Source organism: Arthrobacter sp. R1-13, from assembly GCF_054161475.1.
The window spans coordinates 3608449-3666119 of the sequence record NZ_CP096420.1; the positions used below are offsets into that span (position 1 = coordinate 3608449).

The window sequence follows — 57671 nt, forward strand, 5'->3', positions numbered from 1 at the left end:
TCGTCGAAGGTTGCAATGGCACGCTCGGTGGTTCCGTTCGGGCTGGTGACCGCCTTGCGGAGCTCGGTGGGGTTAGCCCCGGGCTCGGCAAGCATAAAGCCCGCGCCGGCAACCGTCTCGGTAGCCAGCAGGAGGGACAGCTCCGGGTCCAGGCCGAGCCTGACTCCGGCAGCGGCCATTGCCTCGGCAAGGTAAAAGGCGTAGGCGGGACCGGAGCCGCTGATGGCTCCGAGCGCATCCACTTGCTCTTCCGGGACCTCAACTACCCTGCCGGCGCCTCGGAGGACGTCCTTGGCCAGCTGCAACTGCTCCGGGGAACAGCTTGTGCCCGGCGACACCGAAACCACTCCCCTGCCAAGCTTCGCGGGCGTGTTCGGCATACTCCGGATGACCGGCTGGCCTGCAGGCAGGGCAGCCTCCAGCTGAGCGATGGACACGGCCGCGGCAACACTGATCACAATGGTGGAGCGAGAAATGGACGGGCTGATCTCCCGTGCCAGGTCAGCAATGCCCAGCGGCTTCACACCCAGAATCACGACGGCGGAACCTCGCGCTGCGTCCTTGTTGTTGTCCGGCTCTTCCTCGCCGGCGATCGCAGTGATGCCATGGTGGCGCTCGGCTAGTTCAGCCGCGCGCTCGCCACGACGGACAGTGGCGACAATATCGGCAGGATCCGTTCCGGCCTCCAGGAGTCCGGTCAGGATGGCCTCGTTCATGGATCCACAGCCCAGGAAGGCGATTCGGTTGCTCATTGCTCCATCATTGCAGTTCGCCAGGACGGGCGCAGGAGATTACTCTCCCGTGACCGGCCACGGCAGGATGAAGAGCGAACCATAGAACCCGCATTCCCAGCTCGTTCCCACCTTGGGCGCAGGCTCTACACAAAGTGGACCCCTAACGTAATAACTACCTCATTGAGGGTGCGAGTGATGCAGCAAGCATGGGGATGCTTGCCTTGGCACCGGTGATTCTGCAGCAGGTTTCCCCCCATTTTCCTGCAGCGGATCGCCGGTGCTTTCGCATTTAAGGCAGTCGCCGGACCCTGGCTAAACCATCAACGTGGTGCCTGGTTCAAGGGGCGGCAGGGTGATTAGGCTTCCCAGTCTACTCACAGGAAAATCTCCCCGAACGCCCAAAAAAGGCAAGTAGGTTTATAAGTGCCTGAGCAGGTGCGAGTGATGAAGCCGGTTCCCCCCGAACCGGCGAACGCGCCGGGTGGTTGTAGAAGCGTTCCCCCAACTTCTTCTGCGAAACCACCCGGCGCTTCACTCGTTAAATGCTTCTCTCGTTGTTACGGGACTCTAGGAGTGCTTGTCGGAAGCTCCTACCAGCGGAAGGCCCAGGTGCTGGCGGGCAAACCGTAGCGTCTGCTCAAGCCGCTGCTGCCGTTCACCGGCGGTCCGGACCCAGCGAGTGGAAATTTCCGCCACCACCACACCGTCAAAGCCAGTGGCAGCAAGATACTGCAGTGCCTCTGCACAGGGCTGGTTACCCATACCCGGAACCAGATGCTCGTCTCGCCTGGATCCCAATCCATCGGACAAGTGGACGTGGCGGAGCCTGGGGCCGAGGCCTTTAATGGCGTCCAGGCTGTCGGAACCGGCGGTGGAGGCGTGCGAGAAGTCCCAAGTGACGTCGTCGTAATCCTGGTCGCGGGGGTCCCAATGGGGCGCGTAGGCCACTGCTTCCCGGCCGCGTACCCTCCACGGGAACATGTTTTCGACGGCGATCCGGACCTGGTACATTTCCGCGAGCTCGCGGATTCCGGCAACAAACTTTCCGGCATAGTTTCCTTGCCAGCGGAAAGGCGGGTGGACAACGACCGTACCGCAGCCGACTTCCCTGGCCATCCGGCAGGACATTTCGATCTTGTTCCACGCCGTGCCCCAGACCTGCTGCGTCAAAAGCAATGTCGGCGCGTGGATGGAAACAATCGGCTTGCGGTATCGATGACTTAACTCCAGGAGGGCGTGGGCGTTCTGGCTGGTGGTGTTGTTGCTAACCATGACCTCGACGCCGTCGTACCCCACCTCCTGGGCAGCAGCGAAGGCATGATGAACGCTCAAGGGATAGACGGAAGCACTGGACAGCGCCACCGGAACGGCAATGTCCTTTCCCTGCGACAGCTCTTCCATCTAACCCCCGGCCTGGCTGCTGGCGTGCACCGTGGAAGCGGCCAACGTAGCGGACACCGCCTGCCTGGCTTCCACGTGCGGGGCAGGCTCAAGGGGGCCGTCCAGAACCAATTGGTCCAGCCGGCGAAGGATCAGGCCCTCACGCAGAGCCCAAGGGCAGATTTCCATGCTGGGGAACTCGAAAAGCTCCAAGGCAGCCTCCGCCACGAGCGCACCGGCAAGCAGTTGCGGCGCGCGGGCCTCCGAAACGCCGGGCAGGTGCAGGCGGTCCTCCACCTTCATCGCCGAGATCCGTTGCGCCCACAAACCGAGGTCAGCCGAGAAAAGCTCACGTTTAACATAGGGCCCGGCGCCACTGGGCGCTGCCCCGGCGATTCGTGCCAGGGAACGGAAGGTCTTGGATGTACCGGCGACCAGATTGGCCCTGCCGAGGGCTTCAAAGCTCCTGACGGCTGGCTTCATCGTCGAGCGGATGTACCGGCGCAGTTCTTTGACGCTCTTGGCTGTGGGTGGGTCCTCGTGCAGCCAGTCACGGGTGAGGCGGCTCGCGCCCAGGGGGACGGACAAAGCCAGCTCGGGGAGTTCGTCATGCCCAATGGCCATTTCGAAGGATCCGCCTCCGATGTCCAGATCCAGGATTGGCCCGGCTCCCCATCCGTACCAGCGCCGGACGGCAAAGAAGGTCATGGACGCTTCTTCGCTGCCGGTAAGTTCCTGCAGCGTCACCGTTGTTTCATGCTTCACCCGGGCGAGGACCTCGGGGCCATTGGTAGCTTCACGGATGGCGGAGGTACAAAAAGCCAGCAAGTCTTCGGCCTTGTGCTTCGCAGCGAATTCCCAGGCCTCCAGGACGAACTCAATCAGTTCATGCTGGCCGTCCTCGTTGATGTTGCCCTCCCCATCGAGGAACTGCACCAGGGACAGTGGCCGCTTGTGGGAGGCAAATGGCACCGGCCGGGCGCCCGCATGGGCATCCACCAGGAGTAGATGGACAGTATTGGAACCGATATCGAGGACGCCCAGACGCATTCTGCCATTATCGCCGGAGACCAGGCAGCAGACCCAACTGCGTCCGTTCGAAGTCTTCGGCGCTTACTCCTCCGCTGCCTGGTCCTCGGCCGCCTGCTCGTCTTCCCGCTTGAAGTCGCGGCGGATGTTGGCCACACCTTCCGGGTCGATCTCGAAGCCGAAGGCACTGCCGGGGTTGATCACCATGCCGAGCTCGTCGCCGAGATTGCCGATGATGGCAGCGCCTTGGGTGCCGAGGATGTTTGGTGCCGCGGCAAGATACTGCTCGTTAACCCTGCTGGGGTGGGAGAAGACAGCAAGAACAGGCTGGTCTTCCGAGTTGGCCAGCACCAGCGGCTCAACCTGGGAATCGGGGCCCTCGACAGTGTCTGCGCTGATGATGTAGACCTCGTTGTTCAGGAAGGACAGGATGACGTCCACCGGGCTTGCGTCCGGCTGGTCCCCCTTGGCCAGCTTCTCCTCAAGGTCGTTCAGCGGCCGGGTATCCATAGGATCAGGCTGTTCAGTCATGTCTCTACTCGATCATGTTGAGGAGTGACGCGCAAACGGAGTTCTGCCCGAACGCGAAATCGCCGGAAGCGTGCGGGCTCGCCGGTAGTTCCCGGCGAACCCGCACGTTTCCGGCGAACTCGACTCCCCGTGCCTACTTCTTCGCTGCTGCCTTCCGCGCCGGAGCCTTCCGGGCTGTAGTGGTGCGCTTCACGGGTCCCTTGGCCCGCTTTTCCGCAAGGAGTTCGACGGCGCGTTCCCGCGTAAGCTCCTCCAGTGAAGTGGTCCTCGGAACAGTGATGTTTGTGACGCCGTCGGTAATGTAGGGCCCGAAGCGTCCTTCCTTCACCACGATGTTCTTCTCAGACACCGGGTCCGGGCCGAATTCGGCCAGCGGTGGAACTGCAGCCCGTGCCCCGCGCTGCTTCGGTTGGGAGTAGATCTCCAATGCTTGTTCCAGCGTGATGGTGAAGATTTCCTCTTCGGAGCCGATAGAGCGCGAGTCCGTTCCCCTTTTCAGGTAAGGACCAAAGCGGCCGTTCTGCACCGTGATGACGTTCCCCTCGGCGTCCTCCCCCAGTACACGCGGCAGGCTCATGAGCTGAAGGGCCTCATCCAAAGTGACGGTGTCAACGCTCATGGAGCCGAACAGCGAGCCGGTGCGCGGCTTGGCCTTAACAGGCTTCTTCGGCGGCTTCGGCTTCCCATTCTTGTAGTACTCAACAGGCTGGTTGGCCAACTGCTCATCCGTCATCTCGGGAATGATCTCAGTGACGTAAGCGCCGTAGCGGCCGTTCTTGGCAACGACGGTGTGGCCCGTGTGCGGATCAGCACCCAGCACGCGCTCTTCGGGAGCCGCCGTCTCCATCAACTCAACAGCCTTGGAGGCAGTGAGTTCATCGGGCGCGAGTTCCTCGGGAACGTTGGCCCGCGCGGACTCAACCACTTCGCCAGTCTTCGGGTCCACGGTGGGAATGGAGCTTTCGAGGTACGGGCCGAACTTGCCCACGCGCAGGGTGATGCCCTCCGCAATCGGCACCGAGTTGATCTCCCTGGCATCAATTTCGCCGAGGTTGTTCACGATGCTCAACAGCCCTGGATCGGAGTCTTCACCGTAGTAGAAGTGCTTCAGCCAGGCGGCACCCACGGCCTGTCCGTTGGCGATCTTATCCAGGTCGCCTTCCATGTCAGCCGTAAACTCGTAGTCCACATAGTCCGTGAAATGCTGCTCGAGCAGCCGGATGACGGAGAAGGCGATCCAGCTGGGCACCAGGGCCGAGCCCTGCTTCCGGACGTAGCCCCGGTCCTGGATGGTGGAGATGGTGGAGGCATAGGTGGACGGGCGGCCGATGCCCTTCTTCTCCAGCTCCGCGGTCAGGGACGCTTCCGTGTAACGCGGCGGAGGCGAAGTCTCATGCCCGACGGCGACGAGGTCCGTCGCAGTGAGGGCGTCATCCTTGGCCACGTTTGGCAACCGGCGCGCTTCGTCGGATTCGTCATCCCCACGGCTCTCGTCCTTGCCCTCTTCATACGCGGCGAGGAAGCCCGGGAAGGTGATGACCGTTCCTGAGGCGGAAAATTCTGCGTCCCGACCGTCCGATGCCACTGCACCGAGACGGAGCGTGGCGGTTGAACCCTTGGCATCGGCCATCTGCGAAGCGACGGTGCGCTTCCAGATGAGCTCGTAGAGGCGGAACTCGTCACCGGACAACTGCTTGGCAACCTGGGCCGGTGTGCGGAAGGAGTCACCGGCGGGCCTGATGGCCTCGTGGGCTTCCTGGGCATTTGCTGCCTTGCCACTGTAGACGCGGGGTGATTGCGGAATGTACTCCGGGCCGTAGAGCTCTGAAGCCTGACGGCGGGCAGCAGTCACGGCCTCGTTACTCAGCGCGGAGGAGTCCGTACGCATATAAGTGATGTAGCCGTTTTCATACAGGCGCTGGGCTACCTGCATGGTGCTCTTGGAGGAGAACCGCAGCTTTCGTCCGGCTTCCTGCTGCAACGTCGAAGTGGTAAACGGCGCGGCGGGACGGCGGGTGTACGGCTTGGTGTCAACGGACCTGACCCGGAAGTCGGCATTCTGCAGCGCTGCCGCCAGGGACGTCGCGAGTTCCTCATTAAGGTGCGCTGCATTGCGGGACGTAAGTTCGCCGTCGTCGTTGAAGTCACGGCCGCTGGCCACCTTGGCACCATCAACGGAGGCCAGCTTTGCCTTGAAGGAACCGGTGCCTGCGCCGAATTGGCCGGTCAGGTCCCAGTAGGAGGCTGCCTTGAACGCCATGCGTTCCCGTTCACGGTCCACCACCATGCGGGTGACCACGGACTGCACACGGCCGGCCGAGAGCCCTCGGGCCACTTTCCGCCACAGCACAGGGGAAATCTCGTAGCCGTACAGGCGGTCAAGGACTCGGCGCGTTTCCTGGGCATCGACCAGAGCGGTATCGACGTCGCGCAGGTTGTCCATGGCACGGTGGATGGCTTCCTTGGTGATTTCTCCAAAGGTCATCCGGTAGACCGGAACCTTGGGTTTGAGCACTTCCAGGAGGTGCCAGGCAATGGCCTCACCCTCCCGGTCCCCATCGGTTGCGAGATAAAGGGCGTCGGCGTCCTTGAGCTGGGCCTTGAGTTCGGCGACTTTTTTCTTCTTGTCGGGGGACACCACGTAGTACGGCTTGAAGCCATTTTCGATGTCGACGGCGAACTTGCCTACGGAGGTCTTCTTGAGTTCCGCGGGGAGCTCTGAGGGCTGTGGCAAGTCACGGATGTGACCGATGGAGGCCTCTACGATGAAGCCCTCGCCGAGGTACTTGGCGATGGTCTTGCTTTTGGCAGGAGACTCCACAATGACGAGTTTCTTGCCGGTTTTGGCCTTGCTTGGCACGGTGCTCCTACAGAAAAAGATTTGCTCGGGCAGATGAGCCCATATTGGCCTAGTTCACCATATTTTCCGGAATGATGCGCATTCATGTGGAAAACGCACGGCAAAAACCGCTGGATGGGAAGGCCTTATTCTACTCAGCCGGCCCCGGCTCTCCGCCTTGGGTGGCCGCTCAGGAGAGCATCAGGAGGCACGCGGGCGGTCATCAGGAATTATGGACCAAAGCGTAGCCATCCGCTCGGCCTGCTCCGGAATGTGAGCCGGATCCCTCAGCTCATAGTCACTCAACAATTCAAAGATCCTGCCGTTCAGCTCCCTTCGCTGCTCCACGGTCAGGTACAGCAGGTTGCTGGCCAGAACGACAGAGGCGGGGGTGGTCTGGACCCCGCTGCCCGGCGTCGGATCTTCTGATAGGGGCTGGGCCTGCGTGGACTCTGCCTTGGACTTGGCGTAGGCGGTTGCCCGCCGGCGAAAGGCATCAAGTTCCAGGTCAAGAACTGCGAACTCCGGATTGGCCAGGCTGCCGCCCGAGTTGATCGTGACATCGCTTCCGGCTGCCCGCCACCGTCTTTCCCTGGCGTCCCCAGCGGTCTCCGCGGGCACCACTATCCCCCATTTCTGGAGGGCGCGTAGGTGGTAGCTCATGGCGCTCGGCGTCAGCCCCGTCTGGGCTGCAAGCTCAGTTGCTGTCCGGCTCACCTGGGTGGAATACAGTTCGGAGATCACCTCAAGCCGGGCGGCGTGGGCAAGTGCACGGATGGCCTTGGGGTCGGTGATTTCCACCTTCTCACTGCCGGCCTGAGCCGCAAGTTCGGACCCCAACGCTGGTGTATTCACTGCTCCATTGTATCCAGCAGCACCCAACCCTGAAATAACTGTTTGACATCTCCCGCCCTGTCAGGCGGGGAGGAGGAATCCGTCCCGGACCAGGTTGCCCACTTCGGCCAGGAGAGTGGTTCGGAAGGTCCCGGCGTCGAATCCGTCTTCCCCGCCCAGCAAGGCAATCAATGCGCCGATAATCTGTCCCACACTGAGGTCACCGTCGCACGCCGAAACAAACCCGGCCAGCTCCGTACTCAGCAGATTAGTCCGCCGGAGCCCGGCTCCTTGGCGAAGCAGGATCACCCCAGGGTGCTCTGCCCCCGGACGCTGGTGCCGTTCTTCGGTCACGTCGTCAGCGACCACAAGATGGGCAGCGGCCAGGTCATGGGCAACCAGCCAGTCGGAGCGTTCGACGGCGGCGCCAAGGTGGGGGCCGACAGGCTTTTCTATCGGGTACGTGATCTCCTCGAACCGTTCGATCGCCCTGCCGGCCTCTCCTGCAGGCCGACGCAGCCAAACGATCCCGAAGCCGATTCCGGACACATCGCGGGACGCAAAGTCCTGAAGATAAGCAGAGTATGCCTCCTGATACCTCCTGCGGTCCCGGCTTTCGGAGGCATCACGAAGCCAGGTTTCCGCGTACAGATCTGGTCCCAACTGCTCACGCTGGATTATCCACACATCAACGTCCGGGCTGACCCAGCTCTGAGGCCTCTCCTCCCAGGACGTACCCGCGGTGATTTCCCAGTTACCCAGCATCTGTGCTGTTCCTCCAGGTGCCAGGATTTTTGGCAGGCCCCGGATCAGCGATGACACAATCTGGTCACCCGGAAGTCCGCCGTCGCGGTAAGTGAACTGGTTGGGCCCGGAGAGGTCCAGACTCCGAGGCGTGATGACGAAGGGCGGGTTCGAGACCACCAGGTCAAACGCCTCGCCCGCCACAGGTTCCAGCAGTGATCCCAGCCGCAGCGTCACGCGCTCTTCCAGGTTCAATGGATCAATGTGCAGCGGCCCGGCGTTGAGCAGCAGGTTGAAGCGGGTAAAAGCAAGCGCCCGCTCGGAAATGTCAGTTGCCGTGACGTGCCTGACGTGCTGCAGCAAGTGGAAGGTTTGAATTCCGCACCCGGTGCCGAGATCCAGTGCGCGGGAAACAGGACGACGGATGGTTGCCTGAACCAGCGTCGTGGACGCCTGGCCGATACCAAGCACGTGATCGTGGCGCAGGACGCCGGGCCGCTGGTGGGCGGCAAGGTCGCTCGCCACCCACAATTCCACACCGGTGGTGTCGCCGAGGCCATGTCCGGCGGAAACTTCCGGACCGCCCTCCCAACCGTATGGACGCAGATCCACCACCGCGCTCACGCCGTCATCGCCGTGTTGGATCAAATTCAGCGTCACGAGGCCTTCCGACCGGAGAGTGGGGAACGCGGCGTCGAGCGTTGCCGGCTGCTGCGGCTGCGCCAGGAGAAATAAGCGTACGACGGCGGCCAGCGCGGCTGTTGCATGCTCACCCTCCGCCGCGGATTCGGTGGCTATCAAAGCCGGGACGAGCTGGTCCCTGTTCAGCGCCTCGGAGGCTGATTCGCCCAGCAACCGGGCAACACCATCCACCGTGTAGTCGAGGCTTTTCAGGTCGGCTGCAAGTGCCTCAAGAAGGCCAGGCATATCGCTACGCGGAGCATCCGGCGTATTTCCGGAAATGAACGATACGGGCGAAAGGGCAGTTGGTTCGGTCACGGGTGCAAGTCTATTCGCGGCCCTGGACAAGACAACGTACGGAGACAAGAACGCACGGCCGGATCACCGGGCAGGAAGGGGATGCCCTTCCTGCCCGGTTGTGCTTACAGATTCAGCTCGGCGTAGATCCGCAGCGAGTCCCGCACGAACATGGCTCCCTCCGTGCCGCCGTAGTTGGCCCCGAAGCGGGGATCAGCAACGTACATGTCCCCCAGACCTGTGACATACCCCTTAATGTCTATGCCACTCTGGACGCCGTTTTGGCTGTTGGCCGAGGCCGGAGTGCCCGGGATCTCCTGGAGCCACGCCACATGGCGTCTTGCCAGTTCCTGGGCTGCCTCGCTGTCCGGCGCGATGCCGGCCTTTGCGGCAGCGATCCAGTCGTTGCCGAGCTTCTGGGCGCGCTGCTTCCAGGCCCGCTTTTCGTCCTGACCCATTCCCCGCCACCAGGCGTCGCCCTTTGCGTAGGCGTCCTTACCCCAACGTTCTTCGACTTCGTCCTTGTAGCGCGTGTGGTCGAAGCCATCCAGCATTTCTTCTGCCATGAGATTTTCACCTCCTTCCACTGCTTTGATGGTCCGGCGGACCGACGCTATTTGCCGGCCCAACCTGTTCTGTTCCTGCTGAAGCCAGCCGAGGTGCCCATGGAGGGCCCCTGCGGTGTCCTGTTCACGGTCAAGCACCTGGGCGATGACCGGCAATCCGAGCCCCAGCTCCCGAAGGAGCAGGATGCGTTGGAGCTGCACCAGGGCCGACTGGCTGTAATAGCGGTAACCGTTGTGACCTGTACTGCTCGGTTTGAGGAGCCCGATGTTGTCATAGTGACGAAGGGTCCAGCTCGTGGTTCCGGCGATTTTGGCGATCTCCTGGATCGACCATTCCATAGCGGCTCCCTTCCTGGAGTCGTTTCCAAGGTGCTCTCGACCGGCTGAATTACCGGCACTTCCGACTGTAGATGTTGACGTTGCGTCAAGGTCAACATCTGTTGGACAACCTCAAGAGAATTTTGTCCCGGCCAGAAGTCCAGGACGATCAGTAGACCCAGTTGCCTCGCCGGATGCGCTAGGAGCTAGCCCGTAGAGCACGATAAAATGACGGGAAATACATCTCGGCGGTGAGGTGAATGAGCAAAAAGCAGGAAGAGCCCGAGGGCTTGGGAGCTGGCTGCGTGTTCTTTTTTCTGGCCATCCTGGTCTCGCTGGTGGTCACCTATCCATGGCTGCTCCTGTTGCCGCTGACATTCTTTCTCATAGTCATTCTTGGCAACCGCCCGAAGAAGGTTCGCTATCTGCCTCCCCCGCGGAGAATACCGGCACCTGTGCCGAGGACGATGGTCGCCAAGCCTCCTCCCCTGAGGACAATCACGCCTGCACCACCTCCGAACCTCATCTCCCCTCAAGTCAAGGTCGCCCCCGCGGACTTCATTCCGAAGGACCGCGAATACAACAAGTACTTGGCTAGAGCTTGGGACGAGGAGTTCGAGGCACTGGCCAAAAAGCATGAGCAATACCCGCCGTCCTAGAGGAGAACACCCTCAACGCTTCGGCTGGCAGAGTGCGGAGGCAAACCAACTCGGATGCCGGTGTACTGAGGGCTGCATCGGGGGATGGTAGTGGAGTTGATCAACGGGGAGCAGTGCGGCAACGGGTAAGTTGGGAGCATGTCCCGATCTGAAGTACTGCTGCGGCGTGCCCTCGCAGCAGCAGCGCTCACCGCCCTCGCAGCAGGCAGCATTACGGCGTGCTCTTCGGCCCTCTCAATCGAAAACGCTGATGTCCCAGCGTGGAAAGCCACTGCGCTACCGTCTGCAGCGGGCGCAGTCTTGGAGGACTCCGGGAAGATTCTGGATCGGGAGGCGCTGACGCAGGAAGCGGCCGACGTTCAGGCAGGGGTCTACACGCTGACGATGACGTGTGAGGGTGGAGGGAAGGCCTTCTTCGCAGTCACGCAGCAGGGCCGGGAAATCGTTGACGCCGGAGCTGCCTGCAACGGAAGCCTCGAGCGGGCCAAGGTCTCTGTTCCTGAAGCAGGGTCTCTGCAGGTCAGCACATCCAGCGTGGACGCACCCCTGATCTTCGCGTATCAGCTGACCCCCGGTAGCTAGCCTCCTGCGGGCGACAGACTGCTCGGAAAGCAGTATCTCAGCGCAGGTCCAGGCGCATCAGTACCCGCGGGAAGCCATTGATCAGGGAGTCGGTGTCGGCCGCCTTGGTGAATCCCGCTGCTTCGAAGAGCTTGCGGGTGCCCACGTAGGCCATGGTGAGGTCAACGTGTTTGCCCTGGTTATCCACGGGGTAGCCCTCGATGGCGGGAGCGCCGTAGCCGCGGGCGAAATCCACGGCGCCTTCGAGGAGATGATGGGAGATCCCCTTGCCGCGATAGCCTGGCCGAACGCGGATGCACCAGACTGACCAAACGTCAAGATCGTCCACGTGGGGAATCTTCCGGTTGCGGGCAAAGCTTGTGTCGGCGCGTGGATGGACACCCGCCCACCCAACCACCTCGTCGCCGTCGTACGCGAGCACCCCGGGCGGCGGCTCCTGCCCGACCAGTTGTTTGACGAGTTCCCCGCGTTCGGTGCCGCGCAGCTCCAGGTTCTGCTTTGAGGGGATGCGGTAGCTCAGACACCAGCACACGTTCGCGTCGGGCCGTTTCGGTCCGACCATCGTCTTCACGTCCTCGAACTGGTTGGCAGGACGAATCTCGATCGCCACTTGGTGGAGTCCTCTCGACTGGTTCCCAGAAACCGATGCTGAAGCCGGCTATCTGCCATTGCTTCTAGGCCCAACGATAGTGACATCGTCCCGGAATCCAAGAGAGTCGACTGCTGCACTGAGGCGGTGACTAGTAGGCTCGTCGTCTACGGCAGCATTTGGGGGAAGGCAGCTCATGAACAAACGTGTTTCGATTGCGGTGGCGATATCGCTCGCTGGCGGTCTAAGTGCCTGCGAATATTCGTCAGGAGGTGGCCGGACGATCAGCGGTTCACCTGGCCAGCCTTCCGACTCAGCCCCGGCATCCGGTGAATCCAACATGGTCGCTTTGATGAGGGTTTTGGGGCCTCCTGACTCAACGGGATTACCCTATGAGACCGGCCCGGAAGCGACCGTTGAAGCTGAGATCGGGTCCGGACAATACCTTCTTACTGCGGGGTGTGTCGGGGCTCCGGGCGCAGATGTGTCGGTTACGTTTGGCGACTCGTCCCCGGAGAAGTATTCCTTCTCCTGCGGCATGGGCAAGGTCATTCAAATCGACCACACCAGCGGGCAGGTTCTGGCAAAAGTGGTGCCTCAGGAACCCCTGACCGGTGCTGTAACAGGGCTGAAACTTGAGCACCACCCCGCACCTCGCGACATCGCGGCCAGGAATCAGGCGTGGATGACTGAGCAGCTGGGTCAGGAAAAGCCAGGCGAGTTCCGGCGCTTCCTGTCTTCAGGGGAAGGCACCGCCACGGGTCCGCTGGCAAGTGCGGGAACATATGATCTCGCCTTTGTTTGTTCCGGACCTGACGCCGTGGACCTTCTGGCGATGAACGCGGACGGCGATCCGATTGCCGAGCTACCGGATGTTCCCTGCGGGCCGGCATTCCGAACGAGTTTCGAGCTCAATACAGACGGTGCCCAGATCCTGGTGGATTCCGATTCAGACGAGCTGCGAGCCGCCGTCAGCGTCCTTCCGGGGCAGAAAGCCGGATGATGAGCCCGGCCCTCGGGAGGCTGCTTCCGCCGCTTTCAGCGCTGTTGATGGCCGGAGTCCTCCTCCTCGGCTGCGGGGGCTGTGAATACGACGTCGGAGCTCCCCCACGTGCTTCCTCCACGAGCAGTGATCCCAGCCTTCCGCCCTCTTTTACTGCATTTCCTACCCTTGATCCGGAGGTAGCAGCTGCCCAGGACAGGAACGCCGCGATCATGCGACGCCATCTGGCGGTTGCAGCACCTGACCTCATATCAGGCGCGGACGGTCCTGCGGATGGCGTTTCCACCAGCACCAAGGCGCTCCCGTCCGGTAAGTACATTGTGGCTTCAGAGTGCCTGGGCGCGTCCGAAGCCGAATTGGTTGTTGTGGGGACAGGAGGTGCTGTGCTTCTCCAGACAACCTACCTGTGCGGGGAACCAGTAGTGCACGAACTGGATGCCGCCGGGGCTCTCTCAATCTCAACCAGGGTGACGGGCGAGAAGCCCGCGCCGGGGGCAGGGGCGAGAGTGGGTTTTCACCTCGGCAGAGCGACGGCACCCCAAGCCACTCCCAGCCCTGAATTCAGGCGGTGGTTGGAAGGGCAGGGATAGCGCTGGCGTCCCCCCGTACTACCTATGGATTGGCGACTTTTCCGGGCCTAAAGTCAGAGTATGCCCAGAGTGCGGGCACCGCGGGCGACGCTCAGGCGCCGGCCGGGCGCCGCCGTCGTCCTTTCCGTTGCCTTGGCAGCCGCGGCGATCACCAGCGGCTGTGAGTACGTGTACGACGACGGGCGTCCGCTCATCGCGACGCCCACGCCGACCTACACGGATGTAAGGCTCCCGCGGGACCCGAGGATGAATGAGCCTGTGTCGGGGGACGAACTGGAGCTGTGGGTGGCGTCAGTCCTGCCAGACACGCAGGGCCAGGTGTTCCATACCGGCTTCGGTTCGCTGGATCGCCACGCGACCCGAACCGAAAGCACCGCGCAGTTGCCCAGCGGCACCTATGCGCTGACGCTGGCATGCCGAAGCCACTACCGGATGAGCTTCATCATCCGCAACGGGGACGCTGAATTGATAAATCTGAGCCTGCGGTGCGGAACTGCGCGGGTCAACGTGATCCAGCTGACGAAGGACTCAGTGCTGACTGTGCAGATGGAAACAGTTCCCGCCGCAAACTATGCCTACATCGTGAGCCGGATCTGAAGTCTCCCAGGCGGGGGTTAGGCGGCGCAGCCGTCGGGGCAGCGGAGGGTCTCGGGACTTGCGGCGCACTCGGCGCAGTACAGGGTCAGCGTGCGGCAACTGAGGTTTGAGCAGTTTTCGAACTTGCTGGTGGGGGCCGAGCAGCGGATGCACTGTCCGATCGTCTTGGCATCCTCGCTGAATTCCAAATGCATGCGCTTGTCAAAGACGTAGAGGGAGCCCTCCCAGAGTCCCTGATCCTTGAAGGTTTCGCCGTAGCGGACGATCCCTCCGTCCAGCTGGTAAACCTCTTTGAAGCCGCGGTTGACCATGAGGCTGGAGAGGACCTCGCAGCGGATGCCGCCCGTGCAGTAGGTCACGACGGGCTTGTTTTTCAACGCATCGTATTTTCCGGAGTCCAGCTCCTTGATGAAATCGTGCGTCGTGGCGACGTCGGGAACTACAGCATCCTTGAATTTCCCGATCTGGGCCTCGAAGGCGTTCCGGCCATCGAAAAACACCACGTCCTCGCCGCTCTGCTTTTTGGTGTCAACCAAGTGGTGCAGCTCTTCGGGCTTGAGATGCGTGCCGCCGCCCACAACGCCACTTTCATCAACCTTCAGTTCGCCGGGTGCCCCGAACGACACGATCTCGTCGCGGACTTTCACGCTGAGCTTGGGGAAGTCCTCGGAACCGCCGTCGGACCACTTCACGTCGACCTCGTGGAAGCCCTTGTACTCGCGCGTGGTCTTGACGTACTGCTTCACTGCGCCGATCTCGCCTCCGACTGTGGCGTTGATGCCGTCCTTGGAGATGATGATGCGCCCGGTCAGTCCCAGCTTCTCGCACAAGGCACGCTGCCAGAGCCGGACGGCGTCGGGGTCCGGGAGAGGGGTAAAGCCGTAGAAAAGTACAATTCGGTTCAAAGCCACGTATTTAAGGGTACTTGGTACGGGAAATCGCCGTTGGCGAGGTGTTCCGCTTGGGAGGTATTCCATTGTCCTGGCTGCGGGAGCGCCTTGCCTCGGTCACAATTTCATAAGCAAGGCCTTTCTCCTCCACCTACCCCTGTTGCTTGTGACAGCGCTGGAATACCCTCATCACATGACTCCGGACGCCATGGTTGAAGACATCACCCACTTGCTGGAAGTCTGGGTAGCCGGCTGGGCCGGCTGCCGGGGCTACGAGACCCGCAACGAGGGCCGCTTCCCTGCGGTCCTCCGAGCTGATGCCAACAGGGACTGGGTCTACTTCGCCCATGATCCCTCCAACGCCGAATTCGCTGAGTTGGTGTCAAAGGCAGCGGAATCCCCAACCAGGATCATCACGGTCTTCACCAACGACGCCGCCCGGTACAGTTTCCTGGCGCAGGAGCACGGACTGAACGTGACATCGGCGTCGCAGACCATGATGTTCGTAGACATGGAGACCCAGGACTCTGAGGATCCCTGGCTTGCTGATGATGACCTCAGGCTCGAGACTTCCCAAACGGACGGAGTGCACCATGCCGTGGTCCGGAGTGGCGACGAGGTTGCTGCCAGTGGCCGGGTCTACGTGGTGGGGAATACCGCCGTGTTCGACAGGATCGTCACCGAACCCGGCTACCAGCGCCGCGGTCTGGGCAGCTTCATCATGAAAGCGCTGGCCGCACAGGCCTTTGAGCACGACGTTGAGAATGGACTGTTGCTGGCGTCGTTGGACGGACAGAAGCTGTATTCGCACCTGGGCTGGAAAACCGTCTGCCATGTACTGATGGTCTCCGCCTCTGACGAGGGCGCAGACCTCTCCGTCGCCTAGTCCGAAGACCCGGCGGAAACCAGCGATTTGAGCCCGGGTGAAACAATGTTTAGGTGAACCCACATGACTCGCTGATCCCGCTTCTGGGCCGGGGCCCGGACCCGGAGCAGCTGCGTCATGTGCACACCATTCCGGCCCGACAAGCCATCCACGAGACCTGGCCGGAGTGGGCTCACCCCGACCTCGTAACTGCCTATGGGTCATTGGGGATCCACCAGCCCTACCGGCATCAGGTACTCGCCGCCGACCTCGCCCATTCTGGCGAACATGTGGTGATAGCCACCGGGACGGCCTCAGGAAAATCCTTGGCCTACCAGCTTCCGGCGCTGGACTCGATCCATCGCTCGGAGCTGGGAGTGCTGTCCCAACCGGGAAAAATCCACGACGACGGCGCCGTAACGCTGTACCTCTCCCCCACGAAAGCCCTGGCCGCTGACCAGCTTTCCGCTATTCGGGCGCTGAACCTTCCGACCGTCCGGGCCGAAACGTACGACGGCGACACGGATCCCGCCTCCAGACGCTGGATTCGTGACCACGCCAACTTCATCCTCGCCAATCCCGACATGCTGCACTTCGGGATCCTGCCAAACCATGCCTGGTGGGCAAGCTTTTTCCGCCGGCTCCGCTATGTGATTGTGGATGAGGCACATAGCTACCGCGGTGTCTTCGGTTCACATGTGGCCAACCTGATGCGACGGCTTCGCCGGATCTGTGCCTACTACGCCGGAATCGGATCCCCGGGTCCCGTGTTTATCGCCGCCTCCGCCACGGCTTCTGAACCTGGCGAATCGTTTGGACGGCTCATCGGTGCTCCGGTCCGGGCCGTATCTGAGGACTCCTCACCCCACGGTTCCACCACAGTGGCCTTCTGGGAGCCGGCCCTGATGGAAGTCCGGGGCGAAAACGGCGCCCCGGAGCGGCGGACTGCCGTGGCTGAAACGGCAGATCTCCTGGCCAATCTGGTTTCCTCCCATGTCCGGACGATTGCTTTCATCAAGTCCCGCCGTGGGGCGGAAACCATTTCGTCCATCACCAAGCGGCTGCTTGATGAAGTGGATCCGAGCCTTCCGCAAAGAGTGGCAGCGTACCGCTCCGGGTATTTGCCGGAGGAGAGACGTGCGCTGGAAAAAGCTCTTCGGTCCGGTGAGCTCCTGGGTGTCTCCAGCACCTCAGCCCTTGAGCTCGGCATCGACATTTCCGGTCTCGACGCGGTTCTGGTGGCAGGCTGGCCCGGTACCCGAGCCTCTTTGTTCCAGCAGATCGGCCGTGCCGGACGGACGGGCCAGGACGCCATCGCCGCCTTCGTTGCCAGTGACGATCCACTGGACACCTACCTGGTGAATCATCCCGAAGCCATCTTTGACCTCTCGGTTGAGGCTACCGTCTTTGACCCCTCCAATCCCTATGTCCTTGGTCCGCATCTCTGCGCGGCAGCGGCAGAACTCCCCCTCGGCCACGGCGAACTGGAACTTTTCGGCGATACGTCTGAGAAGCTGCTGGACCAGCTGGTAACCCAGGGATACCTGCGAAAACGGCCGGCCGGGTGGTTCTGGACGCATTCCCAAAGTGCTGCGGCCATGGTGAACCTTCGAGCCGACGGCGGCGGGCCGGTGAGCATTGTGGACGCCGACACCGGCTCCCTCCTGGGCACAATGGATTCGCCGCAGACTCATTACCAGGCCCACACCGGTGCCGTGTATGTTCACCAGGGCGAGAGTTACGTGGTTGAGGATCTGAACGAGGATGACCATTGCGTTGTGGTTCGGCGGGCGAACCCGGACTACTACACGACGGCCAGGGATGTAACGCAGATCGAGGTCCTGGAGAGTCAGCGCCACGTTCGGTGGGGCGACATAGGAGTGCACTTCGGAGACGTGAAGGTAACCACCCAGGTTGTCTCCTTCCAGCGCAAGGCACTGATTTCCAACGAGATCCTGGGCGAGGAGCCGCTGGAGCTGGGGGCCAGGGAGCTCTTCACTAAGGCAGTCTGGTTTGAGGTGGACAACCGCTCACTCACTGCTGCCGGCCTCATCGAAGCGCAATTTCCCGGTGCGCTGCATGCCGCTGAGCACGCCGCGATCGGACTTTTGCCCCTGGTGGCATCGAGTGACCGCTGGGACATCGGAGGGGTTTCCACCGCCCTCCATGCCGATACCGGGGTGCCCACCATTTTTGTGTACGACGGGCACCCCGGTGGGGCAGGCTTCGCGGAACGTGGTTTCGACAAGGCCAAGGTGTGGCTGTCAGCTACCCGTGAAGCGATCAAAGCGTGCGAATGCGAGTCGGGTTGTCCGTCCTGCGTGCAATCGCCCAAATGCGGCAACAAGAACAACCCTCTGGACAAGGCGGCAGCAGTGGTCCTGCTCGACGTTTTGCTTCGGGATGCAAGTGAAGCCCCTCGTTTGGAAACCCTTCAAACCAGCCCGGATCGCAGTTAGTAGTGCGGTCCTCCTATCAGGGCGGCGGGCCGGCTCGGGCATGTCCCGTGGCTGACCCAACAACAGTCCGGGCCTCCAGCTCGGTGCGGACCTCAACTGTCTGGCCTGTTCCTTCTGCACAGGCCGTCACTCTTGCGTTGTGCCGGGCTGCGACCGCGGCTGCGACGGCACAGGGTTCCCCTTCCGTCAGACCCCGTGCCGCATCGGCTGCGGCCAGAGCTGCAAGGTCTGCGGCCGATGCGGCCCTGGATGCCATGACTGCTGACTGCGCGAGCACGAGCAGAAGTACCATCGCCGTCATTACTACAAGGCCCAGGGCCGCAGCCAGGACGGTCCCGGAACCACGCTCGGGGTGGGAATCACGGTGCACTGCCGGACTCTCCCTTGGCCGTTGCCTTCGCAGACAAAGTCCACGGGACCAGCGAACCCGCTGACCCGCCGCTCCTGCCTGACACGATGACGCTCAGCCATTCCCCGTCTGCGCTGATGGCAGCCGAAGCGGAGCTGCCTGCAACTTGCCTGACAATGCCCTCAATGGCTCCGGGATCCTCACCTCTTGCAAGCGCCCTGGCCCCTGCCCTTGCTGCCTCCTCCAGCCTGAGCTGGGTCAGGCCAGCGGCGGAACCGGCCAGCAGCATGGCCAACAGCAACAACACGGCGGGCAAGGCGACGGCAAATTCAGCCGTTACAGCACCCCGGCACTTCCCCGCGCCAGGGACTGGGAGCACTTCCAAGCCGGGCATCATGGCAAGGCCAGCGCCGTACGGATGAGGTTGAGCAGAAAGCCTCTGACCTCCTCACTGCGGAGAATAAAGACCAACAAACCGGCGAAACCCACGGCAGCCAACGTAGCGATGGCATATTCCGCTGTGGCCATGCCCGCTTCCGAACCCCATGAGGTGTGCCGGCGAAGGTTGTACCGCCGAAAGCCCAGGCGGCGGATGCGACCATGCCGGTTTCGAAGGCCAGCGACGTTGTTCCGGACCTGAGGAGCGGCGCTTGCCCCCGGGTATATTTCATTGACCTTGGCTTCGGACTGTTCCGCCTGGGCAGTCTCAGGCTTTTCGAGGGGATGTGCTGTGGTCGACATGATGTGTCCTTCCATAGGTGGGGTACCGGCTGTAGCACCGGCTGCTTCGACTCTTCCGACTTGTTCTCCGGCAGATAAGTGACCATGACCGCTAAGTGGATAACCGTGGAATTCCTTGGCTGTGGAGGGAAACTGGAGTGCCTCTAGCCCGCTGACGGAATCATCGCCAGAAGAACGGGAACAACACCAAGGCAGATGAAGGCAGGCAATGAGCACAGCCCCAGGGGGATAACAAGCCTCACACCCAGTGCAGCCGCCCGTTTTTCGGCGGCCCGGAACCGCTCCCTCCGCATCCGGGCGGCCTGGGCATAGAGGATCGCCGATGAAGGGGCACCGGTGAGCGCCGCAAAGCCCAACGCATCACGAAGTTCGACCATTCCCCGGGTCTGAACGGCTGAACTGCGCCATGCCGTATCCCAATCCGCACCAATCGCAAGCGCTGAAACAACCGGGCGAAGGGACAGCGCGTGCTTAGCTGATGAGCAGTCCGCCACAAGTTGAAGTGAGCGCCCCACTCCGGCGCCAGCGTCCAGCATTGCGCCAATTAGGTCAAGCATCATGGCGGTGTCTGCCAGGCCGTCCTCCGCGGAGGTAACGGCACCCCCTGCCGGTGGCTCCCGCTTTCCCCTTAAGTCAGCCCCAGTTCCCGTCAGATCCCGGCCATTTCCAGCTGGTGTGTATCGATTGCCGTTCTCAAGGGCGGAGCGCTCTTTATTAAGTGCAAGTAGCCGGGCCAGCCGTCTCCGCACCCTCTCCGGGCCAGCCAACGCGAATAAAGCAGCCATGGTAGCCAGCGCTGCAATTGCAATGGCAGGGAGCAAGACAACCGTCATGGCATCCCTGCCGCGTGCTGGACGAGGCGGGCCGACCAAGCTCGTCCTGCCACAGTCAGCAAGATGCCGGCAACGAGGGCGGCGATTCCGTACGGTGTCCCCAAAAGGATCTTCAGCGGATCTACTCCCAGGGCCGTGCCAAGAGCCAGTCCCAGGAAGGGCAGCCAGGTCAGCAGCTTCACGGTGGCCTTTGGCCCTGCCAGCGCCGTTTGCCGGGCCGCGTCGGCGTCGTCCTCGGCTTCCAGCTGGGCAGCGAACCGGGTGAGGATATCAGCCAATGGACATCCGCTGGCTTCCGCGATGTCGAAGCAAGCGGCGAGTTCACCCCAAATCCGGCGGTTCCGCGAACTGCCGGGATAGGCGCTTGTTGTAGCTGATCGAATAGCGTCCGAGACAGGTGACCCCCGGAGCGAAGCCGCTCTGGCTGCGGCCAGTACGAGTTGAAAAGCAGAGCCCGAGACTTCTGCCGTAGTCTGGCCGGCGCCTTCACGAGCAGCCCTGCCAACATGAGGGACCTGGCCAGCACGAGGAGCCCGGCCCGCACGAGGATCCCGGCCTGTGGTGAGTTCGGATGATCCTGCCGGGTAAAGAGTAGCGAGCTCGTCCCATAACCGGGAGGGAGTTCGACCGCCCTTCAACAGGGCGGCGAGCTGTTGAACTACCACCGTCATGTGACTGGACTCTTGGCTGCGGTTCCGTTTCCGAAAGCGGGCACTTCGGCCCGGAGCCAGTCCAGCTGCGGATGATCCGGGAGACCCTGAAACGGCACGGCCCTTCCCATACCGTCCGCCAGCAGCAGGGAGTGTGACTCGGAGGCGGTGTGCGGAGGTTCGCCCAGGAAGAATGATGAGCCAGAGTGCGGCTCCAAGGGCAACAGCCATCGCGAAACTCACGCCGATTCCCTACCGTACCCAACTGCAAACCCGGGCCCTTCGAGTCCCAGGCGTCTGGCCAGTCTGGACCACGCCGGCCCTTGGCACAGCTCACCGCCACGGATCTCCAGTGCTGCCGAAACAGTGAGCCCTTCCCTCCCATCCTCAAAAAGGCCGATGCATGCCAACTGCCGGCCATGGACTGATCGTTCAACGTGGACCACGACGTCCAAGGCGCTGGATGCCTGCAGACGCACCGCATTCTGGCTTAGTCCCGCGAGCGCGCCCAGCGCCGTAAGCCGCGCAGGAACGGCTGCCGCCGCGTTGGCGTGAATGGTGCCGCCTCCTCCGGTATGGCCCGTATTCATTGCTGTCAGCAGCTCACGTACCTCCGCCCCGCGGCACTCTCCTACCACCAGCCGGTCCGGCCGCATCCTCAATGCCTGCCGCACCAGTTCGCCCAGATCGACGGCGCCTCCGCCTTCCAGGTTCCCGTGCCTTGATTCCAGGCAGACCACGTGGGGATGCACGGGATTGAGCTCCGAAGCATCCTCGATCAGGACCAGCCTTTCGCTTGGATGGCACAAGCCCAACAGTGTTGAAAGGAGCGTGGTTTTCCCGGATCCTGTGGCCCCGCTGATCAGAAAACTCAACCGGTGCGTCACCATCCGTTCCAGCACCTGCTGACCAAGAGGCCCGAACATTCCGCCTTGCCTGAGTTCGTCGAGCGAAAACACCTGATCGCGCCGGATCCGCACCGATAACAGCGTTCCGACAGTAGAGATTGGAGGAAGTACGGCATGGACGCGATAACCGCCGTCGAGTCTGACGTCGACGCAGGGAGAACCGTCATCCAGCCGGCGCCCTCCGGCAGCTACAAGCCGCGAGGCAAGGGCACGTACCTGGACCTCGTTGGAAAAGGTGACGGGAGCCCGCTCGAGGCCCTTGCCCCGGTCCAGCCAGACGGAGTCCGGTGCATTTACGAAGATGTCAGTCACTGCCCGATCCCGGACCAACGCCTGCAGCGGCCCGAGTCCGTTGAGCTCAGCGCTGATGCTTTCCACGGCGGCCAAGGAACCCGCTGTACCGAGGAGCCGCCCCGAGGCCTGGACTGCCGATGCCACCCGCAAAGGGGTGACAGGTCCGGAATCGGCCATGACAGATTCACGGACGGATTCAAGCAGCCTGGCATCGACTGATCGGCTTTGCCTGCGACGGGTGAGGCCACCATCCGAAATGATGGGGGCAGAAGGGAGACCAGGCAGGTTTCGGCGGGCGGTCATTCCCCCTCCTCGTCGAAGAGCTCCAGGACCGATGCCACAAACCGGCGGACATTCCTCCGCTGCCCGACTTCCAGCAACCTGCCCTGCTCAGTAGCCCCCGCAGTCCCCCTCACCTCGGGCAAGACGGCTTGCAGGGGCAGCCCCACTGAATCCGCTATGAGGCCGGCGTCCAGTGCTGCCCCCGCCTTTCCCCGCACTACCAACGACGTTCCCACTGGCGGAAGCTCCTGCAGGATTCTTGCTGTGGCGACGGCGGCTTTGAGCTGGGCAGGCACTACGAGCAGAAGCCGATCGCAATCCCAGGCGAAGTTCCGAAGGGGTTCTGCACCCCGTCCGATGTCCACGACCACAAGTTCATAGCCTCGTCTGGCGGCGTCGAGGACTCCTACGACCGTGCCGGGCTCCACCACTGCGGAGCGGTCCCGGCTGCCGGGCCAGGAAAGAAACGAAAAACCTCCAGCCACAGGCAAGGCATCGCTCAGTTGTTCGGGATTTATGCTCCCGCGCGCATCCGCAAGGTCCGGCCAGCGCAATCCCGCCGCTTCCTCGGCTGCGAGTGCCAATTCAAGGCCGCCTCCCCAGGCATCCCCGTCCACCAGGAGCACCCTGGCTCCGAGCCCTGCTGCGGCCTGCGCTATCCAGATGGCTGCGGTGGTGGCACCTGCCCCGCCGCAACCCCCGGTCAGCCCGACCACCAACCCTCCTGCTTCCGGTGAACCAGCCCCGCTCAGGTACTCAGCGAGCCATGTTGCCGCGTCCGGCAGCACAGCCACACGCTCTGCTCCGAGGGCGGCAGCGAGATGCCACAGGCTGTCGCCTTCCCCGCTGAGGCCTACCAGGACCGCAGGCCCGCGGCGTCTTGGAGGAAGCTCCCGCACATCGCTTCCTACCAACACCGCGGCGGCCGAATCCCAGAAGGGCGCAGCCTCGGTGGCGTCTGCGACTACCCGCAATTGCCCGCCTGTCGCCGCCACAATGCGCTCCACCTCGGATCTGAGCACATCGAACCCGGTGACGAGCAAGGTCTCCGATCCCTCATCAGGCAGCCAGGGAGCCGGTGTGGGGCGTGGCCTCCCCGTTCCTTCACGAAACAGGGCTCCCCTTTCCGTTCGCCCGGACGCCGCGCCGGTTAGCGCTGGCGGGGCGGCCAAGGCGTCGGGGCCGGTTAAATCTGCCTGTGCGGCTGGTGATGCCGCGCCCGAAGGTGGATCGGTGTGGGGAGGGTGCTTGAGGTGGTGCCTGCTCATACGGCCACCTTGCCGGGGCCGGAGGCTGCATGTAAGACAAAGTCGATGCTATGTGGACAAGTCGCAGTCAGAGGCGGAACGCCCGGAGGCCAGCAGAAAGCTCCAGCCCAAAGCCCGGAACAAAAGCTCCGGCCCTGCAAAAGAACAGAGGGCCCCAACCACAGCATGTGCATCAGGACACGCAACGTCCTCAATAGAACCGGTTCTGTCAGGGACGTCGGTCACGGCAAGGCAGAATTGAAGCATGTATCTGCTGCTTGCCGCCCACGCCGACGGCGCAGCCCTTCAGCAACTCACTCCGGCAGGCGAACCGGCCCCAGCCCATCCGGAACCGCAGGTGATAACCCTCGGCGAGCTCCCCGACGTCGTACGTGAATTTGAGAAGCGCCGGCCCCGCTGGATCTGGAACCGGACGCAGGACTGGTACCCGCGTTTGCTGCGTTCCGGCATTGAGCTGGAGCGGTGCTACGACCTCACTCTCTGCGGGGCGATCCTGGCCCACTCGGAGTTCACCGCCCATACTGACTATGCCCGTACCGCCGAAAAGCTTATCCAGGACGACGACCTCCAGGGGCCGCCCGCCGGACTCCGTCCGCCTCCGCCTCCCAAGGAACAAGGGGCCCTGTTCGAACATCTCGGCCCCGCCACCGCCGCGCAACCCTCAATTGAGCACCTCCGCACGGAGTTCGCAGCGCAGCAAAACGCCCTTAACGGCGCGAGTACCGAGGGGAACAGGAGACAGCGCCTCCAATTGCTCCTCGCCGCCGAGTCCGCCGGGTCCATGATTGCGGCAGAGATGCGACATACCGGCGTGCCTTGGCGGGTAGAACTCCACGAGAAAATCCTGGTGGACTATCTTGGACAGCGTCCTGCGAATGGCCAGCGTCCGGCGAAACTCGAAGCGCTCACCGCCGAGCTCAGAAGCCTGCTCAACTCACCGGCCCTGAACCCGGATTCGCCTCAGGACCTCATGCGTTCGCTGCACCGCAACGGGATTGAGGTCAAGACCACCAGGCAATGGGAGCTGAAGCAGTCCGATCATCCGGCGATCGGCCCGCTACTCGAGTACAAAAAACTCTCCCGCCTCCACACGGCTAATGGTTGGGCATGGTTGGACGCCTGGGTGGACGGGGGCCGCTTCCGGCCTGAGTATGTGGTGGGCGGAGTGGTGTCCGGTCGCTGGGCATCGCGTGGCGGCGGTGCCCTGCAGATTCCGCACCAGATCCGCGGAGCTGTGCATGCTGATCCCGGCCATAAGCTCATCGTGGCGGACGCCTCACAGCTGGAGCCCCGGGTATTGGTGGCCCTTTCCCAGGACACGGTGATGGCCGAGGCCGCGAAGGATAAGGACCTCTACGCCGGCGTTGCAGCACAGGGTTTTGGCGGCGACCGGGCAAAGGCGAAAATTGCCATGCTTGGGGCCATGTACGGTGCGACATCGGGTGAATCAGGGCGGCTCATGCCACAGCTCACCAAGACGTATCCCCGGGCCGTGGGCCTCGTAGAACGCGCAGCCCGCGATGGCGAGGCAGGAAAAACGGTGACTTCGCGGTTGGGCCGGAGCAGTCCGCCACCCTCAGAAAGGTGGGTCCAAAGCCAGCAGACCGCGACCGCCGAGGAACAGCGCAGGGCGGACTCGATAGCCAGGTCCCGCGGACGTTTCACTCGAAACTTTGTGGTCCAGGGCTCTGCGGCGGACTGGGCTGCATGCTGGCTGGCGGAATTACGACGGCGGCTGCGCGCATTGCGCTCCGACGGCTCACCTGCCGGGGAACTCGTGTTCTTTCTCCACGACGAGGTGATGGTCCACAGCCCTGATAATGCGGTGGAGGCAAGTATCGCTGCCATTGAAGAGGCGGCAAGCGCAGCCAAGGAATTGCTGTTCGGAAGGATCCCGGTCGAATTCCCCGTCAGCATTGCCGTGACTGACTCCTATGACAAAGCCAAGTAGTCGCGAGACACTTTTAGTCATTTACCCCTCAGTAGCGTTGAACAGCCCGTTACGGCAAGGGTACTGTCGACTGAGGTCGGTTTGCCGCAAGGGCTAAGCCGATCAGCACTATGCGTTACAAGGGGGAAACAACAGCCATGGCTGGAACATTTGAAATAGTTAAAGAAGGACACGAGTCATTCCATTTCCGGCTCACAGCAGAGGACGGATCAGTGGTTGCAGTATCGCCGGCCTTCAAAACACTCAAAGGAGTTGCTGCGGGGATTATGGCCGTCAGGGAGAACGCAGCAACGGGGCTGATTGTTGATTGCTCCGTTCCGAAGGTGTCCGGATAGGAAAGGTTTCCGGCTGATGCGAAGGCCCATTTCAGGGTTCTATCGGGATCAGCCGGGACCTGTCCCAAGGTACTGACCACCCCAGCTGGTCAAACAGCTGGTTCAGGATAAGTCCGGTAAAGCCCCAGACAACCACACCATTGACAGTGAACGCCGGGCTTTGGAAAGTTTCGCCTCGCCTGGTCACCGCGGCCATTCGCCGGTTTTGGGGATCCAGCAAATCCCTGACCGGGATCCGGAAGACCTGAGACGATTCCGCGTAGTCCACTACCCGCACCGGGGATGGCGATGCCCACCAGGCCAGGACCGGTGTTACCAGGAAGTTCCCGCGCGGAAGTGCAAGTTCCGGCATGACACCCAGGACTTCCACTCCGGCACTGTCCAGGCCTGTCTCTTCCTCGGCTTCACGGAGGGCGGCCTCCACCGGGGTCTCACCGGGATCAATGCCGCCTCCCGGAAACGCGACCTGACCCGGGTGGTCCACCAGCGTGTTGGCGCGTTGCAACAGCAGGACATCAAGATGAGCCGCCACCAGCTTCTTGTCCGAGGCCGCGGGAACATTGTCCAGGACGCCGAAAAGCATCAGGACCGCGGCTTTGCGCACCACCGCCGGGTCCACCGAAAGCTCGCGCCACCGCGGGTCCGGGGCAGGTCCGGCCCCGGATTGGATGGCCGCGGCCAGGTCAAGAAGATCCTGCCTGGCTGTCACTGCGGCCTCTTCTGGGATTCCATCCGGATCTCGGCCGCACGGTGGGTTTCTGCCTGCAGACGGGCCAGCAGCTCCTCGTTACCGGGAGCAAGTTCGTACTTCAGCAGCTTGGCGGCCTTCTGCGCATCCGTCTCGCCCATGCCATAGCTGGGGCACCAGTTAGCCACTGCGCACGCACCGCACGCCGGTCTCTTAGCATGGCAAACACGCCGGCCATGGAACACCACACGGTGGGACAGCATGGTCCAGTCCCTTGGCTCGAAAAGCTCAGCGACATCCGATTCGACCTTCACCGGGTCATCGGACGTGGTCCAGCCGAAGCGGCGGGCAAGACGCCCGAAATGGGTATCAACCGTGATCCCGGGAATACCGAACGCATTGCCAAGCACCACATTGGCCGTCTTCCGCCCCACTCCAGGGAGCGTGACCAGGTCTTCAAGGCGGCCGGGCACAACGCCGTCGTACTCATCAACCAGCCGCGTGGACAACGCAAGAAGGCTCCGTGTCTTGGCGCGGAAGAACCCCGTGGGCTTGATGAGGGTTTCGAGCTCCTCCATCGGAGCCTCGGCCATGCTGCGGGCATCAGGGTACCGGGCGAACAGGACAGGGGTGACCTGGTTGACGGTGACATCGGTGGTCTGGGCGGAGAGGACCGTTGCCACCAACAGCTCAAACGGGTTGCGAAAGTCCAGCTCTGCATGGGCGTAGGGATAGACCTTCGCCAACTCCCGGTTAATCCTGCGTGCACGCCGCTTTTGTGCCAACAGGGATTCGACCGGCCTCACCGACGTTGCGCCACGGCGCGGCCTGGCCCCCTGCTTCTCCTCCGCAGTGAACTCAGCTTCTGGCTGCTGGCCGGGATCCAGGTCCATGGGTACCGCTAGCCGCGTTCAATGTTGCTGAGATCCCGCAAGACCCCCAGCCGGCCGTCCGTGTGCTGAACGAGGAACTCGTTGCCGCGGTCCTCCAGTGCAAGCACCCAACCGCCAGGCTCAATGATGAAGGCAGGCGCCCCGGTTGCTTCGTAAAAGGCAGTGCGGGGCTGAGCCACAGCGAACCAGAAAGCCTCCTGCACGGGCTGGTCTTCATCCTGTTCAGGCCGGTGGGACGGATCCACGGTGGCGCCGATGGGCTCCTGGGACCTTACCTGGGGATTCACCGTCGTCGCGGGCGTGGCCGCTGCGGGTTCGGGAACGGCGGTTGCACCAGCGGTGGAGCGCGTAGTGGGCAGCGCCGAAGTCCGGGTCTCCTCCGCTGCGGAGGAAGGAACGACGGCGGCGGCCTGGGTCTGTTCCGCTGCAGTCGGGTGGGAGACGGCCGCCGCACCTTGTCCACCTGCACCTGCGGCCCCGGCACCCGGTCCGCCTGCTGCTGGTCCGTCGATAGCGGTTGCGCCGGCCGTTGTAGCGCGGCCAGCTGACGGCCGCACTGATGCGCTGTCCGTCGTCGTGCGCGCTCCCCTGCCGGGCAGGATTTTGGCCAGCGCTTCTTTGGCCTGGTTTGGTTCCCTGCCGGCTTTAGGTGCTTTGGCCACGTGGGGCTTCCGTACTGGAGCGGCCGATTCCCTCGCCACCACATGGGCCGGCTCTTCCCTCCGGTCCAGGAAGTCACCCGCGAAATAGGGGATAAACCGTGCCAACACTGTCGCGGCGAAAAGTCCCACGGAGCCGATCAGCCCCACCAGAAGGCTGGGCGCGAAGTCGTCCGCGACGGCCAGAAAGAAGAAGGCGAGGGCGAAGGAAGCTGTGACGGAGGCGAACTGGTCCACGGACAGCGAACCGATCCGGACCTTGGAGCCGGGCGTGAGACGGCGGGCCACAAAGAGTGCGGTGACAATCAACGGGAGAATAACCCCGAGACCAAGGAAGAAGAGGCTGCCCATATTCCAGAGGTTGTAACGCCCGGCGAACATGGGAATGAGCGATGCCACGAAGAGGATCAACGTCGAAGCCAAAACCGTAAGGTCCCGGATGGTGAAATGGCCCAGAACTGCCTCGTTTTTTGCACCAGGCTTCGTTGCGGCCGGCGTTTTTGTACCAGGAGTGGCAGGGCTGCCGGTGGCCTGGTCCGCAGTCGTGCTGTGAGGATCAGAAGCCAGTGGCTGGGAAGTATTCGTTGGCGAGTAATTCGTTTGGGAGTCGCTGGGCTGGGAGATATTGGTTTGGGACGTGCCGGTCCGGGAATCCTCGGCCGACTGCGGGACCCGGTTCTCTGGGGCGGCGTCCTGCTGGCCACGTTGCTCATTCATTTTGTTCTCCTTCGCATGACGGCACTCTGGACAGGGCCGTCTGATAGTGCCGCCTGGATAGTGCTGCCTAAGGCAGACACAAGCTGGACCGCTAGCGGGCCAGTGCTCCCTCGGATGTCACGATTCCATCTCAGCCTAGCCAAGTGCCTCGCCGATCACTAGCTGACTGGCCGGGAACGCAGGGGCGTTTTGACCCGGGACAGCACCGTTCAGCGCTTAATAAATGCCGCTCGTGGCGGAGATTGTGAGCCGCGCCACTTACTGTCGTGAGCAAGGGTTAGTGTGTATTTCGGAACAGCTCTTTGCGGAATTTCCATGACGGGCCGCTGTCCTTGGTCAACGACCGGACGGACGGCCGTGCAGGAGTTCCGCTCAGCAAAGATCGATGAATGATGAGGTTCACCATGTCCCAGGAAACGCCCGGCTCTGCTGCTATCGCCGCCCCCGCAGGGTCCGGAAGAACAGAGGCCGACGCCGCAGCCATCCAGGCTTCGTCTGACCAGCCTGCCCGGCAGGGAGACGCTTTTGAGAACCTGCTGCATGAGGACCGCCGCTTCCCGCCGTCGGAGGAGTTTGCTGCCAATGCTGTGGTGACGGAGGCGGATTACGCAGAGGCCGACGCCGACCGGCCCGCCTTTTGGGCCAGGCAGGCCCGGGAGTTGCTGACCTGGGATCAGGACTTCACCCAGGCGCTGGACTGGTCCACACCGCCGTTCGCAAAATGGTTCGTGGGCGGGAAGGTCAATGCCGCGTACAACGCCCTGGACCGGCACGTCGAGAACGGACTCGGGGACCGGGTGGCCATCCACTTTGAGGGCGAACCCGGCGATACCCGTACCTACACCTACGCCCAGCTCACGGACGAGGTCAAGAAAGCCGCAAACGCGTTCGAATCACTGGGCGTGGCCAAGGGCGACCGGGTTGCCGTGTACCTGCCCATGATCCCCGAGGCCGTCATCACCCTGCTGGCCTGCGCCCGGATCGGGGCCGTGCACTCGGTGGTTTTCGGCGGCTTCTCGGCCGATGCCCTGCGTTCACGTATTGAGGATGCGGAAGCCAAACTCGTCGTCACTGCCGACGGCACCTACCGGCGCGGGAAGCCCAGCGCCCTCAAACCCGCCGTCGACGACGCGTTGTCCCGCGACGGGCACACCGTCCGGAACGTCATCGTGGTCAAACGCAATGGCCAGGGCGTGGACTGGCACGAGGGCCGTGACCACTGGTGGGAAGACACCGTCGGCGCTGCCTCAGCCCAGCATAGGGCGGTGGGGCACGACTCCGAACACCCGTTGTTCATCCTTTACACCTCCGGGACAACCGGTAAGCCCAAGGGCATCCTGCACACCACCGGCGGCTACCTCACCCAGACCGCCTACACGCACAAGGCCGTTTTCGACCTGCACCCCGAAACAGATGTGTACTGGTGCACGGCCGACGTCGGCTGGGTCACCGGGCACTCCTACGTCGCCTACGCGCCGCTGATCAACGGGGCCACCCAGGTGATGTACGAAGGCACCCCGGATTCCCCGCACCAGGGCCGCTGGTGGGAAATCATCGAAAAATACAATGTCTCCATCCTCTACACCGCCCCCACCGCCATCAGGACCTTCATGAAATGGGGCAAGGACATCCCTGCCAAGTACGATCTCTCCTCCATCCGTGTCCTCGGATCAGTGGGGGAACCCATCAACCCCGAGGCGTGGATGTGGTACCGCGACGTGATCGGCGGAAACAGGGCGCCGATCGTTGATACCTGGTGGCAGACCGAAACCGGCGCGCAAATGATCGCACCACTGCCCGGGGTCACCGCAACCAAACCCGGCTCCGCCCAAACACCGCTGCCCGGCATCGCTGTGGACGTTGTGGACGAGCAAGGCGAATCAGTACCCAACGGCTCGGGCGGATACCTCGTCATCCGCGAACCCTGGCCAGCGATGCTCCGCGGGATCTGGGGCGACCCCCAGCGGTTCAAGGAAACGTACTGGTCTCGGTTCGAAAACATGTACTTCGCCGGCGACGGCGCCAAAAAGGACGACGACGGCGACATCTGGCTCCTCGGCCGGGTTGATGACGTCATGAACATCTCCGGGCACCGCCTCTCGACCACCGAAATTGAATCAGCCCTCGTCTCCCACCCCGCCGTTGCCGAGGCTGCAGTTGTGGGCGCCACCGACCCCACCACCGGGCAGGCGATCGTCGCGTTCGTCATCCTGCGTGGGGACGCCGTTGACACCGGGGACGCCATTGTTCTGGAACTCCGCAACCACGTCGGCCAGGAAATCGGTCCCATCGCCAAACCCAAAACCATCCTTATCGTGCCGGAACTGCCCAAAACCCGCTCCGGAAAAATCATGCGCCGCCTACTCAAAGACGTCGCCGAAGGCCGGGACGTCGGAGACGCCACCACGCTGGCCGACAACACCGTCATGCAGCAAATCGCGGCGTCCCTCAAAAAGTAAGGAAAGGCGGGGAGGCAGTCAGCGGACCCTTGGAGGTAAAGTGCTGGGTCCCAACACCGTGCTGAGCTGACGCGAGGGGGTTATCCGGCTGCGTCCTCAGTGGGCCCACGCCGTCAGGGTTCCCTGGCCGAGCTTGCGAGGCTAGGGGAAGGTGGGGACGGAACGAGCAGCACGCGGAGGATGACCCGCTCGCGTCAGCGTGATGCATGCCTAGACTGGGACCAGCCTTGTTCCCTGCCTTAAGGATTCCGCTGAGATGCTCGCCGCAGCACGTCACCAAGCCATCGTGGATGCAGTCCAGCGCGATCGGATAGTGCGGGTCTCCGAGCTCGCCCAGCGACTGGGCGTCTCCCTGATGACCGTTCGCAGGGACATCGATCTCCTGGAAGAAGCAGGGCGGGTGGAACGGATCCATGGCGGCGCGAAGCTTCCGGGCGATGCCAGTACCCACGAGCCGGGCTTCGAACTGAAGTCCACCCAACTGACGGCTGAGAAGCGCGCCATTGCTTTGGAGGCGGCCTCCCTGGTCCAGGAAGGAATGGCCGTCGGGCTAAGCGCCGGAACCACAACGTGGGCGCTGGCACGCGAACTCGCCACCGGCCCACGAATCACAGTTGTCACCAACTCGGTGCGCATCGCCGATCTTTTCCACACTGATGTACCGGCCGGGTCCAACCGTGCCCGCTCCACGGTGATCCTCATCGGCGGTGAGCGCACGCCGTCGGACGCGCTTGTGGGGCCAATTGCCACGGCTGCACTCCGGCAGCTGCACCTGGACATCCTGTTCCTCGGAGTCCATGGAATGGACGCAGAGGCCGGGTTCACCACGCCAAACCTGCAGGAAGCTGAAACCAACAGGGCATTTATGGAATCGGCCCGGAAGGTGGTGGTTCTGGCGGACCATACCAAGTGGGGCACCCTGGGAATCAGCACCATCGCCAAGCTTGACGAGGCCGATGAGGTGATCAGCGATTCAGGGCTGGGCGTTGATGCCCAACGCAGCCTTCAGGAGCAGGTCAGCAGACTGCGAATTGTGGAACTGGCTCCTGTCCGGGCCTGAAAGCCCAAGCCTAAGAGCAAGAACGCAAGCTCTAGGTGGTTGTCCTGGAGCACCCGCAGGATTGCCGTACCAGCAGCTTCGTGGGGAACAGCTGGTGCCCGGCCGGCTTACCTCGATCGGCCCCGATCAAGGCACTGACTGCGGCCTCGGCCATGGCCTTGACCGGCTGCTCCACGGTGGTGAGGGCCGGCCAGCTGTACTCCGCTTCAACCGAGCCGTCGAAAGAAGCCACCGCGATGTCCCCGGGCACGGAGACCCCTGCCTCGTGGATCGCACGGAGAATTCCGATGGCCTGCATGTCTGAGCTGGCAAAAATCGCCGTCGGCCTGTTCGCAGACGCCAGCAGCCGCTGACCGGCAGCATAGCCGCCCGCCCGCGAAAAGGGTCCGCGGACGATCGGCCCCTCCGGCAGCCCGGCATCCGAGAGCGCCCGCAGCCACCCTTTTTCACGGCCGTCCACGTCATTGGCGGTGTTGGTACCCATGGCCAGGCCGATATTGGTGTGGCCATGGCCGATCAGATGCTCAACAGCGATCCGCGCCCCCTCAGCCAGGTCGACGCCGACGCTGCTGAAGCCCGGGGCCGCGTCCCCATGGTTCAGCAGTACCGCCGGGATATCGGCGTCGTCCAGTTCCACAAGGTCCGGCTCAAAAAGCACGCTGGCCAGCACAACACCGTCCACCTGGCGGGCAGCCAGGTTTCGGATATGACGGCGCTCCTTGGCGACACTTCCGTCAGAATTTGTCAGAACCAGAGCATATCCGCACTCCGCGGCAGCATCCTCCACGGCGTGGGAGAGCAAGGAGAAGAACGGGTTGCTGTTGTCCGGGATCACCAGGCCGATGGTTTCACTCGAACCCAGCTTCAGTGCACGCGCGGCAGCGTTGGGGCGGTACCCGAGTACCCGGATGGCATCCTGCACTTTGGCTTCCGTCGCCGGGGCAACTTTCTTCGGACCACCATTCACGACATAGCTGACGACGGCGGTGCTTACGCCTGCGTACCGGGCAACATCCTTCCGGGTTACCGGGCCGCGAGGAGCCTGCACTGTGGGAGTCGTCATGACTTAGATCCTAGCTAGAGAGTCGACGGGCCATCGCCAAAGTCCCGGATGGGAAGGCGCTCACCCCCGTTGAGGGCTGACTCGTGGGCCACGATTCCCGGCAGGGTGAACCGGGCCGCCACCCAGGCGTTCACCGGCGGCATGCTGCGGTTGTTGACGGCTGTAACGAAGTCGTCCACCAGGAAATGATGGCTTCCCTCATGGCCGTTGGGGGCACCGCGGAATTCGTCCGGAAGCCGGGCGGGATCATGCACGGGGGCCAGGCCCGAGACGAAGGCGTCGCGCAGTTCCGGGGCAACATTGGCAAGCGAAGGGTCATCCAGCGGAATACTGGGCCGCGTCTCCATCAGGGCGGAGATGTCGTGAACGTCCTTCTTGTCCTGCCACACAGTGACGTGAGCCAGCTGCTCCAGGCTTGCCTCGGTGCCGAAGAACCTGAAGCGCGATTCACGGATATGCGAGGGGTAGCCCACCCGTCGCATCTCGTTGGTCCGCATCACTCCTCCGTCGTTCAGTTCAAAAAGGGCCGTGGCATTGGAGAAGTCGTTGCCGAACATGCTGACGCCCTTGTCGAAAACGCCGTCACCGCGGTCATCACTTACTCCGACGCAGCTCACGCTGACAGCGTGGGAAGGAACGGCCCCCAGGACTCCTCCGATGGCATGCGTCGGGTAGAGCATGGGCGGATAGCTCGCAGTCTCTTTCCAGCTCTCGCCGCCGCTGTACCGGTAGGCATCGTAAAAGCCGAGGTCCATGTCGTGAACGTAGTCCCCCTCGGAGTAGAAGACGCGGCCAAATCGCCCGGCAGCATGCTGCTCCCGTGCATAGACGGTAGCGGGGTTGTAGTAACTCGTTTCACCCATCATGTAGACGTTCCCGGTCTCCCGGACGGCGTCGATGATCCGTGAGATCTCCTCTTCCGAGACAGCCATCGGAACAGCCGAATAGACGTCTTTGCCGGCGCGCAGTGCCCGCTCCACCAAGGGTCCGTGAGTCCAGCGCTGCGTAAAAATCGCAACGGCGTCGACGTCGGATGCAAGGAGCTCCTCGAAACTGTCCAGGACGCCGTCGAGGCCCCATTGCTTACACGCGAAAGCGGCCCTATCCGGAAGTTCGTCCACAACAACGACGCTGCTCACGCCGGGGTGAAGCCTGAAAAGGTGGGCAAACTGCCCCCCGAACTGACCGGCCCCTACGACCCCCAGCGAAAACGCCATCGTTCCTCCATGAATGGTTTCAATCCCGCTGCCCGGGCGGGCAGCAAGTGATTCCCAGTGTTACATCGGCATCTACACGAGTCAACAGACATGCGGCCAACAACAACTTCTTCTTGGAAATAAAAGAAATTTCTCTTGCCACCACCTTTCTACTCGTGTAGATTCACTCCCAGCTGTTATCCATGTCACACCTACGGAAGGTCGAAGATGACCACCATCACTAAACTTCCTGACCCGCCTGCGGGCGGAACGAAGAAGGCCGGGACTCCTGCCCCGGTCCGAAAAGGGCAGCGCATCGGTGACCTCAAAATGGCACTGGTGTTCATATTCCCGGCGATGATTGGCTTCATCGTCTTCTTCCTGATCCCCACCATCCGCGGGATCTACCTCAGCTTCACCGAGTACAGCATCCTCGGTGACCCCACCTGGATCGGCCTCGAGAACTACACCTCAATTTTTACCGACGAGCTCTTCTGGAACTCGATGGCGGTGACCGTCCAGTACGTGGCAATCAACATCGGATTCCAGACAGTCATCGCCCTGGGCCTGGCCCTCCTCATGCACCGTGTTGCGAAGTCAACTTTCATCCGTGGCGCCCTCTTGTTGCCGTTCCTCGTGGCTAACGTGATCGTTGCGCTCCTGTGGTTCTGGATGCTCGACTACCAGCTGGGTATCGTGAACGAGATCATCAGCTGGACCGGGCTTCCCCGCATCGCTTTCTTCGGTAGCGAGCAATGGGCCATCCCGACCATCGCGGCCGTCAACGTGTGGCGCCACATGGGCTACACCGCCCTGCTGATCTTTGCCGGACTCCAGGCCATTCCACAGCACGTCTACGAAGTGGCCTCTCTGGATGGCGCTTCACCCACCAGGACCTTCTGGGGCATTACCATCCCGCTCCTGCGCCCCGTCCTGGTGCTCGTCCTGGTGGTCACCGTGATCGGATCGTTCCAGGTTTTCGACACAGTGGCAGTCACCACCGGTGGCGGACCCATCAACGCCTCACGGGTGATCCAGATGTACATCTACCAGAAGGCCTTCACCGAGTCTGACTTCGGGTACGCCTCTGCACTGTCCGTCATTCTCTTCGTCATCCTCGCCCTGGTGGCCTTCATCCAAATGAAGTTCCTCAAGGGCAATGAATCGGATCTGGACTAAGGACCCCGCAATGACTACTACATCTCCTTCCCGTCAAGGTGCCGGCAAGCCCTCTGCCCGCCATGAAGCCGATGCCCCGACCCGGCCCGCCATCACCAAGCCCCGGAAGCCCTTCAATTGGGGCCGTGCAGGAGCATGGGCCCTTGTTGTCATCGCGTTGATCGTCACTATTGCGCCGTTCCTGTGGATGCTTCGCACGGCACTCTCCAGCAACCACTCCCTCGCTGGCAACGCAGGCAATCTCCTGCCGGCCGACTTCAGCTGGGGCGCCTTCAAGCGGGTTATGGGCCTCCAATCCCCTGAGGAAGCCATAGCTGAAGGCGGCTCCGGCGCGGCCATCAACTTCTGGTGGTACCTCCGAAACTCCATCATCGTTTCCACCCTGGTGACTGCCGGACAGGTCTTCTTCAGCGCCATGGCGGCTTATGCTTTCTCCAGGCTGCGTTGGCCCGGCCGCGAAAAGGTGTTCGCCCTGTTCCTGGCGACCATGATGGTCCCGCCGATCTTCACCGCACTGCCCAACTTCCTGATGATCAAGAACCTGGGCCTCCTGAACACCTACGCCGGCATTATCCTGCCCTTCCTGTTCATGACGCCCTTCGCAATCTTCTTCCTGCGCCAGTTCTTCATGAGCATGTCCCGGGAAGTTGAAGAGGCAGCCATGCTGGACGGCGCCAAAAAGTTCCGCATCTTCTTCCAGATTGTGCTGCCCAACGCGGCGGCACCCCTGGCCACGCTGGCTTTGCTGACTTTCATCGGTACCTGGAATGAGTACTTCTGGCCGCTGCTGGTGGGCCAGGACGAGAACGTCCGGGTCCTCACTGTGGGCCTTGGGGTCTTCAAGTCCCAGTCGCCCCAGGGCGCCCCGGACTGGAGCGGCCTCATGGCGGCCACCCTTATTGCCGCCCTTCCGGTCCTCCTGCTCTTCATCGCCTTCGGCAAGAAGGTGGTCAACTCCATCGGCTTCTCCGGCGTCAAATAGTCCCACCGTTCCCTCTCACCCCCAACCGCACACTGCTTCACAGTCAATAACGAAAGGTCCATCATGAAGAAATCCATCGGCGTCGTCGCTGCCGCCGCAGCCATCGCGCTATCCCTGTCCGCCTGCGGAGGCTCCGCACCGGCATCCACCGAGGCCAAGGGCGAGATCAATTACTGGCTGTGGGACGCAAACCAGCTTCCGGCCTACCAGCAGTGTGCTGACGATTTCACCAAGGCCAACCCCGACATCAAGGTAAAGGTCACGCAGCGCGGCTGGGACGATTACTGGACCACTCTGACCAACGGTTTTGTGGCAGGAACGGCCCCTGACGTCTTCACAAACCACTTGGCAAAGTACCCGGAATTCGCCACCAAGAAGCAACTTCTGGCTTTGGACGATGCCGTCAAGAACGACAAGCTGGACCTTGAGATCTACAACAAGGGCCTCACGGATCTCTGGGTCACCGAAGATGGCAAACGCTACGGGCTCCCGAAGGACTGGGACACCATTGCCTTGTTCTACAACAAGAAGCTGATCGCCGACGCCGGGTACACCGAAGAGCAGCTCAAGGGCCTGGACTGGAACCCCCAGGACGGCGGCAGCTACGAAAAGGCAATCGCCCACCTGACAGTGGACAAGAACGGCAAGCGCGGCGACGAGGCAGGCTTCGACAAGAACAACGTCGCTGTCTACGGCCTGGGCCTGGAAAACTCCGGTGGCGGAGATGGCCAGACGCAGTGGAGCTTCCTGAGCGCCACCATGGGCTGGACGCACACGGACAAGAACCCGTGGGGCAAGGAATTCAACTATGACGATCCCAAGTTCCAGGAAACCATCACCTGGTGGTCCGGCCTTGCGGACAAGGGCTACATGCCCAAGCTTGAAACCACAGTGGGAGCCAGCGTGGCTGACAACTTCGGTGCAGGCAAGGCTGCCATCAACACCAACGGTTCATGGATGATCGGACAGTACACCAGCTACAAGGGTGTCGAAACCGGCATAGCCCCAACCCCCAAGGGACCGGACGGCAAGCGCGCCAGCATGTTCAACGGCCTGGCCGATTCCATCTGGGCCGGCACCAAGAACCCTGCCGCCTCGGTCAAATGGGTGGAGTACCTCGCTTCCACAGCTTGCCAAGACGTTGTTGCCTCCAAGGCAGTCGTGTTCCCCGCTATCAGCACTTCCTCCGAGAAAGCAGCGAAGGCATTTGCGGATAAGGGCATCGACGTCAGTGCCTTCACCACCCACGTGAAAGACGAGACCACGTTCCTGTTCCCGATCGCTGACAACTCCGCCAAGGTGACAGGGATCATGAAGCCGGCCATGGACGCCGTCCTGTCGGGCAAGAAGCCGGCAAGCTCGTTGAGCCAGGCCAACGACCAGGTCAACGCGCTCTTCAAGTAAAAAATCAGCTAGCAGTTCCGGGGCCCGCTTTGCGCGCTTGGTGTTTCGAGCACGCAGGGCGGGCCCTGCAATGATCACGTTTTGTAAAGAAAGAGACTTATCAATGGATCCCCTGCACCTCCGTTCCGCCGGCACCAGCCTGGTGATTAGCTTCGACAACGGGGAGGCTGAGGTCATTCATTGGGGGGCCGATCTTGGCCCCACCCTGCCGGACCTCTCGATCCTCGGCGAGCCCATTCCACCTTCGGCCGTGGACGCGACCGTCCCCGCAGGCCTGCTTCCCCAGGCGTCCTCCAGCTGGCGCGGACGCCCCGCCCTCCGCGGCCACCGGATTTCCGACGGCGTCTCCGGCCTCGACTTCTCGGTCCGGCTGCGGGCGGTGAAAGCCTCGGTGGTCGCCAAGGGTGACGTTCCCGGGAAAGGTGCTTCCGCCGTCGTCGTCCAGGCTGACGAAGAAGCCGGAATTATGGTGGAGTCATCCCTCGCCCTTCACGACGGCGGTCTGCTGGAGCTGCGCCACACCGTCACCAATACCGGATCATCGCCGTTCCAGCTCGATGAACTGGCCACTGTCCTCCCCGTGGGACCTGACGCCGTCGAACTCCTGGACCTGACGGGCCGCTGGTGCCGCGAACGCCACCCCCAGCGCCGGTCCATCCAGCAGGGGACGTGGGTCCGGACCGGACGCCACGGCCGCACAGGCCACGATTCCTCATTGCTGTTCGCTGCGGGCAGCGCGGGCTTCGGCAACCGCCACGGCAAGGTCTGGGCAACCCACCTGGCCTGGAGCGGCAACCACGAACAGTTCGCCGACACCATCGCTGACGGCCGCACCATGATCGGCGGCTCGGAACTCCTCGGTTCAGCCGAAGTGATCCTCGAGCCTGGAACTGGTTACACCACCCCCGCACTGTTCGCGGCATATTCTGACCGAGGCCTGGATGGCATCAGCGAGGCCTTCTACGACTGGTTCCGAGCCCGCCCCCACCACGTTCTCCCGGCGGCCGGTGGCGGAAAAGCCCGGCCAGTCGTCCTCAACGTCTGGGAGGCCGTGTACTTCGACCACCGCCTCGACACCCTGATCGAGCTCGCCGATTCCGCAGCTGACCTCGGAGTTGAACGCTTTGTGCTCGACGACGGCTGGTTCCTTGGCCGTCGCAACGACCAGGCAGGGCTGGGCGACTGGTATGTTGACGACGCGCTGTGGCCGGACGGACTTCATCCGCTCATCGATGCCGTGAATTCCCGGGGCATGGAGTTCGGGCTCTGGGTGGAGCCGGAAATGGTCAACCTTGACTCGGACACGGCCAGGGCGCACCCGGACTGGATTGTGGGCCCGGCAAGCTCCTCGTATAAAGACGGCGGCAGGCTCGCGTTGCCCTGGCGGTCCCAGCACATCATTGACCTCGTCAATCCTGACGCCTGGCAGTTCATTTTCGACCGGATCGACTCCCTTCTCCGGGAATACAAGATCAGCTACCTCAAGTGGGACCAGAACCGTGACCTGATGGAGCACGGCCATGCAGGCCGCGCCTCTGTCCACGAGCAGACGCTGGCTGCCTACCGGCTGTTCGATGAGCTTCGCAAGGCGCATCCCGGCGTCGAAATCGAGAGCTGCTCTTCAGGGGGTGCAAGGGTGGACCTTGGCATCCTTGAGCGCACCGACCGGATCTGGGCATCGGATTGCAACGATGCCCTGGAACGGCAGACGATCCAGCGCTGGACCGGGCTGGTGGTGCCGCCGGAACTGGTCGGCGGCCATGTTGGTCCCACCAAATCCCACACCACAGCCCGGACCCATGACCTGTCCTTCCGTGCGATCACTGCCCTGTTCGGTCATTTCGGCATGGAATGGGACGTCCGTGAAGTCCAGGGTCCGGAGCGTGAAGAACTCCAGCGCTTCATCGCGTTGTACAAGGAGTACCGCGGCCTGATCCACTCCGGCACGATGATCAGGGCGGACGTGCCCGGTGATTCCCTGATGCTCCACGGAGTTGTACCCGCTTCTTTGCCGGAGCCGGGGGAAACCGGTGGATTGTTTGCGGTGGTGAGCACAGGGACAGGTTTCGCCGAGCAACCCGGAAGACTTGCCGTTCCTGGCCTCGTTTCCGGCCAGTCCTACCGGGTGGAAGCCATCTTCCCGGCTCCTGGCGACGCTGATTATGGCCACACCTTCACCCAGACGCAGCCGCCTTCATGGCTTAGTTCAGGAGCCGAAGCCACCGGACGGTTCCTCGCGGAGGTCGGACTGCCGATGCCCATCCTCAACCCTGAGCATGCCTTGGTGCTGAAGTTCACCACGCTGTAGCAAGTGCCTTGTAACGCTCACGTTGTTGCAAATAAGCCGTGCCGGTCTGAAGGGACCGGCACGGCTTATTGCTTGTCAGACAGCCTCAGGGTCTGGTTTCAACAGGATCCGTCAGCTCCGGGCATCCACGAGGACCACTTCAAACTCGGTGGCACCCGTCATAAATTTGGCGTTCGGCAAGGCGAGCGTTCCGCCAATCAGGGCCGCCGTCGTCGGGATCACGAAATGCGGGCTGGTGATGACTTCCTCAACAACACCGGAGGACAAGGTGGCGTCCAGCTGGACGCGGCTGACCTGATTCAGGAAGTTCTGAACCGCCCAGATGGTGTTGCCCCGCGCGATGATGCCGTCAACGTTGGTCAGCACAACCGGGTTTCCTGCAGCGTCAGTGACCATGATCGCTGCACTGCCGCCGGCTTCAGGGTCAACGGTGAACAGGGTTCCCAGGCCGGAGTGGGCCACAATGAGTGTCTGGCCTCCGCGGACGGACGTGATTCCGTTGAGGTTGAATCCGAAGGTGTCATTGGCGGCGGGGCCGCTCAAGGGGAGGACTTCGAGGGTTCCCGGGACCCCTTGGTTGCTGACTGGAACGAAGTACAGTGATCCCTCTGCTGAATTAGTGAACCAAGCCCCATCGTGGGTGAGGGTGACGTCATTGATGAAGCCTGTGCCAGCCGGTACTAGCTGGTAGGTGGCAACGGTATCGCCGGTTTGGAGGTCATAGACGTAGGCCTGGCCGGTTCCGCCTCCGGCGACGAAGAGGAGGTCGTTCTTCACATCTACCTTCATACCGACGGCGGCACGGCCTCCTGGAGCCGTGATGAACTCATCGGCCGTCCCGGTACGGATGTCTCCGCGGTAGATATCACCGGTCACCAGATCGCCGGCAAAGAACGTGGTCCCCTTACCGGCAGCGATTCCTTCGGCTCCGGAGGCTTCGGGAAGGTCAATGACAGAACTCCCCCCGTTCGAAGCCTGGGGTGCTGCCAACGTTGCGGGTGCGGTGAGCAAAATGGCCGCCAGCGCGGCAAGCGTTGCGGCGGCACCGCGGAATGACGTGGATTTCCTGGTTTTTGTATGCATGATTCTCCCCGCTTCGGGCTCTTCGGTGCGGGGCTTTTCTGGGTACGAACGGGTTACTCCGCACGATGGTTTTTCCAGTGTAGGGAACCCGGCCACGAGTAGCCATAGTTCCCTGTTGGGCCACTCAGGCTGCCAAACGGCCGAGGCGGGAGGAGATCGCCGAACCGAGCAGGAGCACGCGGAATGTTCGTTCAGTAGCTTCCCTGAGGAGCATGGCACCCTCGGCCACTGCACGGTCCATGTTCATGGGAATCGGGATAATTCCGGAAATTGCGTCGATCCCTGCGGCGTGCACGTCGTGGGCATCCTTACCGATTGAGCCGGCAAAGGCCAGCACCGGGACGCCCGCCGCCTGGGCTCGTTTTGCCACTTCGGCAGGTACTTTTCCCCGGGGAGTCTGGAAGTCGATGGCTCCTTCGGCGGTGACCACCAGGTCCGCGTCAGCGATGCAGGCGTCCAGGTCAATTCCAGCCAACCCGGAGTCCAGCAGAAGCTCAAATCGAGGCACCAGGTTGGCTCCAATGGCGTGCAGGCCAGCCCCCAGTCCCCCGGACGCCCCCGTTCCCGCGCCTGTCCTGAGGTGCAGTTCAGACTTGCCGGACGCCGCGGCAAGTACCGTTGCCCACCGATCGAAACCAGAGGAGAGGACCTCGACCTGTTCAGGCGTGGCTCCTTTTTGCGGTCCAAAAACCCGCGCCACGCCCTGGGGACCGCACAGGATGTTGAAGGGATTAAGGGCGAGATCGATCCTGCAGTCCTCCAACCTGGAATCCAGTGTGCTGAGATCGATTCCCTCAACGCCGGCCAAGGACTCCCCTCCCTCCTCCAACTCGTCCCCGTCCGGGCCATAAATCCGTGCCCCGAGGGCGCGCAAGGCGCCTGCACCGCCGTCGGACGTTCCGGAGTCCCCGCAGCCCACAATGATGCGGTCGGCTCCTTCGTCCAAGGCGGCAAGAATGAGTTCCCCTACGCCGCGGGTAGACGTCAGGCCTGGATTTCGGAAGTCTGTGGGGACCAGCTTCAAACCTGCCGCGGCCGCCATTTCCACCACGGCAGTCCTGCCCGCCGCTCCACCGAGCATGGCGAAATGCGACGCAACGTCCTGGCCAAGGGGCCCGGTGACCTGACGGGCAACTATCCTTCCCCCGGTGGCGGCTGCCAGCGCGACAGCGGTTCCTTCGCCGCCGTCGGCCAGCGGAACGGACCTGACCTGAACGCCGGGGATCACCTGGCGGATGCCCGCGGCTATGGCCGCTGCGACTTCCACCGCATCAAGGCTTTCCTTGAATCCGGAAGGTGCCACGAGGATTCGTTGCGGAATGGACATGACCATTGGAGCCACCTTTTGCCAGGGGTTAGTGGGACGGAAAGAGCGGAAGGCCCATGTGCGGCCAGACGAAAAAGCTGAAAAGCAGGACGACGGCGGCGTTGGCCGGACCCAGCCATAAGGAGAGCCGCAGGAGATCACGGGGCTCGTAGTTGGCCTTGCCGTCGGTTTCGGCAAAAAGAGCGACGGGTTTGGCGGAGCTCGTAAGGGTGTGGCAGAAACCGGCAGCAGCTGTTGATGCAAAGGCCGCGGCCACAGGGTCAACACCCATGGCCCCAGCAGATGCCACAACAATGGGGATCAGCACTGCCGATCGTGCCGAGCGGGATTGGATCACCAGATGAGCAAGAGTTGAAATTGCAACAACGGCAACAACAAAAATCACCGGCTTGGCAGGGCCAAGGAATTCCACGGGGCCCAGAAGCGATGAAGCCAGCCAATGAGCCGCCCCTGATGTGACAAGGCTGGATCCCAGGGCAAGGGTGGCCGCCATGAAGATGAGCATGGACCAAGGGACTTTCTTGAGGGCGGCACCCAGTTTGACCGAGCCATAGTACGGCGAGGACACCACCAGCGCACCGATCAGAGCAACGAGTGCCGGCTCCAGCCCGTGGATAGGTTCGGTGCACCAAAGGACCACAACAGCACCGAGCAGCAAGAGCGATCGGTGTTCGTCCAGATCCAGTGGACCCTGCAGCCTGGCATCAGATTGCTCCTGGAGCTGACCGATGCTGACTCGAAGGCCCAGTGAGTGATCGCTTGTGCTGGTAAATAGCCGGAGTACCAGTTCGGTAGCCAGCCCGGATGTGACGATGGCCAGGGGGAGGCCCAAAAGCAGCCAGGACGCGAAATCGAAGCTGCGGAGTCCCGCGGATTCAAGGACCTGACTGGTAATCAGATGAGCTCCGGCACCCAGGAAGGAACTCACGGCAGACAGCAGAATTACCGTGGGGAAAAGAATCGACAGCATTTTGGCCACGTTCGGACGGTCGCGGAGGGAGCCGCGCAGGGCAAGGAAGATGGGAAGGGCCAGTGCCGCCCGCCCGGATGTCGCCGGAATCGCGAAGGCAGTCACTATCAGCCCCAGGGAAGTCAGGTGAGCCAATTGCCGCACGCTACGGGCCCCCGTGATCACAAAGGCCGCGCCGCGGGCGGCAAGCCCTGTTGAGGCTACAGCGCTGGCAATGACAAAGGCGGCCATCAACAGCCAGACGGATTCTTCGCCGAGCGCGTGGAAGAGGCTCTGGGTTGGCAAGGTTCCGCTGATCACCAGGGCGACGGCGGCGCCGAGCGCAACATAGGTGTCCTCCACCTTCGTGAAAATCCAGAACCAGACGGCGCCGATAAAGATGCACAACGTGATGGCAGCGTGGGCGCTCAGGCCTTGGCCGTACACCACGGTGGCAGTCAGACCAGCCATCGCCGCAAGGGCAACGAGAAGCGAAATTGCCGAGGCGGGGGTAAGGACACCGGAGGGGAGCCACTTGTTCGTTTCCCTGACGGCGCTGTCCGCAGAAGAGCGCGCGGCCGATTCGAAATAGACGGTTTTCATCGCAGCCGGTAACCCGCTCCGCGGACAGTTTCCAGCCTGTCTGCTCCGATTTTCCCCCGGAGGGCACGCACGTAGACGTCCACCACGTTAGAGGCAGGATCAAAATCAAGGTTCCAGGCGTGGGAGATGAGCTGCTCCCGTGTGAGTACCTGCCGGGGATGCCGGAGGAACACTTCCAGCAAGGAGAACTCCCTTGCCGTCAGATCGGTGTCCGTGTCTCCGCAGCGTACGCGGCGGCTGCGGAGGTCCAGTTCAAGGTCCCCGTGCTGGAGCGCCATGGTCATGCCTGGTTGGGCTTCGTCCTGGAGCCGGAGCCGGATCCGTGCCAGAAGCTCCGCAAACTGGAAGGGCTTGGTCATGTAGTCATTGGCGCCGCTTTCCAGCCCGTACACGGTGTCGGACACCGAATCGCTGGCCGTGAGCACGATCACCGGCGTTTTGGAACCTTCGCCACGGAGCTGGGCCAGAACCTCAAAACCGTTCAGGGTGGGCAGCCCGATGTCGAGGATCAGCATGTCGAACTCCCCTGACCGGGCGAGCAGAAGTGCGCTGGCACCATCATCCACCACAAGGCACGAGTACGCCGCGGCGCGGAGGCCTTTCTCGATGAAACCGGCGATCCGAGGATCGTCTTCGGCAACAAGGATCCTGCTCATGCCTGCCCCTTTCGTGAGCCACCAGCGGGGCTCGTGCCTGGTTCCTGATTTAGTTGGTCCTCCAGGATCCCGGTGTCAGGTTCCAGCCCAGGTGCAGGTATTGTCAGACCGAACGTGGCACCCTCCCCTGTACTGCTGCGCACCCATGCGGTCCCGTGGTGTGCTTCAGCGATACTGAGCACGATGGCCAGGCCCAACCCAGCTCCTGGCCTGGACCGTGCAGACGCCCGTGATGCCTCCCCACGATGAAACCGTCCAAAAATGGCTGCTGCCTCATGGTCAGTCACCCCCATGCCCTGATCCGCGACCCAGATGGAGAACGTCCTTCCTGTTCCCTCTCCGGTAAACGAAGAGCCGAGAGAGACTGTGGATCCGTCATCCGAGTATTGGCAGGCATTGGTAGCCAACTGCAGTACGGCCTGCGTGATGCGCTGCGGATCCGCCCTTACGCTGCCCTCTGCGATCTCAAGGATGGGCCATCCCCGATGCCCCAGAGTCTGGGCCTTGGCTTCAATATCCAGGAGCAGCGCGGCAGCATCAATATCCTGCAATTTCGTAAAGCCTGGCCTGTCCACTTTCGCCAGAAGCAGCAGGTCAGTCACGATCCGCCCCATCCTTGCCAGCTCGTCGTCTACGAGCGCCAAGGTCCTTTGCCGGTCATTCGGGTTGTCTTCCATGAGCTCCAGGTGGCCCCTGATGACCGTTATTGGAGTCCGCAATTCGTGCGATGCATCATCCACGAACGCTCGTTGGGTCCTGTATGCCACCTCGAGACGATCAAGCATTGTGTTGAACGTGACGGCCAGGGCTGAGATGTCGTCATTTCCCTGCACGGGGACGCGGGCCGTGAGGTCACTCTCGGAAATGTCAGCCGCCACCCGCCGGACTTCGCGAACCGGACGCAGGATCTGCCCGGCCACCAGCCATGCCATTCCTGCAGTTACGGCCAAACCACCAAGGGACACGAAGAAGATGATGAGGGTGGTTCCGGCCACCCCGGCCAGACGTGGAGCCATGTAATAGCCAACAATTAGGTAGCCTGTTTCCGGGCCCGAGACCACGGGCAATCTGGCCCAATGGAGCTCGCCCCCGGTGGTCTGGGCGATTCCGGAAGAAGCAGTCCCCGTTCGGATGGAGTCGATGAGGGCCCTGTCATCCGGTAGCCGATGACTGATCGACGAGGAGTGGAGCGCCCCGGTGGGCGTATAGAGGACACGCCGGTCCACGCTGCCAAGGATTACCTCGTCCTGCGCCGCCGACTGCCTGCTCAGATAGCGCTCCAGCATCTTCTCGATACTGGTGAACGGCTTGGCTGTGGTTGGATCGACGCCTTCCGCCGAGAACGCCCGGAATTCGCTGAGCTCCTGCGCAATCGCTTCATGTGCCTCGGTCCGTGCATGGTTCACCATCAGCGAGCGCACGGTAAGCAGCACCGCCAACAATGTCAGAGCGGTAGTGAAGAGAATCCATCCCGCAATACGCCAACGGGCAGGCACCCTCGAGCCGAGCCTCGTCCCGGCGCCGCTGCCGTTCCGGGTAGCCGCTCCGGTTTCGGTACCGGCGCCGGTGCCGATTCCGGTGCCAGTGCCAGTCTCATCAACGGACGATGACGGTTCAGCTGGCTTGGGCGCTTCACCGAGACCGGCAGCTTCTGGCACTGCAACTCTTTGGTTAGTCTCCTCAGATCGATCCACGGCCCCCCGCACCGCCATTAGTCGTCTCCGTCTTCAACATCGTCGTCATCAATGACAACCGGCGGCACCACCGGTGCCGGCCCGGGCGCTGCTGGCGACTCAGGGGCGGGAGCGGGTGCAGGAAGACCTGGCGTCGGAGTCACCGGTGGAGCTGGTGTCGGCGCAGGAGTAATGGGTGGCGCAGGCGAAGGGGCGGGGCTTGGCCCTTGTTCCGGTTCCAAAGCCGGCACCGGAGGCGCCCCGGTGACCGAACCGAGTTTCACAGGTTTGGCATCCACATCGGGAGGACCGGCGGGCGCCGCCAACAGGCTTCCCCCCAAGGCAAGCAGCACCGGGGCAACCAGTACCGCTGCCATCATCAGAGCCCGTCGCATCATTTCCATGTACTCATCGTGTCAGCCACTCATGAAGCTCCCATGAAACGTCTATGAAAAATTCTTCATCACGCCGCCAGCACCGGAACCGGGAACCAACATCCCCTAGAGTTGGGGACATGAACGACGCCCAGCCGGCCATGGAACACAGCCGCGGAATTATCCTCGTCCTCAATGGACCGAACCTGAACCTTCTTGGCACGCGCGAGCCGGAGAAGTACGGCACCGCAACCCTCGCCGATGTAGAACAGCTCGCAAAAGACACCGCTGCCGCCCACCGCCTCGACGTCGAATGCTTCCAGTCCAACCACGAGGGCGCGCTGGTGGAAGCCATCCATGCTGCCCGGGGCAAGGCCTTGGGGATCGTGCTGAATGCAGGAGCTTACACGCACACGTCGGTGGCCATCCGGGATGCAATATCCGCCGTGCAGCTGCCAACCGTCGAGGTTCACATCACCAACGTCCATGCGCGCGAGGCGTTCAGGCACCACTCCTACCTCTCGGACGTCAGCAAAGCGGTGATCGCCGGTGCCGGCATCATGGGCTATCGGTTCGCGATCGAATACTTGGCCACACTAGGTTCAGAAAACGCCTGACAAATGGCTTCCGGCGGCTCTGCAACTGCTGACTGGTACAGGACCTTCGGGACCGTTGATGCCCCGGGCTCCTCGGACTGCTACGCGGAGTGGGCCCTCGGCGTCGCGCAGGATCCGGATCTGATCCAGCGCATCGATGACCTGCCTCACACGAAGCGTCAGCCACTGCTGCTTTTTGCCGCTGCGCGCTTCCTCGGCGCGGAGGTGGGCCCCTACCCGCAGTTCCGGAACTTTCTGGACTCCCACTGGTCCGAGGTGACACGAACGGTGCTCTCCCGCGCGACCCAGACCAATGAGGCGGGGCGTTGCGCCACGCTGCTGCCATCGCTGGGCCTGATCGCAAGCCAGGAGGACCGGCCCCTTGCCCTGATCGAGGTGGGCGCCTCTGCCGGGTTGGCGCTGTTTCCGGACAAGTACAGCTACGAGTTCGACGACGGGAAGCAGGTCACGCGCCTTTCGCCGCCTGCAGTGGGAGTCAGCCCTGCAAACACCCCGCTCCTGCGGTGTGCCACTGTGGGGCCGGTCCCCCTACCCCCGCAACTGCCCCCTGTAGTGTGGCGGGCAGGGATTGACCTGAACCCTTTGGACGTCCGCGATCCCGACGACGTTGCCTGGCTTGAGGCTCTCGTCTGGCCCGAGCAGGAGTTCCGTCGTGAGCGCCTGCACCAGGCAATTGCCGTTGCCCAGCTGGAGCCTCCGCTGCTGCTGGCAGGGCATCTGAACGAGCAACTGCAGAACCTTGTTGACCAGGCTCCGGCGGATGCTGCGCTGGTGGTTTTCCACAGCGCCGTCATGGGCTATCTGAGCAGCAGGGAACGGGCGCAGTTCCAGGCCACCATGGCAAACCTCACCTCTCGTGGCAGTCACTGGTTGTCCAACGAGGGCAACACGGTCATCGAGCAGGAGGACGGATCAAGCGTGGTGCCGGACATTGATGAGGCCCGGCTCAAGGGTCGTTTCCTGATCTCGCACAACAGTAAGCCGGTTGCCATCGCCGGTCCTCACGGCCAAAGCCTCGAGTGGCTCTAGCTCACACTGAGGGCGTTACTTCTGGATGCACTGCCCCGGCGAGACGGCATCGGTGAGCGACGGCGCCTGGGCGGCTACCGGGTTGAGGTCATCCATGGGAATGGCGAAGCCCAATGCGGCATCCGACGTTGCCTTGGCGAAGATTACTCCTGCCACCAGCCCGTCGACGGTCAGGAGCGGACCTCCTGAATTACCCGGCTGGACGTCTCCCGCGAGCCGGTAAACGTCGTCGGGAGTTGGATTATTGCCGTAGATGTCAGGCACCAACACCGTGGCAATGTCCTGGACGGTAGCTGGCTTGGACTGGAAAGGGCCGCCGTGGGGGTAGCCGGCAAACGCGGCGGGGCTGCCGCTGGGGAGGTCGGGGCTCAGGGCCAGGGGCGTCGAAGGCAGTCCCTCGACGGCGAGGACGGCGAGGTCACGCTGGCCATCGAAGTACACCACCCGCCCGGGGTACGCTCCGCCGTCGGGCAGCTCCACAACGGGCTGCGACACGCCCGCCACGACATGGGCATTCGTCACTACCCTGTCGGGCGAAACCACGAAACCGGTGCCTGTCTGGTTCTGCCCGCATTGGTACGCAGTTCCCGCAATTTTCAGGACGGATTGGGCGGCGCGGTTCAGTCCCGGAGTGTCGGTGCTGGCCTTTGGAACCTGGACGGGTTGGCCCTGACCGAAGCCCTCGATCAGGGTGGGAATGCCGTTGCCGATGACCGTCGAACGGAGCTGCGCCATGGTGGCCTTGACGGGGGTTGGCGTCAGGCCGTCTATGAACCTGATCACCTTGGACTCGGCCAGTTGCTGCGAGACAAACGGGACACCCAGCGCACTGATGCTGAAGGCGAGCATGGACATAACCAGAGCCGCCACCACAACGTTGACTGCGCCGCCTATCCCACGGTCCACAGCCCGCAAAGGCTTGATTCGTACGGCACTGCGGACTCTCCGGCCGATAGCCGTCCCCAGCGCATGCCCCATAACCATCAGGACGACGGCGCTGCCAATGACGGCGGTGAGCCTCCACCCGGTGTCCTCAACGAAATCGGTGACGAGCGGTATGGAAACAAAGGCCGCAACTGCCCCGACCGCGAACCCGGCAATGCCGCCGAGGGTTACCAGAAAGCCGTTGCGCAGGCCATAGATCAGATAGGACAAGAGCGTCAGAATCAGCGCCAGGTCCAAAACGGTCAAGCCGAACACCAAGGCTCCTTACATACAGTTAGGATCCGATTCTACTGGCGAAGTCTGACAGTTTGCCCTCAATGGCGTGACGGCGGGGGCTGCTACCGGAGTCCAATACCCGTCCGTCCGGCCCGCTGCAGAGCTCCCCTAAGCGCCATTCCGGGCGTTTCCCGTGCCAAGTACGTCACAGAACCGCCAAAATTCTGGAACAATGGCAAAAGCGCCCACAGCCGACACTTTTACTCAGGAGATTTCATGGACATCGAGGTATTGCGCCGCGCACCCCTTTTCGCCACGCTCGACGACGAAGCTTTCCGTCTGCTGACGGACGAACTCACCGAGGTGGACCTGTCACGCGGAGCATCCGTTTTCCGCGAAGGCGACCAGGGTGACCAGCTGTACTTCATCGTCTCCGGCAAGGTAAAGCTCGGACGCACCTCCCCCGACGGCCGCGAGTCCCTGCTGGCCATCCTTGGCCCGGGCGAGCTCTTCGGCGAAATGGCATTGTTTGACCCGAGCCCCCGGACTGCAACGGCAACGGCTGTCTCGGAAACACGCTTGGCGGGCCTGAAGAACGAGAGTCTCAACGCCCTCCTCCGCACCCGTCCCGAGGTTTCGGCCCAGCTGCTGCAGGCCCTTGCCCGCAGGCTTCGCCGCACCAACGATTCCCTCTCTGACCTTGTCTTCTCCGATGTCCCCGGCCGTGTGGCCAAGGCGCTCCTGGATCTCGCCGACCGTTTCGGCCGTCCGGCAACCGACGGCGTGCTGGTGGCCCACGAGCTCACGCAGGAAGAACTCGCCCAGCTCGTTGGCGCTTCCCGCGAGACCGTGAACAAGGCCCTGGCCGAATTCGTGCAGCGCGGCTGGCTGCGCCTGGAGGCGCGCGCCGTCGTAATCCTGGACATGCAGCGCCTCCGCCAGCGCTCCCGCTAAATACACTCAGCAGCTCAAAGAAGAAGGCCGGCACCGTAACAACGGAGCCGGCCCTTTCTCTTGAGCGGACCGGGGCGTGGCATCCGGCAGCGTGCGTCTAAGCGAGGGACGAGCGAGCACGCAGAGGATGTCAGGTTCCGGGCCGCTCAGCCGAAAGACTCACCGCTCCCGTTGAGGCTCGCCTGCTACGGTCTTTGCTGCCTCGACTTCGAGCATCAGCTTGCCGTCCTCTTCCACGAGCTTCGGCTGGTACACGTGCGGTTTGCGCTTGTAGCTCAGGTAGGCGATGCAGCCATTGGCCGCCGCCATTTTCTCGAGCATGATTTCCGACCCCGGCACCAGGAGTTGGCCCAGGGTGAGACCTACGGTATTTTCCTGGCCCACTTCATCGCCGAGGGCGGTGGTGTCACGCTCTTCGATGATCCGCTTGGCACATACCCAGCGGCCCCAGACGCCCTTGCTTTCCAGGAGTGTGGGCTGCTGGTTGACCGGGACAGTCGCAGCGAAATAGCGCGTGTTGAAGCGGTGGTGAGCAAAATCCGGGCTGAGCCAATTGACGAGGGGCTTCAGCAGGTCCGTCCGCAGGGACAGCCCACGTTTGGCAAGGACGTCCGCGAACGACGTTTCCTGGTTCGCCACCGATTCACGGGCCCGCATCCATTCCGGCGTCGACGTTGCTTCAACAGTGGTGGAAAGGTCCGGACCCGCCAACAGCACGCCGGTTTCCTCGAAAAGTTCGCGGATGGCCCCCACAATGTGGCGGCGGGCGAGTCCGACGTCGTCCGTCCCCATCTGCTCGGCCCAATGCTGCGGTGAGGGTCCAAGCCAGCCGAGGGGGTCGTCGTCGGAGGTATCAAGGGACCCGCCGGGGAAGGCGAGCACACCCAGAGGGGAAGACCCCGGGCGATAGCCCAGCCAGGTCTCCAACCCCGTGGGTGAATCCCGAAGCAGGACAACAGATGAGGCGAGACGCGGAGCACGTGGTGTCCGCTCGCCATGTTCGAGCCAGCTGCGTGCTGCCCCCTCAAGTTCCGGGGGCAACACAAACAGGCGACGGGCTAACTGAGGCAAAGGGAACGACCGGCCTTAGGCGAACTCGGCAATCAGGTCCACTTCAACCGGAGAGTCAAGGGGAAGGACTGAAACGCCGACGGCGGCGCGTGCGTGTTGCCCGGCGTCGCCAAGGACTTTGCCCAGCAGTTCGGAGGCACCATTGATGACCCCCGGCTGCCCGCTGAAGGACGGGTCTGACGAGACGTAGCCGACAACTTTGACGATCCGCGTGATGCGGTCAAGGTCACCGATGACGCTCTTGACGGCGGCCAGCGCGTTGACGGCGCACACCGCAGCGTAGTACTTGGCGTCTTCAGGGGAGACTGTCGGCTCGTCGGCATACCCTTCCGAACCGGTGGACACTTTGCCCGTAGCTTCGAGTTTGCCCTTAATAAAGGGCAGCTGGCCCGATGTGTAAACGTGGTTACCGGAAATCACTGCCGGGACGTAGGCAGCCACCGGGGCAGCCACCTCGGGCAGGGTCAGTCCCAGCTCGGCGAGTCGTTGCTCGACGGCGGATGCAGGTGCGTCAGACGCCGCAGCGTCGGTGTTTGCGGGGCTTGTCATGCTACTGCTTCTCCCTTTTAAGGTAGGCAACCAGACCGTTGCCTTCAGGACCCGGAACAACTTGGACCAGCTCCCAGCCGTCGTCTCCCCACTGGTCAAGAATCTGCTTTGTGGCGTGAATAATGAGCGGAATCGTGGCGTACTCCCATTTGGTCATGAGAGAAAGACTAGTCCTACCCGCTAAAGTGGAAAACATGGCGACTGGTAAGAACCCTTTATTTGACACGGCCACTACCCTCGGAAAGATCCTCGGATTCCTGGGTGTGAGTGCCATTTGTGGTGTCCTGGTGGCAGGTTTGCTAGTTCCGGCCGCAGCCGTTTCGGGCAGCACAGCCAGCGGATCCATCGAGTTCTTTGACACTCTTCCGGCCGAATTGCAGGTGGACCCGCCGAGCCAGTCCACCAAAATTCTTGCGGCCGATGGCAGTGTCATTGCCACGCTTTTTGACGAGAACCGTACCCGCGTATCGCTGGACCAGATGTCGCCATACATCAAAGAAGCGGTCATAGCGGTTGAGGACAGCCGGTTCTATGACCACGGAGGGGTGGACACCACCGGTATTCTCCGCGCCCTCGTCAGTACCGCCCGGGGAAACAAGCAAGGTGCTTCAACCATCACCCAGCAGTACGTCAACAACGTCCTGAACTCCAACCTCGCCGCCGAAGGCAAGGAAGCGGACATCAAGCTCAACGGCGTCAACAAGGGCGTTGGGGACAAACTCCGTGAAATGAAGCTTGCCATCGCCCTGGAGAAAAAATTCACCAAGGAGCAGATCCTTGAGGGTTACCTCAACATCGTCTTTTTCAACAGGGATGCGTACGGCATCGAAGCCGCGTCGAAGCTCTTCTTCAGCACCTCCGCGAAGGATTTGAACCTCCCGCAGGCCGCTCTTCTGGCCGGCGTCGTGAACAGCCCTTCGTTCTACGATCCCATCGCCAATCCGGAGAACGCGAAAACTCGCCGCGACCTGGTCCTGAACCTTATGCTCTCCCATGGCAAGATCAACCAGGCCGAACATGACGCCGCCATTGCCACCCCGGTGGAAACCAAGGTCACTCCTGCCCGCCAGGGTTGCGCCTACGCCGCCACCGCACCGTACTTCTGTGACTATGTGCTCCACCTCCTGCTGAATGATCCGGCCTACGGCGCCGACCCCGACGAACGGTGGAACAAGATCTACCGCGGCGGGCTGACCATCACCACCACGCTGGATCCCAACGCCCAGGCAATTGCGCAGGCACAGGTTGACACTACGGCTGGGGCCAACCCGGACAAATGGGGGTCGGCCTTGGTGTCGGTGCAACCCAACACGGGCAAGATCATCAACATGGCTCAGAACACCACGTGGTTACCGTCCGATGGAAAGTTCGACACCAACATCAACTTCAACGTCGACAAGCAGGATGCTAACGGCAACGACCTCAACGGCTTGGGTGGTGCACAGCCCGGCTCTACCATGAAACCGTTTACCTTTGCTGAATATCTCAACGAGGGCAACTCGATGAACACGGTCCTGAACGGTGCCGTCCGCAAATACCCACAGAACTTCCCGTGGAGGAACACCTGCCCCACGCCTACCACGGGCTGGTATGACAGCAACGTTGCCGACAGCACCGATCTGCAGAACGCCGAGCCGGGCTATTACCGCAGCATGACCGTCCTGGATGGGCTTGCCAACTCCATCAACACCATGACCTTCGCAACTGCGGCAAGAGTAGACCTGTGCGGGATCCAGAAGGTGGTGGATGCTGTGGGCATCCACCAGGGACTTCCAAGCCCCGATGGTCGTCCGAACCCGCAAATCCCTATGACCACCATCAGCAACCTCCTTGGTGCAACACAGACGGCACCCTTGACGATGGCCAGCGCCTTCGCCACCTTCGCCAATGACGGCAAGTACTGCGCACCGATCGCCATAACCGCCGTTACCGACCAGACCGGCGCCCAACTCCCTGCTCAATCCACCAATTGCCGTGACGCCCTCAAACCGGAGGTTGCCCGCGGTGTGAACTACGCCTTGCAGGAGGTCCTAAACCGAGGCTCGGGTTCGCTGATTCAACCGCGAATTTCTACCCGGACCAACTTCCCCATCGCTGCCAAGACTGGTACGTCGAACAACAACGGCTCCACCTGGGTAGTGGGTCACACTACGGGCCTCGCGACAGCGGCCTGGTTCGGCGATCCGCTGGGCAGCCAGCAGCGTCCCGGCCAAAACGTTACCGTCAACGGCAAGTTCTACCAGGGAATCGACGGTTACATGATTGCCGGGCCGATGTTCTCCCAGTACATGGCTCAGGTGGCCCCTGCCTATGGGACCAACCCGTTCCCGGCACCGCCGTCCAACCTGGTCAGCGGGCCCGCTCCCCGTCCGTCCATCCAAAGCACCACTCCGGCCCAGGCGCCCACCCAGGCCCCCGCTCCGGCCCCAGGGTCGGACGACAAGGGCCGCGGGAACGGATAGCCCGACGATGGCCGATTTCTCCGCATTGGCAGACCGCGCCCGCACCGCCGGGCGCGGTTTTGCCGTCACAGCCGCCGTCGGGGCTGCGGCAGGCCTTGCCGCCGCAGGTTACGGGATGTGGGAAAAGAACCAGTTTGAGCTGCGCGAAGAAACGCTGCCGATCCTCCCCAACGGCTACGGCCCTTTTCGCATCCTCCACCTCAGCGACATCCACTTCATCCCCGGCCAGAATCTCAAAGCGGATTGGCTGCGGTCCTTGGCAGCCTTGAAACCGGATCTGGTGGTCAACACAGGCGACAACCTCAGCCACGTGAAGGGCGTCGATCCCCTCCTCGAAGCACTGCATCCGCTGATGGAATTCCCCGGGGTTTTTGTCCCGGGCTCCAACGACTATTTCGCCCCGCGGCTGAAAAACCCGGCCATGTATCTCCTCCGGCCCTCCCAAGCGGAGCGGAAACCGTTGGAGCTTGATTGGCCGCGGCTGCGTGCAGGCTTCGGTATGGGCGGCTGGGTGGACCTGACCAACCGCGCCCAGTCCCTGGTACTCAAAGGACTCCGCTTCGATTTCTCCGGCGTCGACGATCCCCACCTTGGCCTGGAACGGTACGCCGGCTGGCCCCGCGGCACCAAGAACCAGGACATCACGCCGCATCTCCGAGTGGGCGTGATCCATGCCCCCTACCAGCGCGTCCTGGACCACTTCACCGAGGACGGCGCCGATCTCCTCCTGGCTGGACATACCCACGGCGGGCAGATCTGCATCCCCGGCTACGGCGCGCTTGTGGCCAACTGCGACCTCCCCACGTGGCGGGCAAAAGGCCTCAACGACTGGAACAGCAACGGAAGTACGACGCCGGTAAACGTTTCGGGAGGCATCGGCACCTCACGCTTCGCACCGGTCCGGATCGCCTGCCGCCCGGAAGCCGTGCTGCTCACGCTTACTGCAAAGGGTTAGCAAGGCCTCGGACGGCAGCATTGCGTATTGCAATAACTGCCTAAGCCCGGAGTCTCTCTCGGAATTCCGTGAAACGTCTGGGGCCATGGAATAAGGTAGTTGCTACGGGACACCACATACGCAGTTGAGCGCTAAGAAGCGGGCATGACCAAGCAGACCTCATTCTTCCAATCCATCAGCCGTCTCTATCCCCATATGAAGCCCATTCTCCCGAGGCTTTTTATGGGGCTTCTTTGTGCTCTTTTGGCCAGTGTCGTAGCTTTGGCCATTCCGCAAGTACTGCGAGTGCTGGTCAACGAATCGCTCCAGCCCGGCGGAGCCGCGGAGTCCGTGCTGATGGCCTCGCTGACCGTACTTGTGCTCGGTATCGCCGAAGCCGGACTCGTTGCCCTGCGCCGGCAGTTCGTCATCAACCCCGCCACTACGGTGGAAACCCGGATGCGGATCTCCCTCTACCACCACCTGCAGGACCTTCCTGTTGCCTTCCACGACCGCTGGGGTTCCGGACAGTTACTCTCCCGCGCCATGACGGACCTGAACTTCCTCCGCCGCTGGATGGCCTTCGGCGCCATCATGCTGGTGGTGACCACCCTGACTGTGGTGATCGGCGTCATCGTGATGTTTACCATGAGCTGGCAGCTGGCCCTGATCTTCCTCTGTGCCGCCCTGCCCATCATGATCTATGGCTTCCGGTTCCGTACGAGCTTCAGCAAGGTCACCCGGCAAAGCCAGGACCAGGCCGGGGACCTCGCCACAACGGTGGAGGAGTCGGTGCACGGCATCCGCGTCCTGAAGGCCTTTGGCAGGAGCCGGGAAGCGCTGGAGAACTTCAATGAGCAGGCAGAAGTGCTGCGGCAGACCGAAATCGCCAAGGCTAAACACCAGGCCACCTTCACCATGGTGGTCACACTCCTCCCCGAACTTGCCCTTGGCGCCGGGCTGGTGGTGGGGGTAATGCTGGCGGCAAGCGGCGAGCTGAGCATCGGTGCCCTGGTGGCATTCTTTGCCACCGCAGCCGTGGTCGCGGCGCCCGTGGAGTTTTCAGGGATGCTCCTTGCCATGGCCCTCACCGCTAAGACCGCTGTGGACCGGCATTTCGAAGTCATGGATTCGGTCAACACCATCACCACCCCGGAGACGCCCCGGAAGCCGCAGGAGGCAAAGGGCGCACTGACTTTCAACAACGCTTCCTTCGCGTTTGAGGATGCACCCGAACACCCCATCCTTCGCGGCATCAGCCTGGACGTCAGGCCCGGCGAGACCCTGGCATTGGTGGGCATTACCGGCAGCGGGAAGAGTGCCATGCTTCAGCTGGTGCCACGCCTCTACGATGTTACGGACGGCTCCATCACCATCGACGGCGTTGATCTTCGCGATTTCGACGTCGAAGAGCTCCGGCGCATTGTAGGCATGGCTTTCGAGGACACCACCCTGTTTTCCAGCTCCGTCCGGGACAACGTACTGCTCGGGGCCTCGGAGCGGACCGAGGAACTCCTCCACGAGTCGCTGGACGTCGCCCAGGCCCACTTCGCGTACTCCCTTCCGGATGGCGTGGACACGCTGATCGGAGAGGAAGGGCTCAGCCTGTCAGGCGGCCAGCGCCAGCGGATCGCCCTGGCCCGGGCAATCGCGGCCAAGCCCAAAGTCCTGGTGCTCGATGACCCCTTGTCCGCCCTGGATGTCCACACCGAAGAGCTCGTGGAAACAAGGCTCCGGGAAGTCCTCGCCGATACAACGACGCTGATCGTGGCGCACCGCCCGTCCACTGTCGCGCTGGCGGACCGGGTGGCTCTGCTGGAGAA

Annotated in this window: 53 protein-coding genes (2 of these 53 only partly in view); 21 read left to right on the forward strand and 32 right to left on the reverse strand. The window is 62.5% G+C overall.

The annotated features are described in order from the left end of the window. From proC to M1D88_RS16745, 8 genes are all read right to left on the reverse strand, one after another. A protein-coding gene (proC, locus tag M1D88_RS16710) for a pyrroline-5-carboxylate reductase (protein WP_458111859.1) crosses the window boundary here: on the reverse strand, positions 1-752 show its 5' portion. It extends 82 nt beyond the left edge of the window; only the first 752 of its 834 coding nucleotides appear in the window; the start codon lies at positions 750-752; its stop codon lies beyond the left edge, outside the window. A gap of 549 nt (positions 753-1301) precedes the next feature. Further along, positions 1302-2135, reverse strand: a complete 834-nt coding sequence (locus M1D88_RS16715) for a sugar phosphate isomerase/epimerase family protein (protein WP_458111860.1) — start codon at positions 2133-2135, stop codon at positions 1302-1304. Further along, positions 2136-3164, reverse strand: a complete 1029-nt coding sequence (locus M1D88_RS16720; protein ID WP_458111861.1) for a Ppx/GppA phosphatase family protein — start codon at positions 3162-3164, stop codon at positions 2136-2138. 63 nt (positions 3165-3227) lie between these two features. Beyond that, complete coding sequence (locus tag M1D88_RS16725) at positions 3228-3674, reverse strand: SseB family protein (RefSeq protein WP_458111862.1); 447 nt, start codon at positions 3672-3674, stop codon at positions 3228-3230. Positions 3675-3807: 133 nt separating this feature from the next. Beyond that, a complete protein-coding gene (gene topA / locus M1D88_RS16730; RefSeq protein ID WP_458111863.1) occupies positions 3808-6534 on the reverse strand; it encodes a type I DNA topoisomerase in 2727 nt (908 codons plus the stop codon). A gap of 180 nt (positions 6535-6714) precedes the next feature. Continuing rightward, positions 6715-7368, reverse strand: a complete 654-nt coding sequence (locus tag M1D88_RS16735; protein ID WP_458111864.1) for an ArsR/SmtB family transcription factor — start codon at positions 7366-7368, stop codon at positions 6715-6717. Between the two features lie 60 nt (positions 7369-7428). Further along, a complete protein-coding gene (locus tag M1D88_RS16740) occupies positions 7429-9018 on the reverse strand; it encodes a DUF7059 domain-containing protein (RefSeq protein ID WP_458114560.1) in 1590 nt (529 codons plus the stop codon). 176 nt (positions 9019-9194) lie between these two features. Continuing rightward, on the reverse strand, positions 9195-9974 hold the full coding sequence (locus M1D88_RS16745; RefSeq protein WP_458111865.1) for a MerR family transcriptional regulator: 780 nt from the start codon (positions 9972-9974) through the stop codon (positions 9195-9197). A 239-nt stretch (positions 9975-10213) separates the two neighbouring features. Between M1D88_RS16745 and M1D88_RS16750 the strand changes: the two genes are divergently transcribed. Continuing rightward, positions 10214-10612, forward strand: a complete 399-nt coding sequence (locus M1D88_RS16750) for a hypothetical protein (RefSeq protein ID WP_458111866.1) — start codon at positions 10214-10216, stop codon at positions 10610-10612. A gap of 138 nt (positions 10613-10750) precedes the next feature. After that, positions 10751-11194, forward strand: coding sequence for a hypothetical protein (locus M1D88_RS16755; protein WP_458111867.1), 444 nt, complete (start codon positions 10751-10753; stop codon positions 11192-11194). A gap of 37 nt (positions 11195-11231) precedes the next feature. Here M1D88_RS16755 and M1D88_RS16760 read toward each other — a convergent pair whose 3' ends face one another. Beyond that, a complete protein-coding gene (locus M1D88_RS16760) occupies positions 11232-11804 on the reverse strand; it encodes a GNAT family N-acetyltransferase (RefSeq protein WP_458111868.1) in 573 nt (190 codons plus the stop codon). A gap of 463 nt (positions 11805-12267) precedes the next feature. Between M1D88_RS16760 and M1D88_RS16765 the strand changes: the two genes are divergently transcribed. From M1D88_RS16765 to M1D88_RS16775, 3 genes are read left to right on the forward strand one after another with little or no spacing between them, the layout of a single operon-like run. Next, the gene (locus M1D88_RS16765; RefSeq protein ID WP_458111869.1) at positions 12268-12786 is read left to right on the forward strand and encodes a hypothetical protein; all 519 of its coding nucleotides are present in this window, start codon (positions 12268-12270) and stop codon (positions 12784-12786) included. Then, positions 12783-13376, forward strand: a complete 594-nt coding sequence (locus M1D88_RS16770) for a hypothetical protein (RefSeq protein WP_458111870.1) — start codon at positions 12783-12785, stop codon at positions 13374-13376. Before M1D88_RS16765 ends, M1D88_RS16770 begins: the two co-directional genes overlap by 4 nt. 60 nt (positions 13377-13436) lie before the next feature. Next, positions 13437-13973 (forward strand): hypothetical protein, encoded by a 537-nt coding sequence (locus M1D88_RS16775; RefSeq protein ID WP_458111871.1) that lies wholly within the window; start codon positions 13437-13439, stop codon positions 13971-13973. A gap of 17 nt (positions 13974-13990) precedes the next feature. Here the strand turns inward: M1D88_RS16775 and trhO are convergent, their stop codons facing one another. Next, positions 13991-14884, reverse strand: coding sequence for an oxygen-dependent tRNA uridine(34) hydroxylase TrhO (gene trhO, locus M1D88_RS16780; RefSeq protein ID WP_458111872.1), 894 nt, complete (start codon positions 14882-14884; stop codon positions 13991-13993). Positions 14885-15056: 172 nt separating this feature from the next. On the opposite strand from trhO, the gene M1D88_RS16785 reads away from it, so the two are divergent. Both M1D88_RS16785 and M1D88_RS16790 read left to right on the forward strand, forming a co-directional pair. After that, positions 15057-15749, forward strand: a complete 693-nt coding sequence (locus M1D88_RS16785) for a GNAT family N-acetyltransferase (protein ID WP_458111873.1) — start codon at positions 15057-15059, stop codon at positions 15747-15749. A gap of 53 nt (positions 15750-15802) precedes the next feature. After that, on the forward strand, positions 15803-18187 hold the full coding sequence (locus M1D88_RS16790; protein ID WP_458111874.1) for a DEAD/DEAH box helicase: 2385 nt from the start codon (positions 15803-15805) through the stop codon (positions 18185-18187). A 16-nt stretch (positions 18188-18203) separates the two neighbouring features. Here the strand turns inward: M1D88_RS16790 and M1D88_RS16795 are convergent, their stop codons facing one another. From M1D88_RS16795 to ssd, 7 genes are all read right to left on the reverse strand, one after another. Then, positions 18204-18557, reverse strand: coding sequence for an Rv3654c family TadE-like protein (locus tag M1D88_RS16795; protein WP_458111875.1), 354 nt, complete (start codon positions 18555-18557; stop codon positions 18204-18206). After that, positions 18547-18915: a TadE family type IV pilus minor pilin gene (locus tag M1D88_RS16800; RefSeq protein WP_458114561.1), complete on the reverse strand. Its 369-nt coding sequence runs from the start codon at positions 18913-18915 to the stop codon at positions 18547-18549. Before M1D88_RS16800 ends, M1D88_RS16795 begins: the two co-directional genes overlap by 11 nt. A gap of 14 nt (positions 18916-18929) precedes the next feature. Further along, on the reverse strand, positions 18930-19277 hold the full coding sequence (locus M1D88_RS16805) for a DUF4244 domain-containing protein (protein ID WP_458111876.1): 348 nt from the start codon (positions 19275-19277) through the stop codon (positions 18930-18932). Positions 19278-19420: 143 nt separating this feature from the next. Then, complete coding sequence (locus M1D88_RS16810) at positions 19421-20110, reverse strand: type II secretion system F family protein (RefSeq protein ID WP_458111877.1); 690 nt, start codon at positions 20108-20110, stop codon at positions 19421-19423. Then, positions 20107-20388: a type II secretion system F family protein gene (locus M1D88_RS16815; protein ID WP_458111878.1), complete on the reverse strand. Its 282-nt coding sequence runs from the start codon at positions 20386-20388 to the stop codon at positions 20107-20109. Before M1D88_RS16815 ends, M1D88_RS16810 begins: the two co-directional genes overlap by 4 nt. A gap of 611 nt (positions 20389-20999) precedes the next feature. Further along, the gene (locus tag M1D88_RS16820; protein ID WP_458111879.1) at positions 21000-22265 is read right to left on the reverse strand and encodes a TadA family conjugal transfer-associated ATPase; all 1266 of its coding nucleotides are present in this window, start codon (positions 22263-22265) and stop codon (positions 21000-21002) included. Further along, positions 22262-23512 carry a septum site-determining protein Ssd gene (gene ssd / locus M1D88_RS16825; RefSeq protein ID WP_458111880.1) on the reverse strand — a complete coding sequence of 417 codons (1251 nt, stop codon included), beginning with the start codon at positions 23510-23512 and terminating at the stop codon, positions 22262-22264. Before ssd ends, M1D88_RS16820 begins: the two co-directional genes overlap by 4 nt. A 244-nt stretch (positions 23513-23756) precedes the next feature. On the opposite strand from ssd, the gene M1D88_RS16830 reads away from it, so the two are divergent. Beyond that, positions 23757-25463, forward strand: a complete 1707-nt coding sequence (locus tag M1D88_RS16830) for a bifunctional 3'-5' exonuclease/DNA polymerase (RefSeq protein WP_458111881.1) — start codon at positions 23757-23759, stop codon at positions 25461-25463. Positions 25464-25600: 137 nt separating this feature from the next. Continuing rightward, positions 25601-25798 (forward strand): YegP family protein, encoded by a 198-nt coding sequence (locus tag M1D88_RS16835; RefSeq protein WP_458111882.1) that lies wholly within the window; start codon positions 25601-25603, stop codon positions 25796-25798. 31 nt (positions 25799-25829) lie between these two features. Here the strand turns inward: M1D88_RS16835 and M1D88_RS16840 are convergent, their stop codons facing one another. Genes M1D88_RS16840 through M1D88_RS16850 form a run of 3 tightly spaced genes read right to left on the reverse strand, consistent with a single transcriptional unit; the run spans position 25830 to position 28755 of the window. After that, a complete protein-coding gene (locus M1D88_RS16840) occupies positions 25830-26507 on the reverse strand; it encodes an NUDIX hydrolase (protein ID WP_458111883.1) in 678 nt (225 codons plus the stop codon). Then, the gene (gene nth / locus M1D88_RS16845) at positions 26504-27379 is read right to left on the reverse strand and encodes an endonuclease III (RefSeq protein WP_458111884.1); all 876 of its coding nucleotides are present in this window, start codon (positions 27377-27379) and stop codon (positions 26504-26506) included. The genes M1D88_RS16840 and nth overlap by 4 nt, the downstream gene beginning before the upstream one ends. Positions 27380-27387: 8 nt before the next feature. Further along, positions 27388-28755: a hypothetical protein gene (locus M1D88_RS16850; protein WP_458111885.1), complete on the reverse strand. Its 1368-nt coding sequence runs from the start codon at positions 28753-28755 to the stop codon at positions 27388-27390. Positions 28756-29159: 404 nt separating this feature from the next. Between M1D88_RS16850 and acs the strand changes: the two genes are divergently transcribed. Together acs and M1D88_RS16860 are read left to right on the forward strand one after the other, a co-directional pair. Continuing rightward, positions 29160-31214 carry an acetate--CoA ligase gene (gene acs / locus M1D88_RS16855; RefSeq protein ID WP_458111886.1) on the forward strand — a complete coding sequence of 685 codons (2055 nt, stop codon included), beginning with the start codon at positions 29160-29162 and terminating at the stop codon, positions 31212-31214. 256 nt (positions 31215-31470) lie between these two features. Next, a complete protein-coding gene (locus tag M1D88_RS16860) occupies positions 31471-32274 on the forward strand; it encodes a DeoR/GlpR family DNA-binding transcription regulator (protein ID WP_458111887.1) in 804 nt (267 codons plus the stop codon). 31 nt (positions 32275-32305) lie between these two features. Here the strand turns inward: M1D88_RS16860 and M1D88_RS16865 are convergent, their stop codons facing one another. Beyond that, positions 32306-33337, reverse strand: coding sequence for a LacI family DNA-binding transcriptional regulator (locus M1D88_RS16865; RefSeq protein ID WP_458111888.1), 1032 nt, complete (start codon positions 33335-33337; stop codon positions 32306-32308). A gap of 14 nt (positions 33338-33351) precedes the next feature. Then, a complete protein-coding gene (locus M1D88_RS16870) occupies positions 33352-34554 on the reverse strand; it encodes a Gfo/Idh/MocA family protein (protein WP_458111889.1) in 1203 nt (400 codons plus the stop codon). Positions 34555-34761: 207 nt separating this feature from the next. On the opposite strand from M1D88_RS16870, the gene M1D88_RS16875 reads away from it, so the two are divergent. From M1D88_RS16875 to M1D88_RS16890, 4 genes are all read left to right on the forward strand, one after another. Continuing rightward, a complete protein-coding gene (locus tag M1D88_RS16875) occupies positions 34762-35712 on the forward strand; it encodes a carbohydrate ABC transporter permease (protein ID WP_458111890.1) in 951 nt (316 codons plus the stop codon). A gap of 10 nt (positions 35713-35722) precedes the next feature. Beyond that, complete coding sequence (locus tag M1D88_RS16880) at positions 35723-36694, forward strand: carbohydrate ABC transporter permease (protein ID WP_458111891.1); 972 nt, start codon at positions 35723-35725, stop codon at positions 36692-36694. 63 nt (positions 36695-36757) lie between these two features. Then, positions 36758-38098: an ABC transporter substrate-binding protein gene (locus tag M1D88_RS16885; protein WP_458111892.1), complete on the forward strand. Its 1341-nt coding sequence runs from the start codon at positions 36758-36760 to the stop codon at positions 38096-38098. A gap of 103 nt (positions 38099-38201) precedes the next feature. Next, on the forward strand, positions 38202-40406 hold the full coding sequence (locus tag M1D88_RS16890; protein ID WP_458111893.1) for an alpha-galactosidase: 2205 nt from the start codon (positions 38202-38204) through the stop codon (positions 40404-40406). Positions 40407-40517: 111 nt separating this feature from the next. On the opposite strand, the gene M1D88_RS16895 is transcribed toward M1D88_RS16890, so the two are convergent. The 6 genes from M1D88_RS16895 to M1D88_RS16920 form a co-directional block, all read right to left on the reverse strand. Beyond that, positions 40518-41489, reverse strand: coding sequence for a hypothetical protein (locus M1D88_RS16895; RefSeq protein ID WP_458111894.1), 972 nt, complete (start codon positions 41487-41489; stop codon positions 40518-40520). Between the two features lie 124 nt (positions 41490-41613). Continuing rightward, positions 41614-42822, reverse strand: a complete 1209-nt coding sequence (locus M1D88_RS16900) for a glycerate kinase family protein (protein ID WP_458111895.1) — start codon at positions 42820-42822, stop codon at positions 41614-41616. A 22-nt stretch (positions 42823-42844) separates the two neighbouring features. After that, positions 42845-44368, reverse strand: a complete 1524-nt coding sequence (locus M1D88_RS16905) for an SLC13 family permease (protein WP_458111896.1) — start codon at positions 44366-44368, stop codon at positions 42845-42847. Beyond that, complete coding sequence (locus tag M1D88_RS16910) at positions 44365-45024, reverse strand: response regulator transcription factor (RefSeq protein WP_458111897.1); 660 nt, start codon at positions 45022-45024, stop codon at positions 44365-44367. The genes M1D88_RS16905 and M1D88_RS16910 overlap by 4 nt, the downstream gene beginning before the upstream one ends. After that, complete coding sequence (locus M1D88_RS16915) at positions 45021-46682, reverse strand: sensor histidine kinase (RefSeq protein ID WP_458111898.1); 1662 nt, start codon at positions 46680-46682, stop codon at positions 45021-45023. The genes M1D88_RS16910 and M1D88_RS16915 overlap by 4 nt, the downstream gene beginning before the upstream one ends. 53 nt (positions 46683-46735) lie before the next feature. Next, the gene (locus tag M1D88_RS16920) at positions 46736-47095 is read right to left on the reverse strand and encodes a hypothetical protein (protein ID WP_458111899.1); all 360 of its coding nucleotides are present in this window, start codon (positions 47093-47095) and stop codon (positions 46736-46738) included. 116 nt (positions 47096-47211) lie between these two features. Here M1D88_RS16920 and aroQ point away from each other — a divergent pair, with 116 nt between their 5' ends. Both aroQ and M1D88_RS16930 read left to right on the forward strand, forming a co-directional pair. Continuing rightward, entirely contained in the window at positions 47212-47688 is a 477-nt protein-coding gene (aroQ, locus tag M1D88_RS16925) for a type II 3-dehydroquinate dehydratase (protein WP_458111900.1), read from the forward strand. A 3-nt stretch (positions 47689-47691) separates the two neighbouring features. Further along, positions 47692-48717 (forward strand): DUF2332 domain-containing protein, encoded by a 1026-nt coding sequence (locus M1D88_RS16930; protein WP_458111901.1) that lies wholly within the window; start codon positions 47692-47694, stop codon positions 48715-48717. Between the two features lie 15 nt (positions 48718-48732). Here M1D88_RS16930 and M1D88_RS16935 read toward each other — a convergent pair whose 3' ends face one another. Beyond that, positions 48733-49917, reverse strand: a complete 1185-nt coding sequence (locus M1D88_RS16935) for a MarP family serine protease (RefSeq protein ID WP_458111902.1) — start codon at positions 49915-49917, stop codon at positions 48733-48735. 237 nt (positions 49918-50154) lie between these two features. Here M1D88_RS16935 and M1D88_RS16940 point away from each other — a divergent pair, with 237 nt between their 5' ends. After that, the gene (locus M1D88_RS16940) at positions 50155-50832 is read left to right on the forward strand and encodes a Crp/Fnr family transcriptional regulator (RefSeq protein WP_011693220.1); all 678 of its coding nucleotides are present in this window, start codon (positions 50155-50157) and stop codon (positions 50830-50832) included. A 159-nt stretch (positions 50833-50991) separates the two neighbouring features. On the opposite strand, the gene M1D88_RS16945 is transcribed toward M1D88_RS16940, so the two are convergent. From M1D88_RS16945 to M1D88_RS16955, 3 genes are read right to left on the reverse strand one after another with little or no spacing between them, the layout of a single operon-like run. Next, entirely contained in the window at positions 50992-51903 is a 912-nt protein-coding gene (locus tag M1D88_RS16945) for an NUDIX hydrolase (RefSeq protein ID WP_458111903.1), read from the reverse strand. Between the two features lie 15 nt (positions 51904-51918). After that, on the reverse strand, positions 51919-52452 hold the full coding sequence (locus M1D88_RS16950) for a RidA family protein (protein WP_458111904.1): 534 nt from the start codon (positions 52450-52452) through the stop codon (positions 51919-51921). Between the two features lies 1 nt (position 52453). Next, positions 52454-52609 carry a DUF4177 domain-containing protein gene (locus M1D88_RS16955; protein WP_144671455.1) on the reverse strand — a complete coding sequence of 52 codons (156 nt, stop codon included), beginning with the start codon at positions 52607-52609 and terminating at the stop codon, positions 52454-52456. Positions 52610-52646: 37 nt separating this feature from the next. Here M1D88_RS16955 and M1D88_RS16960 point away from each other — a divergent pair, with 37 nt between their 5' ends. From M1D88_RS16960 to M1D88_RS16970, 3 genes are all read left to right on the forward strand, one after another. Continuing rightward, positions 52647-54914 carry a transglycosylase domain-containing protein gene (locus tag M1D88_RS16960; protein WP_458111905.1) on the forward strand — a complete coding sequence of 756 codons (2268 nt, stop codon included), beginning with the start codon at positions 52647-52649 and terminating at the stop codon, positions 54912-54914. Between the two features lie 7 nt (positions 54915-54921). Next, entirely contained in the window at positions 54922-55869 is a 948-nt protein-coding gene (locus M1D88_RS16965; protein WP_458111906.1) for a metallophosphoesterase, read from the forward strand. Between the two features lie 144 nt (positions 55870-56013). After that, positions 56014-57671 carry the 5' portion of an ABC transporter ATP-binding protein gene (locus tag M1D88_RS16970; protein ID WP_458111907.1) on the forward strand. 151 nt of this gene lie beyond the right edge of the window, so only the first 1658 of its 1809 coding nucleotides appear in the window; the start codon lies at positions 56014-56016; its stop codon lies beyond the right edge, outside the window.

Bases quoted from the DNA above. Each gene is read 5' to 3' on its own strand.
- M1D88_RS16715 (WP_458111860.1), bottom strand. From the start codon at position 2,135: ATGGAAGAGCTGTCGCAGGGAAAGGACATTGCCGTTCCGGTGGCGCTG.
- M1D88_RS16720 (WP_458111861.1), bottom strand. From the start codon at position 3,164: ATGCGTCTGGGCGTCCTCGATATCGGTTCCAATACTGTCCATCTACTC.
- M1D88_RS16725 (WP_458111862.1), bottom strand. From the start codon at position 3,674: ATGACTGAACAGCCTGATCCTATGGATACCCGGCCGCTGAACGACCTT.
- M1D88_RS16740 (WP_458114560.1), bottom strand. From the start codon at position 9,018: ATGCCTGGCCTTCTTGAGGCACTTGCAGCCGACCTGAAAAGCCTCGAC.
- M1D88_RS16745 (WP_458111865.1), bottom strand. From the start codon at position 9,974: ATGGAATGGTCGATCCAGGAGATCGCCAAAATCGCCGGAACCACGAGC.
- M1D88_RS16750 (WP_458111866.1), top strand. From the start codon at position 10,214: ATGAGCAAAAAGCAGGAAGAGCCCGAGGGCTTGGGAGCTGGCTGCGTG.
- M1D88_RS16755 (WP_458111867.1), top strand. From the start codon at position 10,751: ATGTCCCGATCTGAAGTACTGCTGCGGCGTGCCCTCGCAGCAGCAGCG.
- M1D88_RS16770 (WP_458111870.1), top strand. From the start codon at position 12,783: ATGATGAGCCCGGCCCTCGGGAGGCTGCTTCCGCCGCTTTCAGCGCTG.
- M1D88_RS16775 (WP_458111871.1), top strand. From the start codon at position 13,437: ATGCCCAGAGTGCGGGCACCGCGGGCGACGCTCAGGCGCCGGCCGGGC.
- M1D88_RS16785 (WP_458111873.1), top strand. From the start codon at position 15,057: ATGACTCCGGACGCCATGGTTGAAGACATCACCCACTTGCTGGAAGTC.
- M1D88_RS16805 (WP_458111876.1), bottom strand. From the start codon at position 19,277: ATGTCGACCACAGCACATCCCCTCGAAAAGCCTGAGACTGCCCAGGCG.
- M1D88_RS16810 (WP_458111877.1), bottom strand. From the start codon at position 20,110: ATGACGGTTGTCTTGCTCCCTGCCATTGCAATTGCAGCGCTGGCTACC.
- M1D88_RS16820 (WP_458111879.1), bottom strand. From the start codon at position 22,265: ATGACCGCCCGCCGAAACCTGCCTGGTCTCCCTTCTGCCCCCATCATT.
- ssd (WP_458111880.1), bottom strand. From the start codon at position 23,512: ATGAGCAGGCACCACCTCAAGCACCCTCCCCACACCGATCCACCTTCG.
- M1D88_RS16830 (WP_458111881.1), top strand. From the start codon at position 23,757: ATGTATCTGCTGCTTGCCGCCCACGCCGACGGCGCAGCCCTTCAGCAA.
- M1D88_RS16835 (WP_458111882.1), top strand. From the start codon at position 25,601: ATGGCTGGAACATTTGAAATAGTTAAAGAAGGACACGAGTCATTCCAT.
- nth (WP_458111884.1), bottom strand. From the start codon at position 27,379: ATGGACCTGGATCCCGGCCAGCAGCCAGAAGCTGAGTTCACTGCGGAG.
- M1D88_RS16850 (WP_458111885.1), bottom strand. From the start codon at position 28,755: ATGAATGAGCAACGTGGCCAGCAGGACGCCGCCCCAGAGAACCGGGTC.
- acs (WP_458111886.1), top strand. From the start codon at position 29,160: ATGTCCCAGGAAACGCCCGGCTCTGCTGCTATCGCCGCCCCCGCAGGG.
- M1D88_RS16860 (WP_458111887.1), top strand. From the start codon at position 31,471: ATGCTCGCCGCAGCACGTCACCAAGCCATCGTGGATGCAGTCCAGCGC.
- M1D88_RS16865 (WP_458111888.1), bottom strand. From the start codon at position 33,337: ATGACGACTCCCACAGTGCAGGCTCCTCGCGGCCCGGTAACCCGGAAG.
- M1D88_RS16870 (WP_458111889.1), bottom strand. From the start codon at position 34,554: ATGGCGTTTTCGCTGGGGGTCGTAGGGGCCGGTCAGTTCGGGGGGCAG.
- M1D88_RS16875 (WP_458111890.1), top strand. From the start codon at position 34,762: ATGACCACCATCACTAAACTTCCTGACCCGCCTGCGGGCGGAACGAAG.
- M1D88_RS16880 (WP_458111891.1), top strand. From the start codon at position 35,723: ATGACTACTACATCTCCTTCCCGTCAAGGTGCCGGCAAGCCCTCTGCC.
- M1D88_RS16885 (WP_458111892.1), top strand. From the start codon at position 36,758: ATGAAGAAATCCATCGGCGTCGTCGCTGCCGCCGCAGCCATCGCGCTA.
- M1D88_RS16890 (WP_458111893.1), top strand. From the start codon at position 38,202: ATGGATCCCCTGCACCTCCGTTCCGCCGGCACCAGCCTGGTGATTAGC.
- M1D88_RS16895 (WP_458111894.1), bottom strand. From the start codon at position 41,489: ATGCATACAAAAACCAGGAAATCCACGTCATTCCGCGGTGCCGCCGCA.
- M1D88_RS16900 (WP_458111895.1), bottom strand. From the start codon at position 42,822: ATGGTCATGTCCATTCCGCAACGAATCCTCGTGGCACCTTCCGGATTC.
- M1D88_RS16905 (WP_458111896.1), bottom strand. From the start codon at position 44,368: ATGAAAACCGTCTATTTCGAATCGGCCGCGCGCTCTTCTGCGGACAGC.
- M1D88_RS16910 (WP_458111897.1), bottom strand. From the start codon at position 45,024: ATGAGCAGGATCCTTGTTGCCGAAGACGATCCTCGGATCGCCGGTTTC.
- M1D88_RS16920 (WP_458111899.1), bottom strand. From the start codon at position 47,095: ATGATGCGACGGGCTCTGATGATGGCAGCGGTACTGGTTGCCCCGGTG.
- aroQ (WP_458111900.1), top strand. From the start codon at position 47,212: ATGAACGACGCCCAGCCGGCCATGGAACACAGCCGCGGAATTATCCTC.
- M1D88_RS16930 (WP_458111901.1), top strand. From the start codon at position 47,692: ATGGCTTCCGGCGGCTCTGCAACTGCTGACTGGTACAGGACCTTCGGG.
- M1D88_RS16940 (WP_011693220.1), top strand. From the start codon at position 50,155: ATGGACATCGAGGTATTGCGCCGCGCACCCCTTTTCGCCACGCTCGAC.
- M1D88_RS16950 (WP_458111904.1), bottom strand. From the start codon at position 52,452: ATGACAAGCCCCGCAAACACCGACGCTGCGGCGTCTGACGCACCTGCA.
- M1D88_RS16955 (WP_144671455.1), bottom strand. From the start codon at position 52,609: ATGACCAAATGGGAGTACGCCACGATTCCGCTCATTATTCACGCCACA.
- M1D88_RS16960 (WP_458111905.1), top strand. From the start codon at position 52,647: ATGGCGACTGGTAAGAACCCTTTATTTGACACGGCCACTACCCTCGGA.
- M1D88_RS16965 (WP_458111906.1), top strand. From the start codon at position 54,922: ATGGCCGATTTCTCCGCATTGGCAGACCGCGCCCGCACCGCCGGGCGC.